This window comes from Thioalkalivibrio denitrificans (assembly GCF_002000365.1).
GTDB lineage: Bacteria > Pseudomonadota > Gammaproteobacteria > Ectothiorhodospirales > Ectothiorhodospiraceae > Thioalkalivibrio_A > Thioalkalivibrio_A denitrificans.
This window is the reverse complement of record NZ_MVBK01000044.1, coordinates 1-56759: the sequence shown is the minus strand read 5'-3', so window position 1 is coordinate 56759 and position 56759 is coordinate 1. Positions and strand designations below refer to the sequence as shown.

Here is a 56759-nt window from a genome sequence, read left to right as displayed (position 1 = left end):
ATCCGGCAGAAGGCGTCGCTCCTGCAACGACTCGATCCGCAGGCGCAGGAGGCACTGTTTTCCGTGACACTACATCACTGGATCCGCGCCCCCCGCTTGTCTCTGGCCTACCAGCGGCTGGCGCTCAAGGAGGCAAGACTCACCGGGCAGCGGGCCTCGGTTCCGCCCGTGCAGGCGTGGTGGCGCCTGCTGCATATCCTGCTTGCCTGGGCGTTTCTGATCGCCCTGCTCACCCATGCGGCGCTGGTGACTTTTCTGCCCGGTTACGTGGCCGGTGACGGCGAGGTCTACTGGTGGCACCTGGGCGGTACGTGATCATGCAACTGGCATTGATGATCGACCTGGAGCGTTGTATCGGCTGCAAGAGTTGCGAGGCGGCCTGCAAGGCCGAGCACGGCCTGGGGCCGGGCGAGAACCGCAACCGGGTCGTGTGGCTGGGTCGCGAGAACGAACCGGGACTGGATTTCCTGACGCTCTCCTGCCAGCACTGTGAGCGCCCTGCCTGCCTGCGCGCCTGCCCGGTCCACCCCAAGGCTATCCGCAAGGATCCGGAGACTGGCGTCGTGACCGTGGACGAATCCCGCTGCACCGGCTGCGGTGAATGCGTGGTGGCCTGCCCCTACGGCGCCATGGGCTACGATCCCGTGGACCATCACGCGGTCAAGTGCGATCTGTGCAGCGAGCGTCGGGCTGAAGGATTGAGACCGGCCTGTGCCACAGTCTGCCCCGCCGAGGCCATCGCGTTCGGAGCCCGCGACGATCTCCTGGAGCGGGCGGCCGGGGAGGGCCGCCGCAGGGTGGATCACGACGCCTTTCTGCTCGGACCCTCCAACATCTTCCTGGAACGGCTGCGGGACCGGCCGAACAGCACGCGGCGGGCCGAACCGCACGCGGAGGCGGACGGTTTCTCCCTTGCGGGCCGGTGCCGCCCCGCCGTGGTGGACGATCCGGCGCGCAGGGCGAAGCTCGAGCCGGGGTCGGTGATCTTCCCGTTTCGCCTGAAGCGGTCCGATCGCCAGCCTGATGCGGTGGTGCCCGGCGGCTGCAACATCTGCTTCAACTGCTGCCCGACGCAGTATCACCTGAAGGATGGCCGCGTTGTGCGCGTGACTGGCAACGAGGCGGATCCGCTGTGGCGGGGCAAGGTCTGCCCCAAGTCGCAGTTTCTGCTTCAGCTCTACAACAGCAAGGATCGGCTGACGCGGCCGCTGAAGCGGATGGGCGCGCGAGGCGAGGGGCGCTTCGAGCCCATCGGTTGGGACCAGGCCCTGGACGAGATCGCCGCCCGGCTGTCTGCCATCCGTGCCGCGCACGGCCCCGAGGCCCTGGGCATCTTTGCCGGCACCCGTACGGGCACGCTCACGCGCAAGGGCTATATCCGGCTGTTCGCGCAGATGTGGGGCACGCCCAACTTTGCCGACACCGAGGCGTTCTGCTCCGAGTCCAAGAACGTGGCCTTCGAGGCCACCGTGGGCATCCCCGGCAGCGGCAACAGCTACACGCCCGGCGATCTGGGCAGCGCGGAACTCTACGTGTACATGGGCGACAACCAGGCGGAATCGCGCCCGGTGCATTTCGGCATGATCAACGACTGGCGGCTCAAAAACGGCGCACGCATGATCGTCGTCGACCCCCGGCTCACGGTGACCGCCAGCAAGGCCGATCTTTGGCTGCCCATTCGCACGGGCACGGACATGGCGCTGGCCCTGGCGCTCGCGTATCACATTCTGGATGCCGACCTGCACGACGGGAGGTTCTGCGACGACTGGGTGCTGGGCTGGCGCGAATGGCGTGATCACATCCTGGCGCGCGGTTACTCGCCCGCCTGGGCCGCACCGATCACGGGCATCGAGGAACAGGCCATCCGGGATCTGGCCGAGGAGATCGCCGCGGCGGACGGCTGCGTGATCTTCGGCGCCCGCGGCCTCAACCAGCACAGCAACGGCACCCAGACCAACCGCACGCTGCTGTTCCTTGCGGCCATCACCGGCAACATGGGGCGCAAGGGGGGCACATACTTCAACTACGGCACGCCGTCCCCGGTCATCGCCAACGCCCCGGAGGCACGCCGGGCTGCCGTGGAAAAGCCCATGGCCGCCACAAACCCGACGGGCTGGCTGGACGCCATGATCAGCGGTGATCCCTATCCCATGCGGGCGCTCATCACCGCGAACAATCCGCTCACGGCCTGGCCGAACCAGGCCGGGGTACGCGAGGCCTTCGAGGCACTGGATCTGCTGGTGCACATCGAGTTGTTCCGGAACGAGACCAGCGCCTACGCAGACTACATCCTGCCCGCGGCCACCGGCGTGGAGAAGGGCGAGATCGGACGGGCCAGCGAGGATCGTCGCGTGATCTGGATCGACAAGGTGGTCGAACCGCCCGGCAAGGCGAAACCGGACGGCTGGATCTGGATCGAACTGGGCAAGCGCTTTGGTTTCGATGATGTGCTGAAGGAGGAACACAAGGACAGCGGCCGCTTCTGGGACGAGATGTGCATCGACCATGTGTGGATGCGCGGCTGCACCCAGGAGCGGTTGCACTCGGTGCCATGGCGCTGGGTACGCACGCCGCTGGTGGACGAGGGTGCACCGGAGATCGAGACGCTGCATCTGGAGGGCACCACGGCAACCGGACACCCGGAGGACCATCGCTTCCCCACACCCAGTGGAAAGCTGGAGTTCTGGACGGAGGCCCTGGACGCCCGGTTCGGGATGCTGGGTCTTTCGGCGTTGCCGGAGTTCTACACCGACGCCGAGCAACTGGTGGATCTGCCGTATGTCAGGCCACGCGGCATAGACGCCTCTCCTGTGCGCAATCCCTTCGCAAAGGGCCACGTCTACACGATGCCCGTGGAGATCGCGCCACCGGATGGCGAAGCGCCGGCCCGGGCACTCGCGGCGCAGGGGTATGACACGGAACTGATTACGGGGCGCCCGCCCGCACCCCACTTCCATTCCTGGACCCATTACGCCTGGCAGGCGCAGGAGATGTGGCCGGACCTTTACGTTCAGATCCATCCCGCCAAGGCGAAGCGACTGGGCATCCGGGATGGACAGGAGGTCACGGTGGAAACGGTCCGGGGCGGAGTACAGGCCAGGGCCTGGATCTATCCCGGCATCCGGGAGGACGCGGTGTTCGTGCCTATCGGCTGGGACGCCAGCCAGCCCTTCCATCCCTGGAAGTCCGTGAATTTCCTGACCGACTCGCGACAGCGGGATCCCGTGTCGGATCATTCCAACCTGAAGACCTATCTCTGCCGGGTGGTGCCGAAGTAGTGTCGTGTCCCGCATGTCTCACGGGCCTACTGCTTCGGCCGCCGATTTTCCGCTGAGGCGGGGCTTCTGGCACACGGCAGGAGCGGCGCCCTCGCCGCGAATGACTGTGCCCGGGTTGTCTCCGCCTTCGGCCCTCCGGGCCACCTGCCGTACAATACCTGCGCCATTGATCGGTGTGCCCCGCACGTGATGTGCATGGGGCCATCAGTCGTGACCTGCATGATCAAAGCATTGACGGAGAAATCATGACCCAGACCATGAGTGATCTCGTACAGACGGCCCGCCAGCGAATCCGGGAGATCGGCGCCGATGACCTTCACGAATCCCTGGAAAGCGGGCAGGACGTAGTGATTGTCGATGTGCGCGAGCCCTACGAGTACGAGAAGGGACACATTCCGGACAGCGTGCTGGTGCCCCGCGGTTTGCTGGAGGCGGCCTCGGATCCCAACACGCCGCACCGCATCGAGGCCCTGTACTCGGCCCGCGAGCGTCTGGTGGTGCTGGTGTGCGGTACCGGCGGACGCTCCGCCATGGCAGCCGACACGCTGCAGCAACTGGGCTTTTCGGACGTACGCAGCCTCGCCGGCGGCATGAAGATGTGGGAAGCCGAGGAATACCCGGTGGCACAGGGTGCGTATGCGGGGTCGCTTCCCTGAATGCAGACAGCAGACAGCAGACAGCAGATAGCAGACAGCTGAAGGCTGAAGGCTGAAGGCTGAAGGCTGAAGAATGAAGGAAGAAGCCGGAGTGTAACCTCTGATCCCCCTCCCCTCATGGGGAGGGCCGGGGAGGGGTGGTTTCCTTCCCCCCTTCCTCCTTCAGTATTTCAGAGGTGCGGACATGAAGTGGTTGCGGGTCGGTTTCAGACTGTTGCTCATCGTGGTCCATATCGTGACCGGTTGCGTGATTGTGCTCGCCGTCGGGCGACAGCGCCGCGACGGTGTGCCCGTCGGGCGGTTTGAGCGCGCGGTGCGGTGGTGGCTTGGTCGCGTGGCGCGCATCGCGGGTGTCCGCGTACACGTGCGCGGTGCGCCGGCCCCCGGTGCCGTGCTGCTGCTGTCCAATCATGTGTCCTGGCTGGATATTCCGGTCCTGGGCGGCATCGCCTCCATGGGTTTCCTCTCCAAGGCGGAAGTACGAGGCTGGCCGGTGGTCGGCTGGTTCGCGACGGCGAGCGGCACCCGCTACATCGAGCGGGGCGCGCACGGCACTACCGAGGTGATTCGGCGCATAGAGCAGGACCTGCGCCTGGGGCGCCGCGTGCATGTGTTCGCCGAGGCCACCACCAGCGACGGCAGCGACGTGCGCCGCTTTCATCCGCGTCTGCTGGCTGCTGCCCAGGAAGTGGGTTGTCCCGTGCAGCCCGTTGCCATCCGCTACCTGCCTACTCCCGATGGACGGCCCAGTCCCGCGCCGTTCATCGACAACGCGGTGCTCTTGCATCATGCCTTGCGTGTGCTGGCCGAACCGCGCCTTGAGGTAGAGGTGACTTTTCTTCCGATCATTGGTGTGGAAGGGCGGGATCGCCGAGGTCTGGCCGACGATGCTCGAGCGGCGGTGCGTGCGGTGGTGGTGGGCGACGAACGATCCGCGGAGCGGGCATGAAACCGGCCGCTTTCAATCACACCGAACCTGAACCGTTTCAGGATCCTCCGCGTCCAGCCGCGCCAGGGTCAACGTCTGACCCCACACGCAGCCGGTATCCAGGGCCAGCACATCATCGCCCTCGTAGAGCCCCAGCGTCGACCAGTGGCCGAACACGATGCGTTGGCCGGCGCTCTTGCGTCCGGGCACCGCGTACCAGGGCATCAGGTGCGGCAGTTGGCCCCCGGGTGCCCCTTTGTACTCCATGTCCACGTGGCCGTCGGCGGTGCAGTAGCGCAGGCGCGTGAAGCAGTTGGTGATGAAGCGCAGGCGCTCCCAGCCTTCCAGGGCCGGCGACCAGAGGTCCGGTTCATCGCCGTACATGCGTTCCAGAAACAGCCGGTGTTCCTCGCCGCGCAGCACGGCCTCCACTTCCGAGGCACAGCCGCGCGCGGTCTCGAGATCCCACTGCGGCGGCAGCCCTGCGTGTACCATGGTCCAGTGCAGTTGCGGATCGTGATGCATCAGGGGCCGGTGACGCAGCCAGTCCATGAGTGCATCGCGGTCCGGTGCGTTCAGGATCGGTTCCACCGTGTCCCGGCGCCGCACCTTGTGCACGCCGTTGTGGATCGCCAGCAGATGCAGGTCATGATTGCCCAGCACCGTGATGGCAACATCCCCGAGATCGCGAACGAAACGCAGTGTCTCCAGTGACTGCAGACCCCGGTTGACCAGGTCTCCGACCAACCACAACCGGTCCGCGGCGGGATCGAAACGCACCCGCTCCATCAACCGCTTGAGCGGATCGAGGCAGCCCTGCAGGTCTCCAACGGCGTAAACAGGCATGAGATTCAAGGATGAAGGATGAAGGATGAAGGATGAAGGATGAACGGCATCAGCAAGTCGTGTCTACCCGCGAGATCCGGCATCGGCATTGAATCATCCTCTTGCCTTCAGCCTTCAGCCTTCAGCCTTCAGCCTTCAGCCTTCAGCCTTCATCCTTCATCCTTGCGCAGCACGATGTGCCTGAACCACCCGCCGGCCAGTGCGGGGCTGTCCTCGATGACGCGCAGGTCGGGGTGCCGGGCGAGCAGGTCCTCGAACACCACGTCCGTGCGTGTGGCCAGGCGGCTGATGAGCGGGTTGATCATGCGCCGCAGGGGTGCGCGTTGCCCGGGACGCAGGAACTTGTCGAGGATGAGCAAGCGGCCTCCCGGGCGCAATACGCGGACGGATTCCGAGAGCGCATGGGGTGGTCGTGGCACCACGGCCAGAATGAGGTGCAGGATGACCGTGTCGAAGCGCCCGTCCTCGTAGGGCAGGTCCATGGCGTCCCCGACCCGCAGTTCGATCTCCATGTCTGCGGCGTCGGCGCGACGGCGGGCCCGTTCGAGCATCGCCGGCGTCAGGTCCAGCCCGTGATAACGCGCACCGCCGGGCAGAAAGGGGATGTCGAGGCCGGAGCCGATCCCGGGAAGCAGGATCGTCTGTCCGCCCACGTCCCCCAGACGCGCAATGCTTCGCCTGCGCGCACCGCGCGTGGCGCGATCCACGAACAGATCGTAGATGGGGGACCAGAGGGTGTAGGTGTGTTTAAGGGACACGACGTGGGAGCGCCAGGTGCGAAGTGCGAAGTGTGAATTGGGAAGTGCGTATTGAAGTGGGAAGTTGGAATTGGGAAGTGCGAATGGAAACCACCCTCACCCCAACCCTCTCCCTGAGGGAGAGGGAGTAACCAAGGGGTCTTCGCTCTTCCTGATTCTCACTTCCCAATTCACACTTCTCACTTCACGTCAGTGGAGAACGCGTGGCATGGACAGCATGAACGGCGGGATCTCCGCGTCGAAGTCCACGCCGTCGTCGCCGCGCATCTGGTAGCTGCCCTGCATGGTGCCCACGGGGGTTTCGATCATGGTGCCGCTGGTGTACTGGAAGCCCTCGCCGGGCTTGAGGTGGGGTTGCTCCCCCACCACGCCCTCGCCGCGCACTTCCTGCACCTTGCCGTTGGAGTCGTTGATGACCCAGTGGCGTGTGAGCAGCTTCGCGGGGACACGGCCTTCGTTCCGGATGGTGACGGTGTATGCGAACACGTATCGCGACTGATCCGGATCGGACTGCTCCGGCACGTAGGCGGTTTCCACGTCTACGCGGATGTCGTGGTCTTCACTGTGGCTGTGTGTGTTGTCGGTCATGTCGGTCGGGGAGGCCTTCCGGGGTGAGGCAACTATCTTGCCGCAACGGGAGGGCGGAGGAAAATGGGCACAGGGAAAATCGAGGTTTAAGATTCAAGATTCAAGATTCAAGATTCAAGGTGCACCTGCCTCTCCGGCTTGTCTCGCGGCGTGGCGCGCGGCGCCCAGCAGGCCGGCGTGGGTGTCGGTGATGACATGCACGGGAAAGCGCCGCATCAACTGTGTCATGGGCGGCTTGTGCATGAAGGCGGTCAGGAAGTCGCCGTTCTGCATCAGCGGCAGGATACGCGGGGCGATGCCGCCCGCCACGTACACGCCCCCGGCGGGCAGTGTGGCCAGCGCCAGGTCGCCGGTCTGGGCGCCATAGATGCGCACGAACAGGGTCAGGGTCTGTCGCGCGAACGGATCCTCGCCATTGAGCGCGAAGCGTGTCAGCGCGGCCGCCGGATCCTCCCGCTGCATGGCCCCGGCCAGGGCCTCGCCCGGCGTCTGTCCCTCGGCCTGCAGGAATGCCGCGATGCGACCGATGCCGCTGCCGCTGAGCAGGTGCTCGCGGGTACAGCGCCCCGTCTCCCCGGCAACGAATTGCCAGAGCCGAGCCTGTTGCGGGTCGCTGGGCGCGAATCCTGCGTGACCGCCTTCGCCCGGCAATACCGCCCCGTCCCTCGGGCAGATCGTGCATACCCCGAAGCCGGTACCCGCGCCCACAAGCAGGACGGGGGCCCCGGAGTCGGGTACTCCCGCCTGAAGCGTCGCCAGCGCGGCGGGTGCCAGGACGGGCAGACTGTGGGCGATCCCCTCGAAATCATTGATCAGCGCGACCGCCGGAATCCCGAGACGGCGGGAAAGCCGTTCCGAGTCCAGCGTCCAGGGCAGGTTGGTAAGCCGTGCGCGCCGTTGCCCATCCGCCAGCTGCTCCACCGGTCCGGCGACAGCCAGGCAGGCGGCGCGCAATTGACCGGCGGCCACTCCGGATTGGTCCAGAAAGGCGCCGGCCATGGTCTCGAAGTCCGGGTAGGTGCCACTGTCGAAGCGCAGCGGTTCACCGAACGAAAACCCCCCGGGCCCATGCGTGGCCAGCATGAACAGCGTCTTCGTTCCACCCACATCAGCGGCCAGCAGGTTCACGGGGTCTCCAGCCGGCGTTCCCGGGCCCTGATCCGGTTGTCGTTACTCATGTGAAGTCCCCCGGTTGGGGTGGGTATGGTCAGTATAACGCCCGAGCCTTTCTCTTGTGATCGGACGACTGCCGCAAAAGCGAACCGCGAAGGTGCGCGAAGGTATGCGCGAAGTACGCGAAGGAACTGCTCTTGATGGAAAAACCTTCGTGTCCTTCGCGCATACCTTCGCGGCCTTCGCGGTTCGCTTTCTCACACGCCGCACCCCGGGACCCACCCGCGTCAGGCGTGTCTCTCAGCGATGAGGTTGGCAAGATCAGCGAACTGCTTCACGCCCAGTGTTTCGGCTCGGGCGCCGGGGTTGATGCCGGCGGCCCGGATCGTGTCTGCGTCGGCCAGGTGGCGCACGGCATTGCGCAGGGTCTTGCGCCGCTGCGTGAAGGCCTGGTTGACCAGGGCGGCGAACAGTGTCTCGTCGCGTGCCGGGTGAGGCGGGGTGTCCAGGGGCACCAGCCGCACGTAGGCGGAATCCACCTTCGGCGGCGGGTTGAAGGCACCGGGGCCGACTCGAAACAGTGCCTCGGTGCGGCAGCGATACTGGACCATCACGCTGAGCCTGCCGTACTCACCGCTGCCCGGAGCGGCGACCAGCCGGTCGACCACCTCCTTCTGCAGCAGGAAATGCATGTCCGCGATCGCGTGACTTGCCTCGAGCAGGTGAAAGATCAGGGGTGTGGAGATGTTGTAGGGCAGGTTGCCCACCACGCGCAGCCGGCCCCGCGGCGGCGCCAGCGCCGCGAAGTCGAAGCGCAGGGCGTCGGCGGAATGAACAATCAGTTCGCCCGCCTCGCGGCAGCGTTCCTGCAGTCGCGGGATGACGTCGCGATCCAGTTCCACCACGTGCAGCCGCCCGACCCGGGCCAGCAGGGGCAGGGTGAGGGCGCCGAGGCCCGGGCCGATCTCCACCAGCGTGTCCTGTGCCCGGGGCGCGATGGCCGACACCATCTTCGCGATGACGGCGGCATCGTGGAGGAAATGCTGCCCGAAGCGCTTGCGGGGCCGGTGTGCGTGCACGCGGACGGCGCTTCTCAGCAGCGATAGACGTCGTAGACCTGGCGTCCGTCCTGTAGCGGGCCGCGGGGCACAATGACGTTGGCGTTCCAGTCGGTGGCCGCAGCGTTGCGCGCGGTGGCTTCAGCCTCCTCGGCAAGTTTCTCCGGCGGGCGGCGCACGACGCCGATGCGCTCGCGGATGGTCACCGTGGTGTGGCCCAGGCGCTCGCAGCCCTGGACATCGGCGCTGGTGGCGACGCGCACCTGCTCGCCCTCCGAGGTGACGGGCACGAACGTGCACGCCCCCAGGGCAAGGCTGCCGGCCAGAATGGCGGTCAGACGCAAAGGCGTGGCTGTCATGTTCTTCTCCTTGGTTGTTGTCGAACAATGGGTGAGTCGAGGTGTCCCGGGGCAGGTGCTCAGTGCTGCGCGGCTGCCAGTGCAACGGCCAGCGCCTCGGCCTGCGCGAGGCTGCCCGCCTCGGCCCGTCCCGTGCCCGCCAGATCCAGGGCCGTACCGTGATCCACCGAGGTCCGGATCAGCGGCAGACCCAGCGTGATGTTGACCGCTCGGCCGAAGCCGGCGTGCTTGAGCACGGGCAGTCCCTGATCATGGTACATGGCCAGCACGGCGTCCGCGTGTTCCAGGTGCCGGGGTGTGAACAGGGTATCGGCGGGCAGCGGGCCTTCAAGGCGAAGTCCCTGTGCACGCAGGCGGTCCAGGGCGGGGGTGATGATCTCGATCTCCTCCCGGCCCAGATGTCCGCCCTCTCCGGCGTGCGGATTCAGACCGCAGACCAGTATCCGGGGCGCCTGAATGCCGAAGCGCCGGCGCAGGTCCGCGTCCAGTATGCGCAGGGTCTGCTCCAGCAGCGGCCCGGTAATGGCGTCGCTCACGGCGCGCAGCGGCAGGTGCGTCGTGGCCAGGGCCACGCGCAGGTCGCCGGCGGCCAGCAGCATGACGGGCAGTTCGGCCCCGGAGCGTGCCGCCAGGAACTCCGTGTGTCCGGTGAACGGTATGCCCGCGTCGTTGATGACCCCCTTGTGCACCGGCCCGGTGACCATGGCCGCGAACCGCCCGTCCAGGCAGCCGTCCACGGCCTGTTCCAGCATGGACAACACGTGCCGCGCATTGGTGGGCTCCAGGTGACCCGCACGCACCGGCGCGCGCAACGGGCAGGGCAGGACCGACAGCACACCCGGCGGATCGGGCAGCGGCGGCAGGCCCGGATCGAATTCCCGGATCGACAGGTCCAGGCCGAGCATCCTCGCCCGCGAGGTCAGCAACTCCGGATCCGAAATCACCACCCGTTGCGCCTCGCCCGCCGTCTGCGCGGCCATGATCACCAGGTCAGGGCCGATACCGGCCGGCTCACCGGGCGTGATGGCGATGCGAAACGTGGCGGTCATGGCATGAAGTTCAGGATTTCAGGATGGGGATCACTGGTCCGGGGTTTTGGTGTTCTTTAGCCACAGAGGTCACAGAGGTCACAGAGAAAGGATCTTTCTCTCGCAAAGAGCGCCAAGCACGCCAAGAAATTCCACAGGGCGGGCTGCGCCCGCCGACATCGATCGGATGACGGTCCGGCGGCGCCCACGGGGCGCCGTGTGAATCGTTCGGTTTTCTTTGCGTCCTTTGCGCTCTTTGCGAGAGAAACTCTTTTTTCTCTGTGACCTCTGTGCCCTCTGTGGCTAATAGACCGGATGACCAACGCCACCAGAGCCCGTGCCTGTTACAGGCCGCTGATCCGGGTCTCCAGGCGCATCTCCACGTAGGACTCGTCGCGCAGGCGGCGCAGCCACAGCTCGGTCTCGTCCTCGCGCTTGCGGTCGCGGATGATCTCGCGCGCCTGGGCACGCATGAGCTGGCGGGAGCTGTCGTACTGGCGTCGGTCCAGGACCTCGACGATGTGCCAGCCGAACTGTGTGCGGAAGGGCTCACTCACCTCCCCGGGAGGCAGCCTGTCCATCACCTCTTCGAAGGCGGGTACCAGGTCGCCGGGGTCAACCCACCCGAGATCGCCGCCACGCATGGCGCTGCCCCGGTCGTCCGAGTGCGCCCGGGCAAGATCCTCGAACTCGTCGCCCATGCGGATGCGCTGGCGCAGCGACTCCAGGCGTTCCCGGGCGCGTTCGTCACTGAGCACCGCCGTGGGCGACACGAGGATGTGCCGTGCATGGGTCTGGGTGATCTGCGCCCGCTCGCCGCCACGGCGGCCCTCGAGCTTGACGATGTGGAAGCCGGACGGCGACCGGATGACCTCGCTCACGTCGCCTTCACGCATGAGCACCACGCTGCGGGCGAACACGGTGGGCACCTGGGCGGCGGATCGCCAGCCCAGGTCGCCGCCTTCCAGCGCCTGCTGGCCCCCGGATTCACTCAGCGCCAGTTCGGAGAAATCCTGACCCTCGGCCAGCGCCTGCTTGCGCACGGCCTCGGCCCGCTCGCGGGCCGCCTGGATCTCGGGGGGTGTGGCGCCCTCGGCCAGCGGAATCAGGATGTGGCTGATGCGGTATTCCACGTCCCGGTCGATGGCGCCGGTCTCACTGGCGATCAGGTCGTCGATCTCCTGCTCGCTGATCTGGATGCGGTTGTCCACCACGCGGCGGCGCAACTGGCTGATGGTCATCTCGTCGCGGATCTGCTCGCGAAAACGCTGGAAGTCGATGCCTTCCCTCACCAGGGCCTCGCGGAACTGGGGCAGGTTCATGCGGTTCTCGCGGGCGATGTTCTCCATCGCCTCGTTGAGCGTGATGTCGTCAATACGGATCCCCATTTCGGATGCACGCTGCAGCTGAAGGCGCTCGATCACCAGCCGTTCCATGACCTGCGGGACCAGTACGTCGTCCGGGGGCGGCTGGTTGCCGCGGGCGCGGATCTGCTGGTGCACCTGGTCCAGCCGGTAATCCAGTTCGCTGCGCATGATCACGTCGTTCTCCACCACGGCGACGATGCGATCGAGCACCATATCGTCGACGGTTTGCGCAGCCCCCACCAGGGGCCACAGGGCAAGCCCCAGGAGCAGGCCGGTGAGGAGCGTACGGAGTTCAGTCATGGCTCTCGAAACCTCGAATGCTTTCGCCCAGCAGATCCCCCAGGTTGGTGCCGAGGCCCGCCAGGCCCTTGAGGATCAGCTGGAAATGGATGGCGTTATTGTACTCGCGATCCTCGCTCGTCGTCAGATATCGGCGCGCCACCACCCGGGCGCGCCAGCAGCAGCTTTCGTACTCCAGCCCCGCCAGGATTTCCACATCCCGGTTGTCACGCAGGCTGTAGTTGTAGCGTCCGACGGCGTCCCAGCGGGTCGACAGGGGCCAGGCGGCGGAGACGTCCACCTGCTCCAGATCCCGGTCCGGACGCAGGGGGTCCTCGCGCAGGCGATAGCCCAGGTTGGCAATGCGACGCCCCGGGCCGCGGTACTGCAATTGGGCCGTGGCCAGTTCCGTTTGTTCCCGGTGGGGGTCCCATTGCACGGCCGTGCTGGTGTACCAGTGGCGCGCCATGCGCAGCGCAGCCTCCGCCACCAGGCTGGAGCTGCCCCGGGTGTCGGGGTCGGCGCCCGGGGCGAGGGTGACCCGGCGGTCGTCGAAATACAGAATCTGCCCGCCGCTGACCCTGAAGCGTTCCTCGCCGCTCTGCATATTGATCACCCGGCTGGTGAGTGCCAGGGTCAGCTGGTTGGCGTCACCGACCCGGTCGGCCCCGGTGAAGCGGGTGTCGCGAAACAGCTGGTCGAAGCTGAAGTCCACGCGGCCGGTATCGAACAGCGGCAGTTCATCCTGGTCCCGGTGCGGCACGTAGAGGTAGTACAGGCGCGGCTCCAGGGTCTGCATGCGTTCGCCCCCCATGGGGCGATCGAAGAACAGCCCGCTGTCCAGACTCACGATGGGCACGGCCCGGTCCGGCGTGGTGTCTTGCCCGGGCTCGGTGTCGGAGAGCTGGTAGCCGGTGTAGCGGTACTTGATCTGCGGTTCCAGAAATCCGTAGGCGCGGCGCATGGGCAGACGCACGGCGGGCATCAGGTCCAGGCGCTGCCCGGTGAGCGTGTCGCTGCGCTCGAAGGCGACCCATTCCGCCCGCAGGTCCGTCTCCAGGCCCCCGGGCATCGTTGTCGGGTCAGTGCGCAACAGCACCTGGGGCAGGCGCTGGTAGGGGCGGGACTCCGAGGGGATGGCGGGATCGACGGTCTGGTAACCCTGCAGCCGGGTCAACAGGCTCCAGTTCTCGCCCCTGTAACGCAGGTCGGCGCGGTTCTCCAGGTGGGTGGTGCTGGACAGGTCCAGCGTTCCGCCCAGGTCCGACAGGTACTCGGCATCGGAGACGGTGTTCACCGAGACGTCCACCGTGGTGCGCTCGAAGGGATTGCCCCTGTGGGTGAATGACAGCGCACCGCGCTCCTCCCCGTAGACCCGGTCGTCCAGGTACTCCAGGTTCACCTGTCCGTGGCTGCGGGGGTTGAGGTAACGGAACTCGCCGCCTGCCAGCAGGCCGCGATCGCCCAGGAACCGCGGCGTGATGGTGGCGTCCCGGTGGGGGGCGATGTTCAAGTAGTAGGGCACAGCCAGGTCGAACCCCGACTCGTCGGAACTGCCGAACTCCGGGTACAGGAAGCCGGACTTGCGCCGGTCGTCGATCGGGAAGGTGATGTAGGGCGTGTAGAACAGGGGCACGCGCTTGAAGCGCAGCGACACGTTGCGGGCGCTGCCCCGGCCGGTCTCCTGGTCCAGGTCCACGCGGCGGGCCCGCAGTATCCAGTCGTCCCTGTCCGGTTCGCAGGTGGTGTAGGTGGCATCGGTGAAGCGCATCTGGCCGGGCCCGAGGCGCAGCACCTCGCTCGCCTCGCCCCGGGCGTGCATGGGGCGGTACCGGTAGACGGCGCTCTCGAAGGCGCCTTCCTGGGATTCCAGGTACAGATGGCCCTGGTGGCTCTCCATGCGCAGCTCGCCGTCGTCCAGAACCACGTTGCCCTCGGCCTCGGCGTAACCGCGCACTTCGTGGAAGCGCAGTTCGTCCGCGAACAGGGATCGGCCGTCCCTGGAGAGCACCGCGTCGCCGCGGAATACGGACATGCCGGCCCTGTCCACCCGGGCCTCGTCCGCGATCAGGTGGATGCTCAGGTCCCCTGCCGGGCTGGCAGGCGTATGGGCGGGGGTCGGGTCCGGCCGGCACAGGGCCCAGGGGTCAGGGTCGGAGGCCGCAGCGGCTCCGGCGAGCGCGGCAAGGGCAAAGCCGGACAATGTGCGTAGTACCGTGCTCAAGCGCCAGATTCCCGAGAATCGTTGCGGCCGCTCCCCGGCGCCATGCCGAGAATGCGTCGATGACCCTGGTCTGCTTCACTGCCGCGCTATCCGGTCCGGGAAAAGCAACGGCCCCGGTGAAGGGGCCGTGCACGGTCCGCGGTGCCGGGCCTTCAGCGCCGGGCCCGTTTCCGGGCAGGTGCGCGTTTCGCGCCTCCGGTCTTCTTCCGGGCCGGGGCCTTCTTGGGCGCCTTCTTCGCGGTCTTCTTCCCTGGGCCTGCCTTCTTCTTTGGCGCGGCCTTCTTCGGTGCGGTCTTCTTCGCCGGTTTCCTCGCTGCACCGGCCTTCTTCTTCGGTGCAGCCTTGCGGGCGGGTTTCTTCTTTGCTGCAGCCTTCTTCCGAGCTGGCGCTTTCCCTGCGCCCTTCTTCTTCGCCGCGGCCTTTTTCTTCGGGCCAGCCTTCTTCGCGGTTTTCCTGACTACCTTCTTCTTCGGGGCGGCTTTCTTCTTCACCGCGGCCTTTTTCTTCGGGGCCGCCTTCTTCGCAGTCTTCTTCACGGCCTCTTTCTTGGCGCCGGCCTTCTTCTTCACCGCGACCTTCTTCTTTGCCGCGGCCTTCTTCTTGGGAGCGGCCTTCTTCGCCGTCTTCTTGGCAGCCTTCTTCCCGGTTGCGGCCTGCTTGCCCGTGGCTGCCGCGGCTTTCTTTGCGTCATCCGCCTTGGCGCTGTCGGCCTTCGCTTCCTTCTCGGCGGCCTTCTTCTTTGCCGCGGCCTTGGCCTTGTGGGCCTCCACGGCCCGTTTTACGGCGCTGGCGCTTCGGCGCCTTGGCGGTGGCGGGGCCGCTGCGGCGCGGGTCTTGGCCCCTTCCAACAGCCGCTCGGCGGATGCCACCACCGAGTCGAAGATCCGCCCGATCTCCCCCTCGCCGTCCACCGTCTGGAGTGCCCCGCGGGACTCATAATAGCCGGCCACGGGCTTGGTCTGGGCCTCGTACACCCGGAGCCGGTTGCTGATGGTCTCCTCGTTGTCGTCGGCACGGTGGTGCAGGTTGCCCCCGCACATGTCGCACACGCCGTCATGGCGGGGCGGCTTGGTGTAACTGTTGAATACGGCCCCGCAGGACTCGCAGGTCAGGCGGCCGCTGAGGCGCTGCATGAGGATGTCGAAATCCACGTCGATGAGCAGTACGCCGTCCAGGGGCCTGCCCATCTCCTCGAGCATGCGGTCCAGGGCTTCGGCCTGGGAGAGGTTGCGGGGAAATCCGTCGAGGATGAAGCCGTTGTCGGCGTCAGGCAGGGACAGGCGTTCGCGGATCATGCCCAGGACGATCTCGTCGGGTACCAGCTGGCCCGAGTCCATGGCGGCCTTGGCCTGCTGACCCAGGGCCGTCCCGGTGGAAACGGCGGCCCGCAGCAGGTCGCCGGTGGATATCTGGGGGATTCGGTAGCGCTCGACCAGCAGTTTGGCCTGCGTCCCCTTGCCGGACCCCGGCGCACCCAGCAGCACGATACGCATGTCTCATATCCCCCGGATTGGTGTCATTGGCCTGAATTCAGACATTTTTTTCATGTGTTTGGGCGAGTCTTATACCTGCTTGCCCATTGCCGCGCAAGGGCGCCGGAAGCGGCTGTGCGCCGTGCGTCAAGCCGCTATAATGCGCCGTGCCGGCCCCGTACGGCAGGTACCGGTGCCTGCCGAACCATGCGCCCCCGGCATCGACACACACCTCTGAACCGGGTGGCTTCCCTGCAAACCGACTTCCCCGGGAAACGACAACCGTATGAACCTGGACAAGATCACGGCAGGCGAGAACCTGCCAGACGACATCAACGTGGTGATCGAAATCCCGTCCCACGACTATCCCGTCAAGTACGAGCTGGACAAGGAGAGCGGCGCCCTGATCGTGGACCGCTTCATGAATACCGCCATGTTCTACCCGTGTAACTACGGGTTCGTGCCCAATACCCTGGCCGAGGACGGGGATCCGGTGGACGTGCTGGTGGTGACCCCCGTGCCGGTGATCGCCGGCTCGGTGATCCGCTGCCGCCCGGTGGGGATGCTCAAGATGACCGACGAGGCCGGTCCGGACGTCAAGGTGCTGGCGGTGCCCGTGGACAAGTTGCACAGCCGCTTCAGCAACGTGCAGTCGCCCTCGGATCTGCCCATGGACATGCTGGCCCAGATCACCCACTTCTTCGAGCAGTACAAGCAGCTCGAGCCCGACAAGTGGGTCAGGGTGGAGGAATGGGCCGGCGCAGACGAGGCCAAGGCCGAACTGGTGGCGGGTGAGAAGCGTTACCAGAAGAGCAAGGTCTGAGACGCCCCGGGGGCCTTGGGCACGGCGCCGTGCGCAAACCCTGACAGCCGGTGCGGCGGCCCGGATGGCCGGTGTGGCCACATTGAAACAGGCGGCGGATCATGATGGGATCGGACCCTTGAGGTGGATCCCCGCCCCCGGCGGCGAGCCCCCACGGGCTTTAACAGGTATGTAGACGTTCATGTCCGTTCGACAGGCGATCAAGAATCACCAGCAGGAGCAACGCCTGTTTTTCGTGCGGGTCATCATCATCCTCGTGATGCTGGTGCTGTTGTTCGGCTTGCTCGTCAGCCGTCTCGTCTACCTGCAGGTCGTCAGTTACTCGCATTTCACCACCCTGTCCCAGAACAACCGCGTGCGCATCGAGGCGGTGCCGCCGCCGCGCGGCCTGATCTACGACCGCAACGGCGTCGTGCTGGCCGAGAACCGGCCTTCTTATCAGCTCGAGGTGACGCTCGAGCAGGTCCCGGACCTGGAGGCGACCCTCGAGGAAGTGTCGGAACTGGTGTCGCTGGAGGAAGCGGACATCGCCCGCTTCCGCCGCGAGCTGCGCCGCAAGCGGCCTTTCCAGGCCGTCCCCCTGAAGCTCAACATCAGCGACGAGGAAGTGGCGCTGTTCGCGGTGAACCGGCACCGGTTTCCCGGCGTGGACATCCAGGCGCGTCTGGCGCGCCACTATCCGCAGGGCGAGTGGTTTGCCCACGTGGTGGGTTACGTGGGGCGCATCGACGAGCGGGAGCTGGCGCGCCTGGACCGGCGCCGATACAGCGGGACCACCCACATCGGCAAGGTGGGCGTGGAACGCTTCTATGAAGATGTGCTGCACGGCCAGGTGGGCCATCAGCAGGTGGAGGTCAATGCCCAGGGTCGCGTGCTGCGCGTCCTGGAGCGCAAGCCGCCCGAGCCGGGACAGGACGTGGTCCTGACCCTGGACGCGGGCCTGCAGACCGCGGCCTGGAATGCGCTTGACGGGCGCAACGGCGCGGTGGTGGTCATGGACCCCAGGAGCGGCGAGGTGCTGGCCCTGGTCAGCAAGCCGGCCTACGATCCGAACCTGTTCGTGCACGGGATTCCGGCAACGGTGTTCAATGCCCTGCGCGAACATCGCCACCAGCCCCTGTTCAACCGGGCGTTGTCCGGGCAGTATCCGCCGGGGTCGACGCTCAAGCCGGTCGTCGGGCTGGCCGGGCTCGAGAACGATGTCACCACCGCTGCCCGGACCATGTACGCCAGGGGCTACTACATGCTGCCCAACGACGACCGGCGTTACCGCGACTGGCGGCGCGAGGGGCACGGCCTGGTGGATCTGGACCGGGCCATCGCCCAGTCCTCAGACGTGTATTTCTATGACCTGGGCTACCGGCTCGGCATCGACCGCATGTCGCCGTTCCTGGGCAAGTTCGGGCTGGGGCAGCGGACGGGCATCGACACCACGGGGGAACGCGCGGGGCTGCTGCCCAGCCGGGAATGGAAGCGGGCCACCCAGAACATGCCCTGGTTCCCGGGCGAGACGCTCATCACCGCCATCGGGCAGGGCTACATGCTGACGACACCCCTGCAGCTGGCATCGGTGGCGAGCACACTCGCGACCCGCGGTCAGCGGGTGCAGCCCCATGTGCTGCGCGGCATCATCGACCGCGACAGCGGTGAACTGCTGCATCGCGAGCCGGCCGAGAATTCCACCGTCGAGTTGCGCAATCCCGCCCACTGGGATCAGGTGGTGCAGCCCATGATCAACAGTGTCCATCGCAGCAACGGCACCGCTTACTGGTCCATCGGCCGGGGCCTGCAGTACACCATGGCGGGCAAGACCGGGACATCCCAGGTGTTCGGTCTCGCTGAAGACGAGGAATACGACGAGGAGACTCTGGAGAAGCACCTGCGTGACCACGCCCTGTTCATCGCCTTCGCGCCGGCCGAGGACCCCAGCATCGCCGTGGCGGTGATCGCCGAGCACGGCGGCAGCGGCGGCCGCGTGGCGGCCCCCATCGCCCGTCAGGTGATGGATTACTTCCTGGTGGAGCGGGAACTCTGATGCGTACGCTGGTGCGGGCCCTGCATCTGGACATGACCCTGCTGGGCGGGTTGCTGATGCTTGCCTCGCTGGGGTTCGTGGCGCTGTACAGCGCCAGTGGCGAGAGCCTGGATACTGTGTATCGGCAGGGCACCCGGCTGGCGCTTGCGCTGCTGGTGCTCTTGTTCATGGCGCAGATCCCGGCCCGCAACCTGCAGCGCTGGAGCCCCTGGCTTTACGCGGCCGGTATCGGCATGCTGGTGCTGGTCATGTTGACGGGCGAGATGGGCAAGGGCGCCCAGCGCTGGCTGGACCTCGGATTCATCCGCTTCCAGCCTTCGGAGATCATGAAGCTGGCGGTGCCCATGATGGTGGCCTGGTATCTCGCCGACCGCACGTTGCCGCCCAGGTTGTTCGAGGTGATCGTGGCCTGCGTGCTGGCCGTGATCCCGGTGCTGCTGATCGCCCGCCAGCCGGATCTCGGCACGGCGCTGCTGGTGGGCAGCGCGGGTCTGCTGGTGATCTTCCTGGCCGGGCTCCGTTGGCGCATCCTCATGGGCCTTGGCGGGCTCGCGCTGGTGGGTGCGCCGATCCTCTGGCACTTCATGCGTGAGTACCAGCGTCAGCGGGTGCTGACGCTGCTCAACCCGGAGAGCGATCCACTGGGGGCCGGTTATCACATCATCCAGTCCAAGATCGCCATCGGCTCCGGCGGACTCTACGGCAAGGGGTGGCTCAACGGCACGCAGTCGCAGCTGGAATTTCTGCCGGAACGTTCCACCGACTTCATCTTCGCCGTCTATGCCGAGGAGTTCGGCCTGCTGGGCGTGCTGCTCATGCTGACGTTGTACCTGGTGGTGATCCTGCGCGGGCTCCACATCGCCGTGAGGGCCCAGGAGGCCTATGACCGGCTGCTGGCGGGGTCCATCGCGCTGACGTTCTTCGTGTACCTGTTCGTCAATACGGGAATGGTCACCGGGCTCTTGCCGGTGGTGGGCGTGCCCCTGCCGCTGGTGAGTTACGGTGGCACGTCCATGGTGACCCTGATGGCGGCATTCGGTATTCTCATGTCAATCAATTCCCATCGGAGGTTGCTGGCCCGATGAGTCCCCACCGCCGCCGCTTCGCGCGGCTTGTGCGAACCCTGTTCGCCTCGCTTGTACTGGCCTGTATCTTCGCGGGCCTCGCCCATGCCCGACCCGCCTTCGTCGCCGGCGACCCGCCCTATCTGGAGCGGGAGTCGGTGCAGCAGTTCATCGACGAGATGGTCTCGGAAGGATTCGAGCGGCGGCAGCTTGAGGCGCTGTTCCGGGAGGTACAGCCCCAGCAGCGGGTGCTGGATCTGATCTCCGCGCCGGCGGAGGCGCGACCCTGGTATCGCTATCACCCCATCTTTCTCACCGATCAGCGCATCGAGGGAGGCGCACGTTTCTGGGCCGAGAACGAGTCGCTGCTTGCGCGCGCAGAAGAGGAGTTCGACGTCGAGGCGTCAATCATCGTCTCCATCATCGGCGTGGAGACCTTCTACGGCCGCAACCAGGGCGGTTTCCGGGTGCTCGATTCACTGGTCACGCTGGGATTCGACTATCCGCCCCGTTCGCGGTTCTTCCGCTCGGAGCTTGCCCACTTCCTGCGTCTGGCGCGCGAGGAGGGCCTGGATCTCCAGGAGACTCGCGGATCCTATGCGGGCGCCATGGGACGGGGCCAGTTCATCTCCTCCAGCTACAGGGAGTATGCGGTGGACTTCAGCGGCGACGGCCGACGTGACCTGATCGGTTCCTGGGCGGATGCCATCGGCAGTGTGGCAAATTACTTCCGTCGCCACGGCTGGAACTACGGTGAACCCGTAGTGGCACGTGCCCGGGCCGAGGGTGACGACTACCGCCAGCTCATGGGCGGCGGCTTCCAGGCCCGACACAGCCTGGAGGATCTGGCGCGTCACGGCGTCACGCCGGTGGATTCCGTGCCGGAGGACGGGCGCTTCTCGCTCATCGAACTCCAGACCGAGGAAGGCCGCGAAGTGTGGCTCGGTTATCCGAATTTCTACGTCATCACCCGCTACAATCGAAGCCCGCTGTATGCGAAGGTCGTGTACCTGCTGGCCGAGGAGATCAGCCGGGCGAAGAGCAACTGAAAAGGAGATGATTCAAGATTCAATATTCAAGATTCAAAGGCCGGAGTCCACGGAAGGGACGTTCCTGAGCCTTGAATCTTGAATCTTGAATCTTGAATTTCGATTAATGAAATCGCGCTTTCATTACCTGATCCTGCTGTTACTCGTGCTGGCGCTCACCGCCTGCGGTACCTCGCGCGGGCCGGGTCCCGCGCCGGACCGCGAGCAGGATGCCGCGCCGCGCAATCCGCCCGATCTCTCCAGCGTGCCCGACGCCGTGCCGCGGGCAGAGCCGCGCAGCCGCTATGGTAACCCGGCGTCCTATGAAGTGTTCGGGCAGACCTACCACGTGATGGACTCCGCCGACGGTTATGTGGAGCGCGGTGTGGCGTCCTGGTACGGCACCAAGTTTCATGGTCGCCGCACCTCGAGCGGAGAGCCCTACGACATGTACGCCATGACGGCTGCGCACACGCGCCTGCCCTTGCCCACCTACGTGCGCGTCACCAACCTGGAGAACCGGCGCTCCGTAGTGGTACGGGTCAATGACCGCGGCCCCTTCGCCCGGAACAGGATCATCGATCTGTCCTACGCGGCAGCCCACCGGCTGGGCATGGTGGAGCAGGGTACCGCGCTTGTGGAGGTGCGCGCGCTCACGCCGGGCGAGCCGGTGCAGCGCGTGGCCGGTGGTGAAGTGCCCACTCAGTTGCCGGTGGGCACCGGCGTGTACGTGCAGGTGGGGGCGTTCGCCAGCAGGACCAATGCCGAGCAGTTGCTGGGCCGCCTCAACGGGCAGGGCCTGAGCGGGGTGGGCATCCACGAGGGGCGCCGTCCCGACGGCACCGTCTATCGAGTGCGCATCGGGCCGCTGGATAACGTCGATCTGGCGGATCGTGCGGTTCAGGACCTGGAGCGCATCGGCCTGTTCGACTACCACATCATCGTTGACTGATCGACCGACGTCCCCGGCGAATGGAACTTCTCCCGTTCCGCCCGGGTCATCCCCGGTATTCCGAAGCCGGCGGCGTTTTCCGGTCCCCTGTTTGTGGTAGTGTGCCCCTGCTTGCCCGGATCGTTACGGGCGAGCTGACAGACCTCCCATTTCAAGTGTATTGACCCGACACCATGATCCATAGATTCCTGCTGACACTTGCCTGTTTGACGCTTCTCGCTCCGGCAGCCCTGGCCAGCCTTCAGGTGCCGCCGCCCTCGGACCTGACCGCGCGCAATTACGTGATCATGGATCACCTGAGCGGCATGGTGCTGGCCGAAAGCGATGCCGACGCCCGCGTGGAGCCGGCCAGCCTGACCAAAATCATGACCGCCTACCTGGTGTTCCAGGAACTGGCGCGCGGCAACATCGACCTGGAAGAGGAGGTGCGCATCAGCGAGCAGGCGTGGCGCACCGGGATGACCGGGGCCTCGCGCATGTACATCGAGGTGAACAACCGCGTGAAGGTGGAGGATCTGTTGCGCGGCATGATCGTGCAGTCCGGCAATGACGCCTGCGTGGCCCTGGCCGAACACGTGGCGGGCACGGAGGGCGCGTTCGTGGACGTGATGAACGCCCAGGCCCGGGCGCTGGGCATGACCAACACCCGGTTCACCAACTCCCACGGTCTGCCGTCGGAAGAGTCCCAGTACACCTCGGCGCGAGATATGGCCAAACTCGCACAGGCACTGATTCGGGATTTTCCGGAATACTACCGGTACTACTCGGAGCGCAGCTTCACGTTCAACGACATCACCCAGTCCAACCGCAACCTGCTGCTCTGGCGTGACAGTCACGTGGACGGCCTCAAGACGGGCTGGACGCGGGCGGCAGGCTACAACCTGGTCTCTTCCCGGGAGCAGGACGGCATGCGCCTGATCGCCGTGGTCATGGGTATCGACGCGCCGAATCACCAGCAGGGCGGCATCCGCCGGGCCAACGAGTCCCAGGCGTTGTACAGCTGGGGTTTCCGGCAGTTCGAGACCCACAAGCTGTATGACGCCGGCGAGGTGATCACCGAGGCCCGCGTCTGGAAGGGCGAGTCGGACCAGGTGCCCCTGGCGCTCGCGGAAGACCTGTACGTCTCCGTACCCAGCGGCCGTTACAACGCCCTGCAGGCCCGCATGGAGCTGGACGCGCGCCTGGAGGCGCCGGTGCGCGAAGGCGAGACTTACGGTGAAGTACAGCTCGTTCTCGACGGCGAGGTGCTGCTCACCCGTCCCCTGGTGGCCATGTCGTCCGTGGAGGAAGGCGGCCTCTTCCGCCGGCTGTGGGATACCGTCCTGATGATGTTCTGATGACCGTCTATCTCAATGGCGAGTATCTTCCGGAATCCGAGGCCCGGGTCTCGGTGCTGGACCGTGGCTTCCTGTTCGGGGACGGTGTCTATGAGGTGGTGCCCGTATACGGGGGGCGATGCCTCCGTCTGGAGGAGCATCTGGACCGCCTGGAACGAAGTCTGGCGGCGGTGCGTATCGAGCCGCCCCTGGACCGCGCAGGCTGGCGGGATATGCTCACCCGGTTGCTGGAACACAATCCCGGCGAGGACCGCTCTGTCTATTTGCAGGTGACCCGCGGCGTTGCGCGCCGCGACCACGCCTTTCCCGCCGACACCAGCCCCACAGTGTTTGCCATGGTGAATGCACTCACCCCACCGGACCCGGCCGTGAGGGAGACGGGTGTGGCCGCGGTCACGATGCCAGACACGCGCTGGAGCCGGTGCGACATCAAGGCCATCACGCTGCTGGCGAATATCCTGGCGCGCCAGCAGGCGGTGGAGGCAGGCGCCACCGAGGCCATTCTCATGCGGGGCGGCCGCGCCACCGAGGGTGCTGCCAGCAACCTGTTCGTGGTGGGCGACGGCGTGATCGTCACACCGCCCAAGGACCAATCGCTGCTGCCGGGCATCACCCGGGACCTGGTGGTGGAGCTGGCCGCTGACCACGGGATTCCGCTGATGGAAGCACCCGTGACCGAGGCCGACCTGCGCGCCGCTGAGGAGATCTGGTTGACCAGTTCCACCAAGGAGATCCTGCCCGTGACGCGGCTCGACGGCGTGCCGGTGGGTGACGGGCGTCCGGGCCCCGTGTGGGCCCGCATGATGAAGCACTATCAGACCTACAAGCAGCAATTGCGGGAAGGCCGGGTGTGAGTGACGAAGGCATCATGCAGTTCCCCTGCCGGTTCCCCTTGAAGGTCATGGGGCCGGCGGTGCCGGAGTTCTCCGAGCGGGTGGCGGAAATCGTCGAGCGTCACGCACCGGGCACCCCCGACGACGCCTACAGCCGGAGGCCCTCCAGCGGCGGGCGCTATCTGGCGATCACCGTGGTGGTGGAGGCGCGCAGCCAGGCACAGCTGGATGCCCTGTATCGGGAGCTGAACGCCTGTGAGCTGGTGACTATGGTGCTTTGAAGAGAGCTTTCAGAGATCAGCATTCAGCAATCAGCACTCAGCACTCAGCAATCAGCAATGAGCGTTCAAGATTTAAGATTTAAGATTCAAGGGGGCACTGGCGGCACCTCGGGCCACGATGCCCGACGTGGCTTCGCACCCCTTTGAATCTTGAATATTGAATCTTGAATCAATCGCCCCTTGTCCAAAATCATCCTCAAGAATCTCGGTCTTGCCGACTACGAGCCGGTGTGGCGCCGCATGCAGGCGTTCACCGACACGCGTGACGAGCACACCGCGGACGAACTCTGGCTGGTGGAGCACCCGCCGGTGTTTACCCTGGGGCTCAACGGCAAACGTGAGCACCTGCTCGATCCGGGTCCGATCCCGGTCCTCCACGTGGATCGCGGCGGCCAGGTGACCTATCACGGCCCGGGACAGGCGGTGCTCTACGTGCTGCTGGATCTGCGCCGTCGTCGCCTGGGCGTGCGTGCCCTGGTGACCCATCTGGAACAGGCGGTCGTGTCGCTGCTGGCGGATCACGGCATACACGGCGAGCCGCGCCCGGACGCGCCGGGCGTGTACGTGGACGGCGCCAAGATCGCGGCGCTTGGACTGCGAGTGCGCCGCGGCGCCAGCTATCACGGCATTGCCTTGAACGTGGATCCGGATCTGTCCGCCTTCGAACGCATCAACCCCTGCGGCTTCGAGGGCCTGGCGGCCACGTCGTTGAAACGCCTCGGAGTGGATATGGATATGGAGACGGCGGGCAGGGCGATCGCTGACAAACTCTTGATGAAGTTGGAAGGGTGAATTTGGAAGTGGGAAGTAAACTTCATTGACTTCGCACCTCCCAATTCACCATTCACACTTCAACGGGGGCGTGAGAAAGGACGCCGATGATTCTGCTCCCTCCGACCTGTAAAGAATTTGGGTGTCCCTGCCTGCCGCACCGCAGGAGCGACGACCGCGCCGCGAACCGTCCCCTGAGTATGGTGCCTCGCCTGACCCTGCAGAGGGCGCAGAACCATAAAGGATGCAATCACTCTCTCTACAGCGCATGACAGTCAGACAGGACATCCCCGGACAAGCCAATGAAGCGCTTCGAGTTGTGCAGGGTGCTCTTGGTCAATCGGTGGTGGCGGCTCACTTGTTCGGTTCCGCCGTCGCAGGGGGGCTGCGAGCCAAGAGCGATATCGATGTCCTGGTGATCGTTGATCGCGACCTGCCGGAGCAGGCACGCAGCAGACTCGTTGAAGATCTCATGCAAGTCTCAGGTCGGGTTGGGAATAATGAGGGAAAACGGCCTCTTGAGCTTACGATCATTCGCCATTCCGACGTCGTCCCCTGGCGTTATCCGCCGAAGAACCAGTTGGTTTATGGGGAGTGGCTCAGAGAGGAGTTTGAAGATGGGCGCATTCCCGGCCCGAGTGCCGACCCCGATCTCGCGATCGTCCTGAAGAAGGTCCGGGATAACAGCATCCCGCTGGTCGGGCCCCCTGCCTCAGTGACACTTGAGTCTGTGCCCATGGCAGATGTCCGAAGGGCGATGCAAGACTCGCTGCCGCGGTTGATTGAGGGAATCCACGGAGATGAGCGTAACGTGCTGCTGACTCTCGCCCGTATGTGGTTAACGGCGGCTGAGGGTGATATCGCAACCAAGGACGTTGCGGCTGAATGGGCGATGACTCGGCTTGACGATGGCGAGGCAGCTCTGCTTGGGCTCGCGATGAAGGGTTACCTTGGACAGTGCGAGGACGACTGGGCAGGGAAAGAGGCGGAGCTTGAGCAACTTGTCGGAACGATGAGGACGGCGATCGAGACATGTCTGGCGGCAAAATAGTGGTGGGGCGTCCTTCAGGTCAGCACCAGTACATGACAGGAATCTAACCAGAAGTTTCAGCCGACAGCTTCGCTGCGGCAGAACTTCCCCTGATGCCTCGGAGGAGGACTGCGCATGAAACCAAGGATCAGTATGATCACCTTGGGCGTCAGAGACCTGGCAGCTTCGGTTCGCTTCTATGAGCAGGGTCTTGGCCTGCCGAGGATGGATTCACCGCCGGAGGTGGCGTTCTTTACGCTCAATGGCAGCTGGCTGGGACTCTATGGCCGCGAGTCATTGGCAGAAGATGCAGGGGTGCCGGCCGACGGCAACGGATTCGCCGGATTCACGATCGCGCATAACGTGGATTCGGAAGCGGCTGTCGACGAACTCCTGGGGCAGGCTGTCTCAGCAGGCGCCAGGCTGGTGAAACCGGCTCAGAAGGTCTTCTGGGGTGGTTACTCCGGGTACTTCGCCGATCCGGACGGTTATCTGTGGGAGGTGGCGCATAACCCCTTCTTTTGGGTCGGTCCGAAAGACGAAAGATGTATAACAAGGCCATTCAACTGACCCTCGCACCGGGCGGTTATTGGCTGTCGTTGGGTTTCATGAAGTCCTGCCAGTGAAGTAAAGAGGCCGAATACTATGCGCGATGACTACGATTTCTCAAAAGCCAAGCGGGCCAAGGACGTCCCGCATCTAGCCAAGCTGCAAGCGGAGGCCAAAGGCAAGAGCCGCATCACGATCATGCTGGACAATGATGTGTTGATGGCATTCCGTGCCAAAGCCGATGCGGAAGGAATCGGCTATCAAACATTGATCAATCGTGCCCTTCGTGAAGCCTTGGGCACCCGGCCAGTTGATGAGGCAACTCTGCGGAAGATCCTCCGTGAAGAACTGGAGGCCCACTAACCCGCATATTTCACCANNGCAAGCGAGACAGGCCCAGAGGCCGCAAGCATCGCGATAGGCCGGCGGCGGAGGTACAAACCGTCACCGCGGCATTTCCGCCAGATACGCCAATTTATGCCACTCATTCAGAAGGTTACACGAAGCCGCCGGCCGCCTTGGTGAAATATGCGGGTTAACCGACTTCACCCCTCAGCAATCACGCCGGCCGCCTGCTGATCCGCATGGTACGAAGACCGCACCATGGGGCCGCTGGCCACCTGGCTGAAGCCCAGGGCGCGGGCCACGTCGGCGAGGCGGTCGAACTCCTCGGGCGTCACGTAGCGCTTCACCGGCAGGTGGTGCAGGGTGGGCTGCAGGTACTGACCCAGGGTCAGCATGTCGCAGCCATGTTCGCGCAGGTCGCGCAGCACGGCCTCCACCTCTTCGATCTCTTCACCCAGTCCCAGCATCAGGCCCGACTTGGTGGGCACATGGGGGTGGCGCTCCTTGAAACGCCGGATCAGGTTCAGGGACCAGTGATAGTCTGAACCGGGGCGGGCCTCGCGGTAGAGGCGGGGCACGGTTTCCAGGTTGTGGTTGAACACATCCGGCGGGGCCTCGTCGAGGATGGCGAGCGCCACGTCCATGCGGCCGCGAAAGTCCGGCACCAGGATCTCGACCCGGATCTCGGGATTGTGAGCGCGCGTGGTGCGGATGCAGGAGACGAAGTGGCCGGCGCCACCGTCACGCAGGTCGTCGCGGTCCACGGAGGTGATCACCACGTAACGCAGGCCCATGTCGCGGATGGTGCGCGCCAGGTTCTCGGGCTCGTTCTGGTCCAGCGGCTCAGGCCGGCCGTGGGCCACGTCGCAAAACGGGCAGCGCCGCGTGCAGATGTCGCCCATGATCATGAACGTGGCGGTCCCGTGGCCGAAACACTCGCCCAGGTTGGGACAGGAGGCCTCCTCGCATACCGTGTGCAGGTTCTGTTCGCGCAGCACGCGCTTGAGCCGCTGCACCTCCGGACTGCCGTGGGTGCGCGCGCGAATCCATGCCGGCTTGCGCAGCGGGCGCTCCGTGGGCGTGATCTTGACCGGGATGCGCGCCACCTTGTCGGCGGCCCTTTGCTTGACGCCCCGTTCGGGCGCCTTGTGAGTTTCAGTCATTTTGTCCTGTCTCGGTCAGCAGTGAGTTGCGCGCCTGCCGGGGTGTCGTTCAGCGGCCCTTGAGGATGTCCATCACCGCCGCGATCTCCGCCTCGGCCTCGTCCACCGGGTCGAGGCGGTCGCCGTCGCAGACCCCGGAGAGGCAGAGTCGTTCGAAGGCGGGCACGCTGTCAAAGTGGGGTCGGTCCGTGCGCCCCTGCTGGGTGTAGGCGTACAGCTGAGCCACCTGCACCACATCGCAGTAATCCGCCTCCGCCCCGCCACGGCGGTGCCAGAGGTCGGATTCCCGCGCCACCTGGATCATGTCCGTGCCGAGCCCCCAGTAACTGATCACCAGTTCCCCGGTGAGTCCATGCAGCCGCTCGACGATGTCCTCAAGTGCCTGTGGCTCAATGTCCGGTTCATGGCGTCCGATGTGCTCCAATATGGGCACCGCGCCCACGTCATGAAGCAGACCCGCCAGCAGGGCGCGGTCCGGGTCGAACCCGCCGCAATGCCTGGCGATCACGAAGCTCAGCGCGGACACGTGGACGCTGTGGTCCCACAGTTCGTGCATCCTGGCGCTGATGCCCGGCGTTTCGCTCCTGAACACGCGTCCCATGGCGATACCCATGACCAGCTGTCGGGTGCTATCCATTCCCAGACGCTGCAGGGCCCCGCGCACATGGCTGACAGGTGCCGAGCCGCCGTACATGGCGCTGTTCGCCGCCTTGATCAGGCTCCCGGTCACCGCCATGTCCATCTGCACCACCCGGGCCAGGGTGGAGAGGTCCATGTCCGGATCCTCGGCGGCCTTGTTGATCTCAAGTGCGACCTCCGGCATGGCCGGCAGTTCCAGCGCATTGCTCAGACAGGCCTGGTAGAGCCCGGCGAAGATCTCGCCCTCGGTGTCCGAGAGGTTCATATCCTCGATTTCAATGCCGGACTGGCTCACGGCATTGCGCAGTGTCTCGTAGAGCTGTCTGTCCACACGCATCAGCCTGGCCGGCGTGAGGATGATCGCGTAATCGCGCGGCCGCGGCTTGAGGAAGATGGGCTGGGCGCCCCGCTCCGAGTCCGGATTGATCACCAGGGGCTTGCCGCTGCTGACCAGATTCACCTTTCCGGACAGCAGGTAGTCGAGCCAGCGATACTCGTTGCGGGCCTCCAGCCGGGTGCCGGGCTCGAGATCCAGCATCGTGGCCTTGCTGGCGAGGCGCTCGCGATCGTCGGCAGTCAGTTCGTTGATGGGGACCAGACGTTCGAGGAGTTCCGGTGTTGCATCAGGCGTTGAGGACATTTCTGATGGCCTCGAGTTCGTCCCGGGCCTCATCCAGGATGGCCAGATTCATGTCCTCGTCCAGCTCGCCGAGATTCAGTTTACGGAAGGCCGGCACCTGGTCGGGTCTCGGCAGTTCCGCCATGCGTGGTGTATGGACGTAGCTGAGCAACTGGCTCACGATCACCAGGTCACAGTAATCGGGCTCGGCTCCCGCGTCGCGCATCCAGTTGTCCGCCTCCTCGACGACGGTGACCAGTTCCGGATCCATGCCCCAGAAGTTCATCACCAGCACGCCCGTCATGGCGTGCAGTTTGCTGATGGTGGATTCCAGCTCTTCGCTGGAAGGGTTCGCTTTCTGCTGCTCCATGTACTTGAGTATGGGAATGACGCCGATGTCGTGCATCAGGCCCACGAGCAGGGCGCGTTCCGGGTCGAACCGGCGGCTCTTGCGGGCCAGCACGTAGGCGATTGCCGACACGTTGACGCTGTGTTCCCAGAGCTGGCGCATGCGCTCGGCCACGACGGGGGAGGTGGCCTTGAAGGTCTGGCGCATGGCGATGTTGGTGGCCAGCATACGGGTGGTTTTCAGGCCCAGCCGCACCACTGCGTCGCGGATGTTGGTGATGGCCTTGGCGCCCCGGTAGAGGGGGCTGTTGGTGGCGTGCAGCAGCGCCCCCGCCACGGCGGCGTCCATCTGGATCACCTTGGTGAGTTCCGCAATGCCGACGTCGGGATCGGCGGACAGGTGCTGGATGCGGATGGCCACCTCGGGCATGGGCGGCAGTTCCAGCTTGCGGGCCATGGTGGCCTCGTAAATCTCCTGAAAGATGCGACCCTCGTCGGCGCTGATCTCCACGTCGTTGATCTCGAACCCGGCGGTGCGCTCGTCGTTGAGCGCATGGGAGAACGCGGTCCTGTCGACGCTCAGCAGGCTGCACTCGGTTTCCGCCACCGCAAACTCGTTGCTGACGCGCTCCGGGAACAGGGGCTCGCTTGCACGGGGTGATTCCGGCGTCAGGCGGATGGCCTCGCCGCCGGAGACCAGGCCCAGGCTGCCTTGCAGCAGGTACAGCAGTTCGCCGCGGCGGTCCGAGCCGTTGATCTTGCGCCCTGGCGGCAGCAATTCCTGTTTTGCATCGGCCAGCAGCCGGCTGCGCCCGGCATCGCTCAGTTCCTTCAGCGGCGTGAATTCGCGGGTCGTCTGGTCAAGCGGTTCGGTCATTCGGGGTTCGACTTCGTCTCGGTCGTTCACGATCAAGGTGGCCGCAATTGTCGCACAGCGCCGCGTCAATCCCAATCGCGGCTTAGCGTGCGCTTGCCAGAGCTTGCGTCAGGTCCTCGAGAATGTCATCGATATGCTCGATGCCGACCGACAGGCGGACCATGTCTTCCGATACGCCGGCCGTGGCCAGTTCCTCGGCAGAGAGTTGTCGGTGGGTGGTAGTGGCCGGGTGGCAGGCCAGTGTCTTGGCATCGCCGATATTGACCAGCCGCGTGGCGAGCTTGAGCGCGTCGATGAAGCGCGCGCCGGCCTCCCGTCCGCCGTCGATGCCGAAGGACAGGATGCTCGCCGGGCGCCCTTGCATGTAGCGCGTGGCGTGCTCATGGTCCGGGTGATCGGGTAGACCGGCGTAGCTGACCCAGCGTACGCCTTTCTGTCCCTTGAGGAATTCCGCCACCTTGAGCGCATTCTCGCAGTGGCGATCCATGCGCACGGCCAGGGTCTCGATGCCCTGGAGGATGAGGAAGCTGTTGAACGGCGACATGGCTGCGCCCATGTTGCGCAGCGGCACCACCCGTGCCCGCCCGATGTACGCCGCGGCGCCAAAGGCCTCCGTGTAAACCACACCGTGATAGGACGGGTCCGGTTGGCACAGGCCGGGGAAGCGCTCCGCATGGTCGGCCCAGGGAAAGTTGCCGGAATCCACGAGCACGCCGCCGATGGTGGTGCCGTGCCCGCCCATGTACTTGGTCAGGGCATGAAGGACGATGTCCGCGCCGTGATCGAAGGGCCGGCACAGGTAGGGGGTGGGCACGGTGTTGTCCACGATCAGGGGCACCCCGTGATCGTGGGCCAGGTCGGCCAGCGCCTGCAGGTCCGCCACGTTGCCGGCGGGATTGCCCACCGACTCGCAGAACACCGCCCGGGTGTTGTCGTCCATGAGGGCCTTCATGGCCTCCAGGTCGCCCGGCGGCGCGAAGCGCACCTCGATGCCGTAGCGGGGGAAGGTGTGGGCGAACAGGTTGTAGGTGCCGCCGTAGAGGGTGCTGGTGGTGACGATGTTATGACCGGCCTGGGCGATGGTCATGATGGAATAGGTCACCGCCGCCATGCCCGATGCCAGCGCCAGCGCCCCCACCCCGCCTTCCAGGGCCGCGACGCGCTGCTCGAGCACGTCGTTGGTGGGGTTCATGATCCGCGTGTAGATGTTCCCCTGGACCTTGAGGTCGAACAGGTCCGCCCCGTGCTGCGTGTCGTCAAACGCGTAGGAAGTGGTCTGGTAAATGGGCACGGCCACGGCCTTGGTGGTGGGATCGGGGCTGTAGCCCGCATGGATGGCCAGGGTTTCGAATTTCATGGGGTCGGACTCCTCAGCTTCACGCCGCTTTGGCGGCACGGGTGGTTATGTGGGGTCCCGGCGAGATATGCGGGCCAGGCACTCCGGATCCGCTGCCCGGACGCTTTCGGGTTCGCGGATGGAGTGTCTTGATGACGCTGTGGTTGCCCGGGATTCAGTCCTGTCCGGCCTGCTGCCACTGCGACGGCGTGAACGGGCGCACCGTCAGGGCATGGATCGCGCCGCTGGCGATCTCGTCGGACACGGTTCCGTAGACCCGCTGCTCAGCCTTCATGCGGGCCTGGATCTTTTCCCGGACATTGTCCGATTCCATGCCCGAGAACTCGTCGCTGATGACCGTGGCCTCGAACTTGCCTTCGCCGCCGCTGACCCGGACCTGTGCTCCGGGCATGCGCTGACTGATGAGATCCTGGACCTGTTCGGGAGTCATGTCTGGGCCTGTTGTCTGTGGGCGTGGGATGGGAGGCATGATACCGACTGGCGTGCCCTGCGTCAGCCGGAGTTGCCCGCCTCCGGCCCGTCTCCGGAAAGATCGTGAAGCGCAGGGGGGAGGCCCAGGTAGGCGCGCAGCACGGGCCATTGGCGCTCCAGGACCTGATCCACGTACGCCGACATGAGGTGTGTGCGGTCGATGCCCTCCACCCAGCCGTAGATGGACTGGCGCAGCTGCGCCGGGGTATTCACGTTCACATGCAGGTCGTGCACCACGCGCCGGTATTCCTCCAGCGTGGGTTGGACACCCAGGGCGTCGAACAGGGTGTTCAGGCCATCCAGCATGGGACGCGCATTCTCGGCCAGGCCCAGCAGCGCGGGTGTGATTGCCTGCTCCGCGCGCTCCCGGTCGCCCAGCCACAGGTTGAAGGACAGCTGGTTGAGGCTGTGGTAGACCGGATCATCGGAGATCAGCGCCACCAGCAGGTTGCGCCGGTGGGCCTTCAGGGCCAGCTCCCCGTAGCGCCAGATGCCGTCGCGGATGAACTCCGCGATCCGGATGTGTGTCTGGAAGCGCGCCTCGTGAAGCTGATCGAGGATCAGGAAGGCGGGTTCGCCCTCGCTGAGGGCGCAGGCCTCGGCCATGACGCGATCCAGGGCATCCGCCGGCGGCTCGCCCGGCGCCTCCTCGGGATCGGTGACGGGCTCGATGCGCACCGGCGGCGGAGGTGGTGGATCCGTGAACTCGTGATACAGCACGTGGGGGTGGCCCAGGGCATGGCCGAGCGCATAGGCGAACGCCGTGCGCCGCCGGCCGGAGTCGCCCTCGATGTTGAGGCACCGCAAGTGCTCGCCCGGCGCGGAGAGCAGGCACTGCACGGCATAGCCGTAATCCTGATCCGAGATGAAGCCGTGCTCCGCAAGCCGTTGTTTCAGTGATGCCATTTGTTGGGACCCGGGTGAACCTGCCATGATTATTGGCAGATGCCCCGGCATCGGCAAGCGGGCCGCCTTCGGCATTCCGACAGGCGGTTTCCGGCGGCGGCGGGGCGTGGCCATTCTATCTCCAGGAGGAGGACCTGCTCATGCACTTCAGACAACTGTTCGAACCGGACTCATCCACGTACACCTACCTCCTTGCCTGCGAGCAGACCGGTGAGTGTGTGCTGGTGGACCCCGTGATCGAGACCGTGGAGCGGGACCTCTCGGTGATCCAGGACATGGGCCTGAAGCTGACCTGCGCGCTGGAGACCCACATCCATGCGGACCACATCACCGGGGCGCTCAAGCTCAAGGCCATGAGCGGCTGTGCCATCGCCGGCCCGGCCATGGACGAGCTGCCCTGCCGCGACATCGGTGTGCGCGAGGGCGAGCCGTTTCGCCTCGGCACCCTCACCCTCAATCCCCTGTTCACGCCCGGTCACACCGATACCCACCATGCCTTCCTGCTGGAGCACGGCGGCCTGAACCTGCTGTTCTCCGGCGATGCGCTGCTCATCGAGGCCTGCGGGCGCACCGACTTCCAGTCCGGGGATGCGCGCACCCTGTACCGCTCCATCCACGAGAAATTCTTCTCGCTGCCCGACGAGACCCTGGTCTACCCCGCGCACGATTACGAGTCCCGCCAGATCACCACCATCGGCCAGGAAAAGATGCGCAACCCGCGCCTGGGTCAGGGCAAGACCCTGGAGGAATTCGTGAAGATCATGGACGAGATGGATCTGCCGTACCCGCGCAAGATCGATTTCGCCGTCCCCGGCAACGAACTGTGCGGGGAGTGCCCGGACAACGTGCCCGACGAGATGCGCAAGCTCTGCGATGTGACAAGACAGGGTTAGGAAGGCGCCAGATACAAGAGGCAAGAGTCAAGAGGCAAGTCAAAGCGGGGAATCTTGTATCTTGCTTCTTGTATCTTGTCTCTGGCCGTTGGTAATGGCCCGCTGGGCCATTACCAACGGGCCTTTCCCCACATCTCAGGATTCGCCCAGAAGCGCGGATTGAGCCAGTCCGGGGTCTTCTTGTAATCCTTCAGGTTGAAACGGAACAGCAGGTGGTCGCCGTCAGGGGTGGGGTGGTGGTGCACGCACTCCAGGCCCAGGGCGACCAGGTCCTGCGGAGCCCAGCCCTCGGGGCTGTCCGGCGGCAGCAGCACGTAGAGTGTCTCGCTGTAGAGATCCCGCATGGAGGCGATCAGGTGCGTGGCGGTATCCCTGGACAGCAGTTGCAGGGCGTCCGGGACCAGCACCAGCTCATGGCGCTTGAGTGCGCTCATGCCGTCGCGTACCGACAGCGTCGGCAGCCGGGTCAGCGGCGTCTCGGGAAGGCGGTCGGCGATCCGGCCGGGCAGGGGGTTGTCGTCCGAACAGACCACCATCACGCTCTCGGGCGAGAGCGTCTCGGCCAGTCGGGTGAGGTCCTCGATGATGCGCGGGTCCATGGGCGCCTTCCCGGTCTGGTCGATGGGCGGAAACGGGGCCGCTATACTGCCCGGGACCCGCGGTCCCGAAATTTGTGACCCGTTGCGGGCCGAGTATAACAGGCGGCGGCACATGCCCCGACGGCACCCGCAGGCGCGGGTCCCCACCCCCGAGCACCGGAGCGACAGGCTCATGCTGACGACCCTGGAGGGCCTGATACTGCCTCCCGCCAGCGGGCTCATCCTGCTGCTGGCGGGCCTGCTCCTGTGGCGACGCCGGATGGGCAGGCTGGTGGCCGGTGCCGGACTGGTGTGGCTTTACGTGGCGGCCATGCCGGTGTTCGCCGGCTGGCTGCTGGTGGGACTGGAGCGCCCTTATGCGATGACGCCGACGGTGCCCTCCGAGGCGCAGGCCATTGTCATCCTCGCCGGGGGGCGGTATCGGCATGCCGAGGAATACGGCGGCGAGTCCGTCAATGCCTTCTCACTGGAGCGCCTGCGCTACGGCGCGCAGCTTCATCGCGACACTGGCCTGCCGCTGCTGGTCTCGGGTGGGCGCGTGCAGGGCGACGAACCGGCCAGCGAGGCGCGACTGATCGCGGACGTGCTGGAGCGGGAGATGGGCGTCAGCGTGCGCTGGCTCGAGGAGGAGAGCCGCAACACCTTTGAGAACGCCCGGTTCAGCGCTCGTATGCTGCGGGACGAGGGCATCGATCATGTGCTCCTGGTTTCCCATGCCCTGCACATGCCGAGAGCCCTCTGGAGCTTCGACCGGACGGGTCTGGAGGCGACCCCCTTCCCGACGCGCAGGATCAGCACCGACGGAGGACCTTACCGCCACCGCGATTTTCTCCCGCACCCCCGCGCCATGTGGCACACCGCATTCGCCATGCACGAGTACCTGGGATTGGCGTGGTACAGGGCGCGATACGGAAGGATGAAGGATGAAGGATGAAGGATGACGTCTAACTGCTGAGTGCTGAGTGCTGAGTGCTGAGTGCTGAGTGCTGAGTGCTGAGTGCTGAAAGCTGAAAGCTGAGTACTGCTTGTCAAGCTCTGCGTGCCGGTCGGAGTGGAGCAATGGCTGTTATTGAGAGCTACTTCCCACCGTTGGGAACTGTCGCGGGCGTTCGTGCTCGACGCACTATACTGAAGTGACACGATCCGAAATGAAGTGCTGCGTCCGACAGTGCGGGATACGGCATTGGCCCGGATGTCTGTACCTTGAGGACCCGCCCCCCGGCAGACCCCATGTGCGCCCCGGTTCCCGGCGCACAATGCCGGATACGCCACGCCGAAGGAGGATGATGCCGTGAGCATGAGAATGGAAGCCAGGAGGCTGGATCAGGCCATACGTCCCGCAGCGGCCGCCGGCCATTTCTATCCCTCCGAGCCCGGGCTGCTGCGCACCATGGTGGATAACCTGCTGAATGGTGCGCGCGCTGCCTCGGTGACAGGAGGGCCGCCGCCCAAGGCCCTCATCGTTCCCCATGCCGGATACATCTACTCCGGCCTCATTGCGGCGAGCGCCTACGTCCGCCTCGAGACGGCGTTCCCGCTGGTGCGCCGGGTGGTGCTGCTGGGCCCGGCTCACCGGGTCGGGTTCTATGGCATCGCCGCGCCCGAGGCCGACTGCTTCGAGACGCCGCTGGGTTATGTGGCCGTGGATGAAGCATCGGTTGAGCAGGCCTGCACCCTGCCGACGGTGTTCCGCTACGAGAATGCCCATGCCCCGGAGCACAGCCTGGAAGTCCAGCTGCCGTTCCTGCAGCGCGTGATCGGGGACGATTTCTCCCTGGTGCCCCTGGTGGTGGGTAGCGCGCAGGCTACGGATGTGGCCCGCGTCCTGTCGTTGCTTTGGGGTGGCCCCGAGACGCTGATCGTTGTCAGCTCGGACCTGAGCCATCACCTGGACTACCACAGTGCCCGTGAGGTGGACGAACGCACCAGTGCCGCCATCGAGTCGTTCAACGAAGAGGCCATCGCACCGGGGCTGGCCTGCGGTCGCCTGCCGATTCAGGGTCTGTTGCAGATCGCGAGGCAGAAGGGCCTTCGCGCCCGGCGGCTGGATCTGCGCTCCTCCGGGGATACCGCCGGGCCGCGGGAGCGGGTGGTGGGTTACGGGGCCTTCGAGTTCAGTTGACGCCGGCCCGGCGCCCGCTGCGAGAACCATTCGATGAACGCGTCGGCCGGCAGCGGTCGGCTGATGTAATACCCCTGGGCCAGGTCGCAACCCCGTTCGCGCAGGAAGGTGGCCTGTTCCCGGGTCTCCACGCCTTCGGCCACCACCTCCATGCGCAGGGTTCTGCTCAGGGCGATGATGGCCTCCGCGATGGCGGCGTCATCGGGATCGTGGCCAATTCCGTCCACGAATTCCCGATCGATCTTGAGCACGTGTACCGGCAGACGCTTGAGATAGGCCAGCGATGAATGGCCGGTGCCGAAATCGTCAATGGAGATGCTTGCGCCGAGTTCGGACAGGCGGTTCAGGGTCGCCACCGTCTGGCCAAGATCCTCGATCAGGGCCCCCTCGGTAATCTCCAGCTGCAACTGCTGCGCCGGGAGGCCACTGTCGGCCAGCGCTCTGGCGATGCGTTGCGGGAGGTCCGGCTGGCGAAACTGACGGGGTGACAGGTTGACGCTCAGATTCAGCGTGGGCAGGTCCCGCTGTGCCCAGCTGTGGATCTCTCGGGCGGCGGTGCGCAGCACCCAATCCCCCAGACCCTCGATCAGCCCCGTGTCCTCGGCCATGGGTATGAATTCCGACGGGGGCACCAGCCCGCGCTCCGGATGCCGCCAGCGCACCAGCGCCTCCACCCCGGTGATGCGCCCGCTGCGCAGGTCCAGTTGCGGCTGGTAATGCAGTTCAAACTGCTCCATCTCCAGGGCTTGGTGCAGGCTGTTCTGCAGCACCAGGCGATCCATGGCGCGTGCGTGCATGTCCGGCGTGTAGAAGCGATAGCCGGCACCGCCTTGCCCCTTGGCCAGGTACATGGCGTTGTCCGCGTAACGCACCAGGTTCTCCGGGTCGTCATCGTCATCGGGGTAGAGGCTGATGCCGATGCTGACGTTGCAGAAGTGTTCGTGGTCGCCGAGGCGGAAGGGGTGGATCATGGCCTGGATGATGCGATCCGCGGTCAGGCTGGCCTGGTCCGCGTGTTCCACGTTCTCCAGGATGACCACGAACTCATCGCCCCCGAAACGTGCCACCGTGTCGCCGTCACGGACACAGCCATGCAGCCGTGCGGCGGTCTGGCGCAGCAGGTCGTCCCCCATCATGTGGCCCAGGCTGTCGTTGACGTTCTTGAACCGGTCCAGGTCCAGGAACAGCAGTGCCACCATGCGCCCGTTGCGGTGGGCGTTGGCCAGGGCGTGCTCCAGCCGGTCCCTGAACAGGGCACGGTTGGGCAGTTCGGTGACGGGATCGAAGTTGGCGATGTGGCGCAGTTTCTCCTCGTAGCTGCGCTGTTCCGTGATGTCCTGGGCCGTGCCCCGCATGAGAACGGGCTGGCCGTCATCGTCATAAACGAGTTCCCCGTCCTCATGCAGGACCCGCTCGCTGCCGTCGGGGCACATGATCCGGTGATCGATCTCGTAGGGGGTGCCTTCGTCGAGACAGCGCGAAATGGCGTACTCCAGGGTCTTGCGGTCGTCCTCGGGGATCATCTTCAGGAACGACTGATAATCAGGCGTCATTTCGTTGGGGCGCAGGCCCAGGATACGGTACACCTCGTCGGACCAGTACAGGCGTCCGGTTTCGATCTCCCATTCCCAGTGCCCGATGCGTGCGATGCGCTGGGCATTGGCAAGGCGCTGTTCGCTGATCCGCAGCGCCGCTTCCACGCGCACGCGCTCGCTGATCTCCCGGCGCAGCTGGCCGATCACGTCGGTGAGATTGCGGGTGCGCTCCTCCACCCGGTGTTCCAGCTGGTCGCGGCTTTCCCGCAGCGCGACCTCGCTCTGCTTGAGTGCCGTGGCGTCCACCAGCACGGCGATACAGTGGCTGATCCCGCCTTCCTGATCACGGATCGGTGTCAGCGTGATGTCGTTCCAGTAGGCCACGCCGTCAGGCCGCGCGCAGTGGAGCGTGGCGCGCTGCGGGTTGCCCTGACGCATGGCCCGGCGCATCAGGTCGCAGGTGCGGGCATCGTCGGTGCCGAAGGGCAGGACGGAGAGCTCCGCCCCCAGCAGATCTTCCCTGGCATGACCGGTGATACCCGCGAATGCCTCGTTCACATAGGTGATCTCTTCCGTATCTCCGGTCAGGCGGGCAATGGCGATGCCATTGTGCGCGCCGTCCATGGCCCGCTGGAACAGGGCCAGGGTCTCCTGGAAACGATGGCGCTCGGTGACGTCGCGCACGATGCCGGCGAACAGGTGCTCGCCGTCAGCCCGGATCTCACTGACCGACAGGTCCAGGGGAAACAGGCTGCCGTCGCTGCGTTGACCGAATACCTGCCGTCCGGTGCCGATGATGCAGGTCCTGCCGGTTTCCAGGTAATGGCGCAGGTAACCATCGTGTTGTTCCCGGTGCGGAGAAGGCATGAGCATGCTGACGTTGGCGCCGAGCAGCTCGTCCCGGCCATAGCCGAAAATGGCCTCTGCTGCCGGGTTGACCTCCCGGATGATCCCCGTGGGCGTGATGAGCACCACGCCGTCCACCATCTCCTCCAGCAGGGCGCGCAGCACATGCTCGCTCAGGGCTGCGTGGCGCGAGATGAAGTCCAGGTTCGTGAAGGGCTTGGTCACGGGCGGCGTGATTCAGACACGTTGTGGGTGACGGGGGCTAATAGTGTGATGGATATCACATTATGAGCCATGGATGGGCCGTGAATAGTGTTCCCTGGTCGGTCTAGTCCTGATTTCTTGATCCCGATCAATAATGCGTGCAACGGGCGCCCATAACCGACTGATTATTATCGGATAGGCTTCCATCAACTTGCCATCCCGTCCGTCTGCGCGCTTGTGCCGTACAGGGGTCTCGTCTACCGTCCCCGAGGTGCGCGCCCATGACTTCTGCCATGCACCGTTCCATCTGCTCTGCTGGCTGCTGATGGCGGCGGTGGTTGCCCCGGCCGGGGCCGTGGATTCGGTGCAACTGGAGATGGGATCCCTTGAAGGGGAGGGATTCCGGATCGAATCCCTGCGCCTTGTCCTCCAACCCGGCGCGGAACGCCATGCCCTGGCGCTTCACGCCGATGCCGTGTACCTGGCGGAGGGCGTCGAACTGCAAGCCGTCCGCGTGGATTGCCCCGCCCTTCGACTGCGCGGCCTGGGCGGCGAATGCCAGGAGGCCCGCATCCGCTTCCGCCATGCCTGGCTGGGCGACCAGACCCTGTCCGGCAGTTTCCGGTATGCCCATCCGGGACGTCTGGACCTCCAGGTGACCGGACTGCAACTGGCCGGCGGCAACGTGCGCGCCCATGTGCGCGTGCAGGGCGAACGATGGGCGGTGGACGCCGGCGGTGAGGCCTTGTCACTTGAAGGGCTTGCCGCCCTGTCCGCCCAGGCGGGGCAGCCCTGGCCGATCCTGGCGCAGGGCCGTTCCAGGCTAGCGCTATCGGCCCGGGGTGCGGGCGCCTTGCCGGACCGGCTGGATCTCACCCTGGATCTGGAGGATGGGGTCTTTGCCAGTGAGGACGGCCTGCGCGCAGGCGAGGGGTTGGCCGGATCCGTATCCGCCGCCTGGGAGCGCGACGGCGGGTCCTATCGCCTGCAACTGACCGCAGACTGGCGTGAAGGCGGCATCTATCTGCACCCGGTGTTCGCGGAGGCGGGCGAATCGCCCGTCGAGCTTTCTCTGGCGGGTCGCATGGAGCCGGCCGCCGCCCGTCTGAGCGTGGATCGCCTTGATCTGCGGCAGGCCGGGGTGATCACCCTTGCGGGCCGCGGCGCCTGGACCCTGGGACAGGGGCTCGCCGGACTGCAAGCGAGCATCGAAGTGGATCGGGTGGACCTGCCGGCGGCTTACGACATGTATGCCCGGCCCTTTCTGCCCGGCACGGCACTGGACGCCCTGGACACCGGGGGCGTGCTGGCCGGTCGTCTCGAAGTGCACAACGGCGAGCCCGCGGAGGTGGTGGTGAACGCGGCCGCCACGTCCCTGGAGGATCGACTGGGCCGTTTCGCGGTGCACGGGCTGGACACGGCGCTGCACTGGCGTGCCGACGGCACCGCTCCCCTCTCGCGGGTGTCCGTGGAGCGTGGGCACGTTTACGGGATTCCCGTGGGCCGGACGCGTTTCCAGCCGGTCATCGGGCGTGACGGCTTTCGCCTGCCGGAGCCCGTGCGTGTGCCCGTCCTGGACGGGGGTCTCGACATTCGCGACCTGCATGTCGAGGGCATCGGCAGCGGCGACGCACGCTGGCAGTTCGACGGCGGACTCACGCCGATCAGCATGGAACGCCTCACCGCCGCCCTCGGCTGGCCGCGGCTGTCGGGTAGCCTCGCCGGCATCATTCCGGACGTGCGCTACGAACAGGGCCTTCTGAGCGTCGGGGGCCGGCTGCTGGTGCGCGCCTTCGACGGGACCGTGACACTGGGGGACGTCCGTCTGCGCGACCCGCTGGGCGTCGCACCGGAGTTCTCCGCGCAGATCCGGATCCGCAACATGGACCTGGAGCAGATCACCCGCACTTTCGACTTCGGCCGCATCACCGGTCGCCTGGAGGGCGACGTGCGCGACCTGGTCCTCGTGCGCTGGTCCCCGGTGCAGTTCGATGCAGTCCTGCGCACGCCCCCCGGCGACACCTCGCCCCGGCGTATCAGCCAGCGCGCCGTGGACAACCTCACGCGGGTGGGCGGCGGTGTCGGCGGGATCTTTTCCGGCGGCTTTCTGCGCTTCTTCGAGGAGTTCAATTATCGGCGGCTGGGCCTGAGCTGCCGCCTGGTGGGCGAGGTCTGTTACATGGACGGCGTGGCCCCGGCCGAGCATGGCTACTACATCGTGCAGGGCTCCGGCCTGCCGCGCATCGACGTCATGGGTTTCACGCGCGAGGTGGCATGGCGGGATCTGGTGGCCCGCCTGGCGACGGTGATGCTGGAGGGTGGCGAGCCTGTGGTGAGGTGATGGGGGGAAGTACGAAGTGGGAATTTGGAAGTGCGAAGTTCTTTATTCCCACTTCCCAATTCCCACTTCCTACTTCATCTCCCCACTTCGTACTTCAAGTCATGCTCTATGCCTGCTCTCCCCGGTGGTGACCCCGCCGGCAATCATGTGGGCCACCCGTAGGGGCTCCGGCAGCAGTCCGTTCGATTGCAGGCGCTCGATCAGGCGTCGGGCGGCGTCGGGGGTGATGCCGCAGCGCTGCACATGAACACCCGCGACGGCCTCCATGGGCCCCGCCGCCTCGATCAGGCGCCACTTGCGCGCCCCGCCCGGGACACGCTCCAGCAACGCCCGCCGGATGGCGGGCAGATCCGGTCTGCGACGCGCCACCACCAGGACAGGCAGCCCGGTGTCACGGTGCAGGGCGTGGATATCCACCACGTTGAACCCGGCGAAGGCGATGCCCTGCAGGAGGATGGCCTGCAGATGTCCCCTGTAGCGCGAGTCAGCAAGGCAGGCGACCAGCCGTGAAGTGGCGTTGACGCCGTCACGCCGGACCTTTGTGGAAAGCACCCCGTCCAGCCGCGTGCCGGAGAAGACGGCACCCACCACCAGCACGTCACCGCGGTGACGCCGGTCGAAAGGGGCGTCGTCGAAACCGACCACGTGGGCGTGCGGCTTGCTCATGGTTCTTGTGCTCCGGTCAGCGGCACAGCGTTGCTTGACTAGCTGTGATCTCTCAATACGTTGTTCATCCGGGGTGAGCTGCTGGCAGGCAGGGCCGGTTGTAGGAGCCCAGCCCTCTGGGCGAACGCAACACTGGCACAACGCCGGTTCGCCCAGAGGGCTGGGCTCCTACAACGAGCATCGCAGGACATGCTTCGCTCCTTCGCGAGAGCCTCATACGCTTCACCTGTGAACAACCTGTTGGGGTAATACAGCTAGACTCCGGGTTATCGGTCATCGCCGGCCTCTGTCGCAGGTCCATGATTCCATGACCCGCCATCAACTCACACCCTTTGCTCCCGGTCAGGCGTTCGCGCCGCTGCAGCGCTTGGGGGAGGGTGACGGCATCCTCTTGCTGACGCAGGATGTGCTCGACCGCGTCGTGAAACCGCCGGCAGGTATTGTGGTGGTCGGGGCCGCACCCTGCTCGCACGCCATGATCCGCCTGCTGGACCTGGGCGTGCCCGTGCTGACGGCGGACCGGATGACTGCCGACGCGCTGCCCCTCGGGCAGCCGGTATGGATGGACGGGGAACGTGGCCTGTTGATCGGGCCCGGCGACACCCAGCCGGTGGCCCCGATGCCGGAGCCGCCCCGGGGCCCGGTCATGACGGCGGACGGCGAGCGTGTCCTTTTGCACTGCACCGTGGCCAGTGCCGCAGGGGCGGCACTGGCCCGTGCCCGGGGGGCGGAGGCCATCGGGCTCGTGCGTACGGAGTACCTGCTGCCCGAGGCCGATGTCCCGCCGCAAAGGCGCGACTACGAAGTCGCCTTTGCGGCGCTCCTTGATGCCGCGCATCCCCTGCCCGTGACCCTGCGTTTTCTGGACGTCGCGGTGGACAAGCGCCCCGGCTGGCTCGGGGCACGGCCGGCGCAGGGCGGACCGTTGGGGATGCAGGGAGCGCGGCTGTTCGGGCACGGGCCTGCGGCAGATGTCTTCCACGCCCAGCTTGGCGCACTGGCCCATCTCGCGGACCGCCATGCCCCCGGACTGCTGCTGCCGTATCTGACGTCTCCCGAGGAGTTCGTTCATTGGCGGGACGAGGTCCGACACGCGTTGCCCCGACCGCTGTCCGTCGGCGCCATGGTGGAGACGCCCGCGCTTGCGATGATGACGGATACGCTGACGGGCCTCGCCGACAGTGTCTCGCTGGGCCTGAACGATCTGATGCAATGCCTGTTCGCCGCAGACCGGGATCAGCCGGAACTGGCCGGCTACCTGGATCCCCATGCGCCCGGACTCTATCGCTTCCTGTCCCGGGTGGCCGAGCTGGCGGAAGGGCAGGTGGGGCGCGTGCAGCTGTGCGGATTGCTGCCCCAGTTGCCCGGCACGTTGCCGGCGCTGCTGGGTCTCGGTTTCCGGGTGTTCTCCGTCAATCCCTATCTGGTGCCGTTCATGGCCCGGCGGGTTTCGCGAATTCGTTTTGCACAGGCCCGTGACGTGGCCCGGCAGGTCTGCGCGGCGCCCGACGCCGCAACGGTGCGCGCATTGCTGGCCGACGCTGCGCCGAGTGAGCCCCTCCCGGCTTGACCGTTCCGCAGGGGCGGACTACCGTCAATCCACAAAGGAAAACTAGCCCACCGAGGATTACGACCATGCCCGCGTCACTCACCGATGCACAGGTCAGGGAACTGGAGGCGATGTTGCGTTCGCGTCTGCAGACACTGACCGACGAGACCCGGCGACTGCTCGTGGAGTACGACGAGGCACGGTACGGTCACCTGGCCGGCGAGGTCCACGATATCGGTGAACAGTCCGTGGCGGATCTGCTGGTGGATCTGGAGCTCGCGGATGTGGATCGTCATATCGAGGAGATCCGCGACATCGAGGCCGCGCTGTTGCGCATCGCAGGGCGGGCCTACGGCATTTGCATCGACTGCGAGGGTCCCGTCGACTACGAGCGCCTGAGCGTCTATCCCACCGCCAAGCGCTGCGTCCGCTGCCAGGAGCGCCACGAAAAATCCCATGCGGGGCCGGGTCGTCCCTCCTTCTGAGATCCCGCAAGAAGCCGAACGGGCGTTCGTTAAGGAGCCGTTCATCCGGGGTATGCGATGTTTGCACAACAGGGCCTGCAAGCCACGTGCAGACCTGGAAGGTGGACGCGAAACCACCGCCCGCCCTGATGCACTATCCGGGTTAGAATCAAGCCATGTCACCCCTTTACAAGGAGTTCTCCATGAATACCCTGCGGGTCACTCTCTGGGCGCTGGCCGTGCTGGCCCTTTCCGCCTGCGTCACGGTGAACATCTATTTCCCGGCGGCCGCTGCAGAGGATGCCGCCCGCACCATCGTGCGGGACGTCCTGGGCGAGGAGGGGCAGCCGCCCGCCCGGCAACCCGGCGATGCCGTACCTGAGCCGGGCAGCCGCTACGACGGTGCTGCGATCCATTGGGTCGGTCGCGTGCTGAACGTCCTGGTGCCCACGGCGCAGGCCCAGCAGCCGGACATCAGCCTTCGATCCGCCGCCATCGACGCCCTGCGCCAGTCCATGCGCGCCCGCTCCCCGGAACTCGCTCCCCATTATCGCAGCGGCGCCATCGGCTTCGCCCGCGACGGCATGGTGGCGGTCCGGGACCTGAACGCCGTGCCCCTGCGTGACCGGGCGGCCGTGCAGCGCTTGGTGGCTGATGAGAACAGGGACCGAGCCGCCCTCTACCGCGAGATCGCCCGGGCCAACGGTCATCCGGAATGGGAGCCCAACATCCGCGACACCTTTGCCCGGGTCTGGGTGGAGGAGGCCCCGTCCGGGTACTGGTACCAGGATGCCGGGGGCAACTGGCAGCAGAAGTAGCCGCTCATGGCCGGGGCAGGCAAAAGCGGCTCGGGAGTGGCCGTGCCGCTGCAGCCGGCGGCCCGGGATGTCTGGGACCGCAAGTACCGGCTGCGTGACGCGCTGGGTCGGGCGCTGGAGGATTCGCCGGAGGAGACACTGGCTCGCGTCGCCGGGGCGCTGGCCGACGTCGAGTCCACGCCGGCCCTGCGCCGGCACTGGCACGAGCGTTTTCTGTGGGCACTGCATCACGGGGCGCTGCCCGCCGGGCGCATCCTGGCCAACGCGGGCGCGCGTGGTCACAAGCGCGGCACCTCCACCATCAACTGCACCGTCTCCGGCACCATCCACGACACCCTGGACGACATCCTGGGCAAGCTGCGCGAGGCCGGACTCACCCTGCAAAGCGGCGCGGGCATCGGCTACGAATTCTCGACACTGAGGCCGAAGGGGGCCTGGGTGGCCGGTGCCGGTGCCCGCAGTTCGGGGCCGCTGTCCTTCATGGACGTATACGACCAGATGTGTCGCACCATCGCCTCGGCCGGAGACCGGCGCGGCGCCCAGATGGCCACCTTTCATATCGGCCACCCGGACGTTGTGGAGTTCATCGAGGCCAAGCGTGAGCCCGGGCGCCTGCGTCAGTTCAATCTCTCCCTGCTGGTACCCGATGCCTTCATGGCGGCGCTGGAGGCGGGCCGGGACTGGCCCCTGGCCTTCCCGCTGACACCCGCCGAGCGGGAGCGCACGGGAACCGATATTCGTGATCCGCAAACCGTGATCTGGCGCGAGTGGCCCATCCGCGAGGGCTACGTCACCGACGAGGCAGGGCGCGTGGCCTGTCGGGTACACGAATGGATCCCGGCGCGCGATCTATGGGACCGGGTCATGCGCGCCACCTACGATCACGCCGAGCCCGGGGTGATCTTCATCGACCGGGTGAATGCGGAGAACAACAACGGTTTCTTCGAGACCATTCGGGCCTCCAACCCCTGCGGGGAGGAGATGCTCCCGCCTTACGGTGCCTGCCTGCTGGGTTCCCTGGACCTGACCCGCTTTGTGCGTGCGCCCTTCACCGATCGTGCCGCCTTCGACTGGGACAGCTACCGGGAGGTGGTGGCGGTGTTCACCCGCATGCTGGACAACGTGGTGGAGATCCACGGTCTGCCCCTTGAGGAACAGGGCAGGGCGCTGGAACGCACCCGACGCCACGGCATGGGGTTCCTGGGGCTGGGCTCAGCGCTGGTACTCATGGGCATTCGCTACGATTCTGACGAGGCGGTGCGGTTCACGGACCGGGCCGCCCGCGAGCTGGCCCTGATCGGTTGGCGCACGGGTCTCGAACTGACCCGGGAGAAGGGCCCGGCGCCGGTCATGAACGAGACTTTCACGGTCACCGACGCCTTGCTCTCCGCCCGGCCGGAGATGGCCGAGGACGGCATCCGTGTGGGCGACCGGCTCCCCGGCCGGGTGCTGCACGCGCGCTACAGTCCCTACATGCGGCGCATCGCCGCCGAGGATCCGGACCTCGTCGAGGCGCTCGCCGGGGAGGGTGCGCGCTTCACCCACCACAGCGCCATTGCGCCCACGGGCACCATCGCGCTGTCCTTCGGCAACAACGTGAGCAACGGCATCGAACCCAGCTTTGCTCACAGTTATTTGCGCAACATTCTGGGCAAGGACGGCGCCACCCGGGACGCCGTGGAAGTCACCGCCTTCGAGGTGCTGGCCTGGGAGACCCGTGCGCCGGGCGAGCCTCTGCCCGACACCTTTGTGACCGCGGGGGATATCGCCCCCCGGGCCCACCTGGCCATCCAGGCCGCTGCCCAGCCCTGGATCGACTCGGCCATCTCCAAGACCATCAACGTGCCCACCGACTGTGCCTTCGACGATTTCCGTGACCTCTACCGCGAGGCCCATGCCCTGGGCCTGAAGGGCTGCACCACCTACCGCCTCAATCCCGCCGCGTTCCAGGGTGTGCTCCTGCGTCCCGAGGACCTGGCCCACAGCCGCTACCGCTTCACCCTGCGCGACGGCCGCTGCCTGAGCCTGGCCGGGGATCGTCCGGTGCGCTACGGAGAGCACCACTACCTGGCCGCCAACCTTTATGGCCAGCTGCGAGAGCGCGGCATCCGTGAGACCACTGGTGACCTGCCCGAACTCTCGCCCGAATGCATTGATCCGCCCGGCGACCCGGTGGAGATCAACGTCCCCGTGGTCGAGGTGGCCTGCGAGACGCCCCATGGGGTGTCGCCGGTCTGTCCTGTATGTGAATGAAGGTGCAGAGGCAAGGGGCAAGGGAAGGCAAAAGAGTCCCGGAGATGGAGCACGGAATGCGGCATCAAATGATGTATAATTTGATGCTTCTTCATTCGCAGGGGCAAATGCGGTGCGCACGACGCTGAGTATTGACGATCAACTGCTGGCGGAGGCTCAGCGCGTCACCGGGATGACCGAAAAGGCCGCCCTGGTGCGCGAGGGTTTGCGTGCGCTGATCGAACGTGAGAGTGCCCGCCGGTTGGCACGTCTCGGTGGGACCGAACCCCAGTTGGAGCCTGTGCCCAGACGGCGAACCACCACCCCATGATCCTGGTGGATACGTCGGTCTGGGTGGATCATCTGCGAGCCGGGGATGCGGACCTGGCGGCACTGCTTGAGGCCGGTCAGGTGCTGGTGCATCCGTTCGTGCTGGGAGAACTGGCCTGCGGCAATCTTCGTCATCGGGAGGAGGTGCTTCGTCTGCTGAAGGACTTGCCGCGAGCAGTGACGGCCACGGACGACGAAGTACTCTTCTTCATCGAACGCAACGCACTGATGGGATGCGGTATCGGGTATGTGGACGCCCACCTGCTTGCGTCTCTCAGGCTGAATGGTTCGTCGCGTATCTGGACCCGCGACAAGCGTCTGCGGTCGGTTGCAGATGCACAGGGAGTTGCCTATGGCAAGCGGTGACAGTAATCCGAAGACGGGTTAACCGTCGACGTTCTCAGTGGCCGCGTGCGTCGCTGTGTCCGGACAGGGCACGGAGGACGCACCCCTATTCATTGGCGCGGCGCATGCGGGCCTCGACGCGGGCGGCGGTCAGGAGGTCGTCGTCCACCACGTCGGGATACACGGCGTAGAAGCGTTCCACGTCGAACACGTGATCGCGGGCGGCCTGCTCCAGGCGATGCCTCACGGGGCGGGGCAGGCCGTGCGTCATCAAAAGCCGCGGCGCGAGCCGTTGGATGTAAAGGTCACACAGCAACTGCTCCTTCTCGGTCGGCCAGTCTTCCCGGATCAGGCATGGCGGAAAGTCGTCAGTGGGCGGGTCCGTGCGCTCGAACCAGGCGGCGCGCGGCTTCGCGCCGGCACGCTCCTCCACTGATTTTTCCAGGCGATAGTTGACGGGCGGTACGTAGACGTCCTGGGTCGGTTCCGGAGCCGGCACGTCCAGTTCCGCCGCGGGCATTGCAAGCCACACCGGATACGGGGACGGCAGGGCCATGGCCTGCGCGTCGACACTGGATTGCAACAGTGCCAGGGGCGTGTCGTCGCTGGCGTCCAGCAGCCAGTACTCGTAGCAGTCCGCTGCCACGAACGGCACACGGGCAGCGCCGAGCGCTTCGAACAGGTGCTGGGCGGCGGCGCGCACCTCATGGGGGTCGAGAAAGGGGTGCACGTCATGTGTCTCCAGCCGGCCTTGCCGGACGGTCGCGACCCGGGAATAGTCCGAACTCGGATCGCCAACGTACCTGCGGCCTCGTCTGCCCGTGTCATCGGGCAGTGCGTACTGAATCGACCAGTTTTCGCCGTCCAGGCTCAGGGCCCGCGCCCTCCCCATCTCCGCCACCTGGATGACGCCGACGAAGGGCGACAGCAATCTTCTGGAGTACATCTTGATCATTCAGGAATTCCTGCCGCTGGCTGCAATAGGACCTCAAACATACCTGTCGCATTGCCCCGCCGTCACCAAGGCCCGATGGTGATTGACGGCCCGGTCAGAGACGTCGGGCGGATAAGGCGCAGCCGCATCCGGCACACCGGGTTGAGGCAGGCTGTTCTGTGCAACCTTTTGTTAAGCTAATCCGATGCCATCGGTGTCCACAGCCCGGTTCAGTCGGCGCGGTGCCAGGGTGCGGCGGTTTGTTGCAACGCTGGTCCTTGCGGCGCTGCTGTGGTGGGTGCTGACCGAAGGGCAGGGGCTTGCATCGCCGTTTTTCTGGCTGGCGGTGCTGGGTGCCGCGGGCGCCACGCTGGTATTGCCCCTGAGCCGACCCTTTGGCCTGCGCCCGACGGCGCTGCCCCGCTTCGCGGGATACTTTCTGCGCGCTTCGGTGATGGGTGGTGTGGACGTGGCACGCCGGGCGCTGTCGCCGGCCATGCCCCTGGAGCCGGGATTCGTGCGCTATACGACGTCGCTGCCCCACGGCGCGGCGCTCACGTTCTTCATGGCGGTGATCAGCCTGCTGCCCGGCACCCTGAGCGTGCGCCTTCAGGGGCGCCTGCTCACCATTCACGTACTGGACACCGGTCTGCCCATTCGCGAATCCCTGGAGGCACTGGAAAGTCACGTCTCGCGGGTGTTCGTCATGGGGCCGCGCCCGGAGGACGACCGGTGACCGCCTTCCTGCTTGCCGCCGCGCTGTTCCTGCTCGCCACCATCGCGGCCGGCATGGTGCGCGTGCTGCGCGGTCCTTCGGCAGGCGATCGCATGCTGGCGGCACAGTTGTTCGGCACCACGGGTGTGGCCATCCTGCTGATCCTGGCTGAGGCGCTCGGGCAATCGGCGCTGGTGGACGTGGCACTGGTGTTCGCGCTGCTTGCCGCCGTGGCCACCGTGGCCTTCGTGCGCAAGCCCGAGGACCCCGGGGAGGACGAGACATGATCCAGGGGATGAGTGTCTTGCTGATCCTCGCCGGTCTCGTGTTCTTCGCCGCGGGCAGCGCGGGCATGCTGCGTTTTCCCGACGTCTACACGCGCCTGCACGCGCTCACCAAGGCGGACAACCTGGGACTCGGTCTCGTGGTGCTGGGGCTTATTCTGCAGGCGGAGACGGCGGCCTTTGTGATCAAGCTGCTGATCATCTGGGCGCTGGTCCTCGTGGCCGGCGCCGCCGCCTGCCATCTGGTGGCGCAGCGTGCATGGAGCCGCTTCGGGGCAAAGGAGGAACGGTGAACGGCTGGCTGCTGGCCTTCGACGTGCTGCTGCTGGTGACGCTGGTCTGGGTGGCGTGGCGGGCCCTGGCCCAGACCGAAACCGGCCTGTTCCGGGCGGTGGTGCTGTTCATCGCCTTCGGCCTGTTGCTGGCACTGGCCTGGGTGCGCCTCAGTGCGCCCGACCTCGCTCTGGCCGAGGCGGCCATCGGTGCCGGCATCACCGGCGCGCTGCTGCTGGTCACCCTCGCCCGACTGGCACGCCCCCGCGAGCGTCCCGACCGGGAGGACGAGCCGTGATGCGCGTGACGCAGGCGGTGTCGGGGGCGCTGGCGGCGATGCTCGCGGCCTTGCTGGCCGTGGTGTTGTGGTCGCTGCCGGAAACACAGGGTCTCCGGGATCCCGTGGCCGCCGCCATGGACCAGGCCGGCGTGGCGCACCCGGTCACGGCGGTACTGCTCAACTTCCGGGCCTACGACACCTTCCTTGAGCTGGGCGTGCTGCTCCTGGCGGTGCTGGGTGCCTGGTCCCTGGGGCGTCATACGCCGCTGCCCGCGCGTCCGGTGCCCGGCCCGGTGATGCCGGGCACCCTGCGCCTGCTGGTTCCGGTGGCCGTGGTCACCGGTGTCTACCTGCTCTGGGCCGGCAGCCATGCGCCGGGCGGTGCCTTCCAGGCCGGCGCCGTGCTGGGCGCGGCCGGCGTGCTCTGGGTGCTGTCCCGTCCCCGGGACCTTCCGGCCCCGCCATCGCCCCTGTTGCGCCTCGGCCTGGTGGCCGGCACTGCGCTGTTCCTCGCCGTGGGCATCGCAGGGCTCGTTGTTGGCCACGGCTTCATGGGCTACCCGCCGCCTTGGGCCGGCGCGCTGATTCTCATCATCGAGACCGCGGCCACGATCTCGATCGCCCTGACGCTGGTGGCGCTGTTTCTGGGTGGGGCACCCGCGGAGCGGGAAGGATGAAGGTTGAAGGATGAAGGATGAATCCAAAGACAGGGGCGTCATCGGCAAGCCGGGACGAAGTGATTTGGCCTTGATTCATCCTTCATCCTTCAACCTTCATCCTTCGCGCCACAGGTGCGCCCCTTGACCTCTCTCTACCTCATCGGCGGCGCCATCCTCTTCGGCCTGGGTGTCCACGCCCTGGTGGCGCGCGCACACCTCGTGCTCAAGGTGCTGGCGGTGAACGTCATGGGGTCCGGCGTGTTCATGGTGCTGCTGGCGGCGGCGGCCGGGGGGGAGGGTGATCCGGATCCGGTACCCCATGCGCTGGTGCTCACCGGGATCGTCGTGGCGGTGAGTGCAACGGCCTTTGCCCTGGCGCTGATCCTGCGGGTCAAGGCGGTCACCGGCCGGGCACACCTGCCGGAAGGTGAAGGGGACGCGGAGTCCGGGGGCTCGTGAACAGTCTCATCGGTGCCGACTGGGCGGCCTGGTCCGTGATCGCGCCCCTGGCGGGCGCGGTGCTGGCGGCGCTGTGGCCGCGCTCGGGGCCGTTGCTGGGGATGGTGGTGTCGGTGTTTGCCGTGCTGGTCTCGGCGGGTGCGGCGCTCGGGGTATGGCACGATGGTCCGGCGCGCGCGGGTCTGGGCGGCTGGGAGGTGCCGCTGGGCATCGCCCTGCACCTGGACGGACTGTCCGCCCTGATGCTGCTCATGACCGCGGTGGTGGGTTTCGCGGTGAGCGTCTACGCCCTGGCGTACATCCGGCCGGGTTCCGGCCGGGACAAGTTCTGGCCGCTCTGGCTCTGGCTCTGGGCCTCCATGAACGGCCTGTATCTGTCCGGCGACGCGTTCAACCTCTACGTCGCTCTTGAACTGCTGGGCCTCGCCGCCGTGGCCATGGTGGCCCTGGCCGGCGGGGCGGCGGCGCTGACCGCGGCCATGCGTTACCTGCTGGTAAGCCTGCTGGGATCGCTGGCGTATCTCATGGGCGTGGCGCTACTGTATGCGAGCCACGGTGTCCTGGACCTGGCGCTCCTGGGGCAGGTCATGGGCGACGAACCCGCCACGCGCCTCGCCGCGGCGCTGATGACCGCCGGCCTGCTCATGAAGACGGCGCTCTTTCCCCTGCACGTGTGGCTCGCCCCGGCACACGGCAGCGCGCCGGCGCCGGTGAGCGCCGTGCTCTCGGCGCTGGTGGTGAAGGCCTCGTTCTATCTCATCCTGCGCCTGTGGCTGGACGTCTTTCCGCAGCCCGAGGGCAGCGCATTCGCTCTGCTCATGGGCGCCCTGGGTGCCGCCGCGCTGTTGTGGGGTTCGCTGCTGGCGTTGCGGGCGCAGCGGCTCAAGCGGGTGGTGGCCTACTCCACGGTGGCGCAGCTGGGTTACCTGCTGCTCGCCTTCCCGCTGATGCTGGCCGTGCCGGCGGCCTGGCACGCGGTGGTGTTCTTCGCCCTGGCCCATGCCTGCGCCAAGGCCGCGGTGTTCATGGCGGCAGGCAGTCTGCAGCGCTCCGCCGGCCATGACCGCCTGGCTGGGCTGGGCGGCGTGATGCGCAGAGAGCCCATGACCCTGTTCGCGCTGGGTATCGCCGGGGCGAGCCTCGTGGGCCTGCCGCTGACCGGCGGATTCATCGCCAAGTGGCTGCTGGTGGAGGCGGCGATCCAGGGACAGGCCTGGGGCTGGGCGCTGTTGGTGCTGGTCGGTGGGCTGCTGTCCGGGGCCTACGTGTTCCGTGTACTGGGGCATGGCTTCATCCGTGATCTCGCGGTGACGCAGCACCACCCGGTGCCCGCACTCATGTCCTGGTCGGTGCTGGCGCTGGCGCTGGTCTCGGTGGCCCTTGGTTTTGCCGGGGCGCCGGCCCTGGAACTCCTGACGCGCCATGGCGGGGAGGGGTCATGAACGCGGACTCGCCCTGGCTCCTGATCTTCATCCTGATGAGCTCCCTGGTGCCGGGGGTGATCATCTTCTTCCTGGGCGAGCGCAGCCGCCGGCTGCGCACGACCCTGAACCTGACCGGTGCCGGATTGAAGCTGGTGCTGGTGGGCGTGCTGCTGGACGGCGTGCGGCGCGGCGAGGTGTATGAGCTGCGTGCGGCGCTGTTGCCGGGCGTGGAGCTGGTGCTGGCGGCGGACGCACTCTCCCTGTTGTTCGCGGCCCTGTCCGCGGTGTTGTGGTTCGTCACCACCATCTATGCCATCGGTTACCTGGAAGGCGCGCCCAATCGCAGCCGCTTCTTCGGCTTCTTCAGTCTGTGCGTCAGTGCCACGGTGGGTATCGCGTTCTCGGGCAATCTCATCACCTTCCTCATCTTCTACGAGATCCTGACCCTGGCCACCTGGCCCCTGGTGGTACACCGGGGTACGGCACAGTCCCTGCGGGCGGGGCGCATCTATCTCACGTACACGCTGGCCGGCGGCGCCCTGCTGCTGGCGGCCATCGTCTGGCTGTCGGTGCTGGCCGGGTCCCGGGAGTTCCTGCCGGGCGGTTACCTGACCGGCCTGGAACACGCGTACGAACCCCAGCTGAAGCTCATCTTCGCCCTGCTGGTGGCGGGTTTCGGGGTCAAGGCCGCGCTGGTGCCGCTGCACAGCTGGCTGCCCCGGGCGATGGTCGCACCGGCGCCGGTGAGCGCACTGTTGCACGCGGTGGCGGTGGTCAAGGCGGGGGCCTTCGGCATCGTGCGGGTGGTCAACGACGTCTACGGCAGTTCCCTGGTGCTGGATCTGGGGCTCGATCTGCCGCTCATGGCGCTGGCCGTGACCACGATCATCTACGGCTCGGTGCGTGCCCTGTTCAGCGACGACATCAAACGGCGGCTGGCCTTTTCCACCGTGAGCCAGGTGTCGTACATCGTGCTGGGCGTGGCGCTGGCCGGACCGCTGGGCGCGGTGGGTGGGCTGGTGCACCTGGTGCACCAGGGACTGATGAAGATCACCCTGTTCTTCTGCGCCGGCAACTTCGCCGAGACCCTGGGTATCCACAAGGTGAAAGGCATGAAAGGCGTGGGACGGCGCATGCCCCTCACCATGGCCTGTTTCACCATCGGCGCGCTGGGCATGATCGGCATGCCGCCCCTGGCGGGTTTCGTGAGCAAGTGGTACCTGGGACTCGGCGCACTGCAGATGGAGCATGTCTGGGTGCTGGGTGCACTGGTGGTCAGCAGTCTGCTCAATGCCCTGTACTTCCTGCCGCCCATGATCAACGGCTGGTTCGGCCGCCGGGAGGAACCCTGGCCGGCCTCGCACCTGGATCACACGCGCTTCGAAACCCACTGGATGCTGCTCGGGCCCACCCTGTTCGCGGCCGCCTGCGCCCTTGGCGCCGGTGTACTGGCAGGGATGGCGCTGAGTCCCCTGGATTGGGTGTCGTTCATCGTCGAGCGTGACTACGCGCCGGAGGCGGGGACATGACGGCAGCCCTGCTCCTGCTGGTACCCATGCTGCCGCTGTTGCTGGCGGTGCTGGTGGTGCTGCCCGGCGCGGAACGGGCGCGATCCCTGGTCCCCTGGGCGGTGCTGCCCGGGTTCCTGGCGGTGGTCTGGCTTCCGGAAGGCGCCCAGGCCGTTTACCCGTGGCTGATGCTCGGGCTGGAGCTGCAATTGGATGCCACCGGCCGGGCATTCCTGTTGCTCACCGCGCTGCTCTGGGGTGGCGCCGGACTGTATGCCCTGGAATACCTGCGCGGCGACGCCCATGCGTCCCGCTTCCACCTGTTCTTCCTGCTGGCCATGAGCGGCAACCTGGGCCTGGTGCTGGCGGCGGACGCCGTGGGCTTCTACGTGTTCTTCGCGCTCATGAGCCTCGCCTCCTACGGGCTGGTGATCCATGCCGGCGGCGCCGAGGTGCGCAGGGCGGGGCGCATCTACCTGATCCTGGCGGTACTCGGTGAGGTCGCGCTGTTCGCGGGTCTCGCCATGCAGGTGGCGGCGGCGGGTGGGCTGCATTTCACGCAACTGGCCGGTGCGCCGCTCTCGCCGCTGTCCGCCGCGTTGCTGGTGATCGGTTTCGGCATCAAGGCCGGGCTCGTGCCCCTGCACGTCTGGCTGCCCCTGGCCCATCCGGCGGCCCCCACGCCGGCCAGCGCCGTGCTCTCCGGAGTCATGATCAAGGCGGGCCTGCTGGGCTGGCTGCGGCTGCTGCAACTGGACGGGCCCGGCTGGCCGGAACTGGGCACCCTGCTGCTGGTGCTGGGCATTGCCGGCGCCCTGCTGGCCGCCGCGGCAGGTGTCCTGCAGCGGCGGCCCAAGACGATTCTGGCCTATTCCAGCATCAGCCAGATGGGCCTGATGGTGTCCGGCGTCGGTCTCGCTCTGTTGCTGCCGGATCACGCCGAGGTCCTGCTGGCCGGCGTGCTGGTGTACGCGCTGCACCACGGACTGGCCAAGGGGGCGCTGTTTCTGGGGGTCGGCGTGGCGGAGCGCGGTCGCCGGCCGTGGGTGATGGCGGTGCTGGCCGTGCCGGCCCTGGCGCTCGCCGGCCTGCCGTGGACCAGCGGAGCGCTGGCGAAGAACGCCCTCAAGGCGCCCCTGTATGAAGCGCCCGCCCCATGGGCGGGGACGGTGGAGACGCTGCTCACGGTGGCCGCCGTGGGCACCACACTGCTGATGGCCCGCTTCCTCTGGCGCATGTGGTTCGTTGCCGACCGTTCAGAGGGTGTGCCCGGCTGGCGGATGGGATTGCCCTGGCTGGCGATGTCGGCGGGTGCCGTGGTGCTGCCCGTGTTCTGGCCCGGGGATACGGGTCCCGGCTGGTCACTGATCTGGCCGCTGGGTCTCGGTGTGATCCTTTCAGTGACGCTGGTGCGCATGCTTCCGTCACGACGGCTGCCGCAGCTTGCCGAGGGCGACCTGGTGGTTCCCGTGGAACGGCTGGTGCTGGTGCTCATCCGGGTGATGTCCCGCAGCGACCTGTTGTGGCGCGGGTACGGGGAGGAACTGACGCGTGCCCGGTTTCGCCTGAACTGGCGGCGGTTGCGCCGGCGCATTGCCGCGCTGGAAGCCGGGCTTTCCCGATGGGAAAGTCTGGGCATCGTGTTCCTGGCCCTGGTGGTGGCGCTCTACGTGAGCCTCCTGCCGTGAGCGGTCTGCGTCAAGGCCCTGTGGCGCGTCCTGCGCACCCGCAATCCCGAATGCATTCCCTGTGGCACACTGTTGTTGGACACGACACAAGCCCGCATATTGCACCAAGGCGGCCGGCGGCTTTGGGTACCCTTCTGAATGCGTGCCATAAATCAGCGCGTCTGGTCGTAAAGCCGTGGTAACAGTTTGTACATCGCCGCCGGCCTATC

The 56759-nt window shown here is 66.3% G+C and carries 52 protein-coding genes and 2 pseudogenes (1 of these 54 running past the window's edge); 34 read left to right on the top strand and 20 right to left on the bottom strand.

Annotated elements, in window-relative coordinates; genetic code table 11:
- The 4 genes from B1C78_RS08040 to B1C78_RS08025 form a co-directional block, all read left to right on the top strand.
- Nucleotides 1-315, top strand: the 3' end of a protein-coding gene (locus B1C78_RS08040; RefSeq protein WP_077278644.1) for a hypothetical protein. The gene continues 516 nt to the left of window position 1, outside the view; 315 of the gene's 831 nt are visible here — the last part of the coding sequence; the start codon falls outside the window, past its left edge; its stop codon occupies nucleotides 313-315.
- A gap of 2 nt (nucleotides 316-317) precedes the next feature.
- Nucleotides 318-3278, top strand: coding sequence for a molybdopterin-dependent oxidoreductase (locus B1C78_RS08035; RefSeq protein ID WP_077278689.1), 2961 nt, complete (start codon nucleotides 318-320; stop codon nucleotides 3276-3278).
- Nucleotides 3279-3520: 242 nt separating this feature from the next.
- A complete protein-coding gene (locus B1C78_RS08030) occupies nucleotides 3521-3934 on the top strand; it encodes a rhodanese-like domain-containing protein (RefSeq protein WP_425443966.1) in 414 nt (137 codons plus the stop codon).
- Nucleotides 3935-4118: 184 nt separating this feature from the next.
- Nucleotides 4119-4883, top strand: coding sequence for a lysophospholipid acyltransferase family protein (locus B1C78_RS08025; RefSeq protein WP_077278642.1), 765 nt, complete (start codon nucleotides 4119-4121; stop codon nucleotides 4881-4883).
- 12 nt (nucleotides 4884-4895) lie between these two features.
- Here B1C78_RS08025 and B1C78_RS08020 read toward each other — a convergent pair whose 3' ends face one another.
- The 10 genes and pseudogenes from B1C78_RS08020 to B1C78_RS17820 form a co-directional block, all read right to left on the bottom strand.
- Complete coding sequence (locus B1C78_RS08020) at nucleotides 4896-5708, bottom strand: symmetrical bis(5'-nucleosyl)-tetraphosphatase (protein WP_077278641.1); 813 nt, start codon at nucleotides 5706-5708, stop codon at nucleotides 4896-4898.
- A 149-nt stretch (nucleotides 5709-5857) separates the two neighbouring features.
- Nucleotides 5858-6466: a class I SAM-dependent methyltransferase gene (locus B1C78_RS08015; RefSeq protein WP_077278640.1), complete on the bottom strand. Its 609-nt coding sequence runs from the start codon at nucleotides 6464-6466 to the stop codon at nucleotides 5858-5860.
- 189 nt (nucleotides 6467-6655) lie between these two features.
- Nucleotides 6656-7054: a Co2+/Mg2+ efflux protein ApaG gene (apaG, locus tag B1C78_RS08010; protein ID WP_077278639.1), complete on the bottom strand. Its 399-nt coding sequence runs from the start codon at nucleotides 7052-7054 to the stop codon at nucleotides 6656-6658.
- A gap of 114 nt (nucleotides 7055-7168) precedes the next feature.
- A complete protein-coding gene (glk, locus tag B1C78_RS08005; protein ID WP_077278638.1) occupies nucleotides 7169-8182 on the bottom strand; it encodes a glucokinase in 1014 nt (337 codons plus the stop codon).
- Nucleotides 8183-8454: 272 nt separating this feature from the next.
- On the bottom strand, nucleotides 8455-9246 hold the full coding sequence (gene rsmA / locus B1C78_RS08000; protein ID WP_077278637.1) for a 16S rRNA (adenine(1518)-N(6)/adenine(1519)-N(6))-dimethyltransferase RsmA: 792 nt from the start codon (nucleotides 9244-9246) through the stop codon (nucleotides 8455-8457).
- 14 nt (nucleotides 9247-9260) lie between these two features.
- Nucleotides 9261-9584: a DUF4156 domain-containing protein gene (locus B1C78_RS07995; protein WP_077278636.1), complete on the bottom strand. Its 324-nt coding sequence runs from the start codon at nucleotides 9582-9584 to the stop codon at nucleotides 9261-9263.
- Nucleotides 9585-9643: 59 nt separating this feature from the next.
- A complete protein-coding gene (gene pdxA, locus B1C78_RS07990; protein WP_077278635.1) occupies nucleotides 9644-10633 on the bottom strand; it encodes a 4-hydroxythreonine-4-phosphate dehydrogenase PdxA in 990 nt (329 codons plus the stop codon).
- 323 nt (nucleotides 10634-10956) lie between these two features.
- Complete coding sequence (locus B1C78_RS07985; protein WP_077278634.1) at nucleotides 10957-12279, bottom strand: peptidylprolyl isomerase; 1323 nt, start codon at nucleotides 12277-12279, stop codon at nucleotides 10957-10959.
- On the bottom strand, nucleotides 12272-14482 hold the full coding sequence (locus B1C78_RS07980) for an LPS-assembly protein LptD (RefSeq protein WP_245795365.1): 2211 nt from the start codon (nucleotides 14480-14482) through the stop codon (nucleotides 12272-12274). The genes B1C78_RS07985 and B1C78_RS07980 overlap by 8 nt, the downstream gene beginning before the upstream one ends.
- 869 nt (nucleotides 14483-15351) lie before the next feature.
- Nucleotides 15352-15975, bottom strand: a pseudogene (locus tag B1C78_RS17820) (adenylate kinase); the annotation flags it as partial.
- A 265-nt stretch (nucleotides 15976-16240) separates the two neighbouring features.
- Here B1C78_RS17820 and ppa point away from each other — a divergent pair.
- The 12 genes from ppa (at nucleotide 16241) to B1C78_RS07915 (ending at nucleotide 27020) form a co-directional block, all read left to right on the top strand.
- Nucleotides 16241-16777, top strand: a complete 537-nt coding sequence (ppa, locus tag B1C78_RS07970; protein ID WP_077278631.1) for an inorganic diphosphatase — start codon at nucleotides 16241-16243, stop codon at nucleotides 16775-16777.
- 181 nt (nucleotides 16778-16958) lie between these two features.
- Nucleotides 16959-18812 carry a penicillin-binding protein 2 gene (gene mrdA, locus B1C78_RS07965; protein WP_077278630.1) on the top strand — a complete coding sequence of 618 codons (1854 nt, stop codon included), beginning with the start codon at nucleotides 16959-16961 and terminating at the stop codon, nucleotides 18810-18812.
- Nucleotides 18812-19897, top strand: coding sequence for a rod shape-determining protein RodA (rodA, locus tag B1C78_RS07960; RefSeq protein ID WP_077278629.1), 1086 nt, complete (start codon nucleotides 18812-18814; stop codon nucleotides 19895-19897). Before mrdA ends, rodA begins: the two co-directional genes overlap by 1 nt.
- Entirely contained in the window at nucleotides 19894-20925 is a 1032-nt protein-coding gene (mltB, locus tag B1C78_RS07955) for a lytic murein transglycosylase B (protein WP_077278628.1), read from the top strand. The genes rodA and mltB overlap by 4 nt, the downstream gene beginning before the upstream one ends.
- 106 nt (nucleotides 20926-21031) lie before the next feature.
- Nucleotides 21032-21856 (top strand): septal ring lytic transglycosylase RlpA family protein, encoded by an 825-nt coding sequence (locus B1C78_RS07950; protein WP_077278627.1) that lies wholly within the window; start codon nucleotides 21032-21034, stop codon nucleotides 21854-21856.
- Between the two features lie 173 nt (nucleotides 21857-22029).
- On the top strand, nucleotides 22030-23193 hold the full coding sequence (locus B1C78_RS07945) for a D-alanyl-D-alanine carboxypeptidase family protein (RefSeq protein WP_077278626.1): 1164 nt from the start codon (nucleotides 22030-22032) through the stop codon (nucleotides 23191-23193).
- A complete protein-coding gene (locus B1C78_RS07940) occupies nucleotides 23193-24047 on the top strand; it encodes a D-amino acid aminotransferase (protein WP_077278625.1) in 855 nt (284 codons plus the stop codon). The genes B1C78_RS07945 and B1C78_RS07940 overlap by 1 nt, the downstream gene beginning before the upstream one ends.
- Nucleotides 24044-24307 carry a YbeD family protein gene (locus tag B1C78_RS07935; RefSeq protein ID WP_077278624.1) on the top strand — a complete coding sequence of 88 codons (264 nt, stop codon included), beginning with the start codon at nucleotides 24044-24046 and terminating at the stop codon, nucleotides 24305-24307. Before B1C78_RS07940 ends, B1C78_RS07935 begins: the two co-directional genes overlap by 4 nt.
- Before the next feature lie 240 nt (nucleotides 24308-24547).
- The gene (gene lipB / locus B1C78_RS07930) at nucleotides 24548-25099 is read left to right on the top strand and encodes a lipoyl(octanoyl) transferase LipB (RefSeq protein ID WP_425443965.1); all 552 of its coding nucleotides are present in this window, start codon (nucleotides 24548-24550) and stop codon (nucleotides 25097-25099) included.
- Between the two features lie 247 nt (nucleotides 25100-25346).
- Nucleotides 25347-26129, top strand: a complete 783-nt coding sequence (locus tag B1C78_RS07925) for an aminoglycoside adenylyltransferase family protein (RefSeq protein ID WP_139349847.1) — start codon at nucleotides 25347-25349, stop codon at nucleotides 26127-26129.
- Between the two features lie 114 nt (nucleotides 26130-26243).
- Nucleotides 26244-26678, top strand: coding sequence for a VOC family protein (locus B1C78_RS07920; protein WP_077278621.1), 435 nt, complete (start codon nucleotides 26244-26246; stop codon nucleotides 26676-26678).
- Between the two features lie 75 nt (nucleotides 26679-26753).
- A complete protein-coding gene (locus B1C78_RS07915; protein WP_077278620.1) occupies nucleotides 26754-27020 on the top strand; it encodes a BrnA antitoxin family protein in 267 nt (88 codons plus the stop codon).
- Between the two features lie 182 nt (nucleotides 27021-27202).
- On the opposite strand, the gene lipA is transcribed toward B1C78_RS07915, so the two are convergent.
- The 6 genes from lipA to B1C78_RS07885 form a co-directional block, all read right to left on the bottom strand.
- Complete coding sequence (gene lipA / locus B1C78_RS07910) at nucleotides 27203-28165, bottom strand: lipoyl synthase (protein ID WP_077278619.1); 963 nt, start codon at nucleotides 28163-28165, stop codon at nucleotides 27203-27205.
- A 49-nt stretch (nucleotides 28166-28214) separates the two neighbouring features.
- Nucleotides 28215-29444, bottom strand: coding sequence for an HDOD domain-containing protein (locus B1C78_RS07905; RefSeq protein ID WP_077278618.1), 1230 nt, complete (start codon nucleotides 29442-29444; stop codon nucleotides 28215-28217).
- Nucleotides 29428-30648, bottom strand: a complete 1221-nt coding sequence (locus B1C78_RS07900; RefSeq protein ID WP_077278617.1) for an HDOD domain-containing protein — start codon at nucleotides 30646-30648, stop codon at nucleotides 29428-29430. Before B1C78_RS07900 ends, B1C78_RS07905 begins: the two co-directional genes overlap by 17 nt.
- 82 nt (nucleotides 30649-30730) lie before the next feature.
- Nucleotides 30731-32005 carry a bifunctional O-acetylhomoserine aminocarboxypropyltransferase/cysteine synthase gene (locus B1C78_RS07895; RefSeq protein WP_077278616.1) on the bottom strand — a complete coding sequence of 425 codons (1275 nt, stop codon included), beginning with the start codon at nucleotides 32003-32005 and terminating at the stop codon, nucleotides 30731-30733.
- Between the two features lie 154 nt (nucleotides 32006-32159).
- A complete protein-coding gene (locus B1C78_RS07890; protein WP_077278615.1) occupies nucleotides 32160-32435 on the bottom strand; it encodes a BolA family protein in 276 nt (91 codons plus the stop codon).
- Nucleotides 32436-32497: 62 nt separating this feature from the next.
- Nucleotides 32498-33382 (bottom strand): hypothetical protein, encoded by an 885-nt coding sequence (locus tag B1C78_RS07885; protein ID WP_077278614.1) that lies wholly within the window; start codon nucleotides 33380-33382, stop codon nucleotides 32498-32500.
- Nucleotides 33383-33522: 140 nt separating this feature from the next.
- Between B1C78_RS07885 and B1C78_RS07880 the strand changes: the two genes are divergently transcribed.
- Nucleotides 33523-34275 (top strand): MBL fold metallo-hydrolase, encoded by a 753-nt coding sequence (locus B1C78_RS07880; protein ID WP_077278613.1) that lies wholly within the window; start codon nucleotides 33523-33525, stop codon nucleotides 34273-34275.
- A 110-nt stretch (nucleotides 34276-34385) separates the two neighbouring features.
- On the opposite strand, the gene B1C78_RS07875 is transcribed toward B1C78_RS07880, so the two are convergent.
- Nucleotides 34386-34874, bottom strand: coding sequence for a DUF6231 family protein (locus B1C78_RS07875; protein WP_077278612.1), 489 nt, complete (start codon nucleotides 34872-34874; stop codon nucleotides 34386-34388).
- A gap of 112 nt (nucleotides 34875-34986) precedes the next feature.
- On the opposite strand from B1C78_RS07875, the gene B1C78_RS07870 reads away from it, so the two are divergent.
- The gene (locus B1C78_RS07870; RefSeq protein ID WP_245795364.1) at nucleotides 34987-35808 is read left to right on the top strand and encodes a YdcF family protein; all 822 of its coding nucleotides are present in this window, start codon (nucleotides 34987-34989) and stop codon (nucleotides 35806-35808) included.
- A gap of 363 nt (nucleotides 35809-36171) precedes the next feature.
- Nucleotides 36172-36996 carry an AmmeMemoRadiSam system protein B gene (gene amrB / locus B1C78_RS07865; RefSeq protein WP_077278610.1) on the top strand — a complete coding sequence of 275 codons (825 nt, stop codon included), beginning with the start codon at nucleotides 36172-36174 and terminating at the stop codon, nucleotides 36994-36996.
- On the opposite strand, the gene B1C78_RS07860 is transcribed toward amrB, so the two are convergent.
- The gene (locus B1C78_RS07860) at nucleotides 36972-39602 is read right to left on the bottom strand and encodes a sensor domain-containing protein (protein ID WP_245795363.1); all 2631 of its coding nucleotides are present in this window, start codon (nucleotides 39600-39602) and stop codon (nucleotides 36972-36974) included. The two genes, amrB and B1C78_RS07860, sit on opposite strands and share 25 nt — an antisense overlap.
- Before the next feature lie 250 nt (nucleotides 39603-39852).
- Between B1C78_RS07860 and B1C78_RS07855 the strand changes: the two genes are divergently transcribed.
- On the top strand, nucleotides 39853-41922 hold the full coding sequence (locus tag B1C78_RS07855) for a translocation/assembly module TamB domain-containing protein (protein WP_245795362.1): 2070 nt from the start codon (nucleotides 39853-39855) through the stop codon (nucleotides 41920-41922).
- 99 nt (nucleotides 41923-42021) lie between these two features.
- Here B1C78_RS07855 and B1C78_RS07850 read toward each other — a convergent pair whose 3' ends face one another.
- Nucleotides 42022-42588, bottom strand: a complete 567-nt coding sequence (locus tag B1C78_RS07850) for an endonuclease dU (RefSeq protein WP_077278609.1) — start codon at nucleotides 42586-42588, stop codon at nucleotides 42022-42024.
- Nucleotides 42589-42895: 307 nt separating this feature from the next.
- Here B1C78_RS07850 and B1C78_RS07845 point away from each other — a divergent pair, with 307 nt between their 5' ends.
- From B1C78_RS07845 to B1C78_RS07820, 6 genes are all read left to right on the top strand, one after another.
- Entirely contained in the window at nucleotides 42896-44158 is a 1263-nt protein-coding gene (locus B1C78_RS07845; protein WP_077278608.1) for a putative PEP-binding protein, read from the top strand.
- Between the two features lie 65 nt (nucleotides 44159-44223).
- The gene (locus tag B1C78_RS07840) at nucleotides 44224-44622 is read left to right on the top strand and encodes a TraR/DksA family transcriptional regulator (RefSeq protein WP_077278607.1); all 399 of its coding nucleotides are present in this window, start codon (nucleotides 44224-44226) and stop codon (nucleotides 44620-44622) included.
- A gap of 182 nt (nucleotides 44623-44804) precedes the next feature.
- Complete coding sequence (locus B1C78_RS07835; RefSeq protein ID WP_077278686.1) at nucleotides 44805-45419, top strand: YdbL family probable chaperone protein; 615 nt, start codon at nucleotides 44805-44807, stop codon at nucleotides 45417-45419.
- 6 nt (nucleotides 45420-45425) lie between these two features.
- Complete coding sequence (locus B1C78_RS07830) at nucleotides 45426-47672, top strand: adenosylcobalamin-dependent ribonucleoside-diphosphate reductase (protein WP_077278606.1); 2247 nt, start codon at nucleotides 45426-45428, stop codon at nucleotides 47670-47672.
- A 112-nt stretch (nucleotides 47673-47784) separates the two neighbouring features.
- Nucleotides 47785-47982 (top strand): type II toxin-antitoxin system VapB family antitoxin, encoded by a 198-nt coding sequence (locus B1C78_RS07825; protein WP_077278605.1) that lies wholly within the window; start codon nucleotides 47785-47787, stop codon nucleotides 47980-47982.
- Nucleotides 47979-48347 carry a type II toxin-antitoxin system VapC family toxin gene (locus B1C78_RS07820; RefSeq protein WP_077278604.1) on the top strand — a complete coding sequence of 123 codons (369 nt, stop codon included), beginning with the start codon at nucleotides 47979-47981 and terminating at the stop codon, nucleotides 48345-48347. The genes B1C78_RS07825 and B1C78_RS07820 overlap by 4 nt, the downstream gene beginning before the upstream one ends.
- A gap of 85 nt (nucleotides 48348-48432) precedes the next feature.
- Here the strand turns inward: B1C78_RS07820 and B1C78_RS07815 are convergent, their stop codons facing one another.
- Nucleotides 48433-49281 (bottom strand): hypothetical protein, encoded by an 849-nt coding sequence (locus B1C78_RS07815; RefSeq protein WP_077278603.1) that lies wholly within the window; start codon nucleotides 49279-49281, stop codon nucleotides 48433-48435.
- 184 nt (nucleotides 49282-49465) lie between these two features.
- Here B1C78_RS07815 and B1C78_RS07810 point away from each other — a divergent pair, with 184 nt between their 5' ends.
- The 8 genes and pseudogenes from B1C78_RS07810 to B1C78_RS07770 all read left to right on the top strand — a co-directional run bounded on the left by B1C78_RS07810 (nucleotide 49466) and on the right by B1C78_RS07770 (nucleotide 56550).
- Complete coding sequence (locus B1C78_RS07810; protein WP_077278602.1) at nucleotides 49466-49996, top strand: Na+/H+ antiporter subunit E; 531 nt, start codon at nucleotides 49466-49468, stop codon at nucleotides 49994-49996.
- On the top strand, nucleotides 49993-50262 hold the full coding sequence (locus B1C78_RS07805; RefSeq protein ID WP_077278601.1) for an MrpF/PhaF family protein: 270 nt from the start codon (nucleotides 49993-49995) through the stop codon (nucleotides 50260-50262). The genes B1C78_RS07810 and B1C78_RS07805 overlap by 4 nt, the downstream gene beginning before the upstream one ends.
- Entirely contained in the window at nucleotides 50259-50552 is a 294-nt protein-coding gene (mnhG, locus tag B1C78_RS07800) for a monovalent cation/H(+) antiporter subunit G (RefSeq protein ID WP_077278600.1), read from the top strand. Before B1C78_RS07805 ends, mnhG begins: the two co-directional genes overlap by 4 nt.
- A pseudogene (locus B1C78_RS07790) lies at nucleotides 50549-51489 on the top strand (hydrogenase subunit MbhD domain-containing protein). The gene mnhG and the pseudogene B1C78_RS07790 overlap by 4 nt, the downstream one beginning before the upstream one ends.
- A gap of 123 nt (nucleotides 51490-51612) precedes the next feature.
- A complete protein-coding gene (locus tag B1C78_RS07785; RefSeq protein ID WP_077278597.1) occupies nucleotides 51613-51930 on the top strand; it encodes a sodium:proton antiporter in 318 nt (105 codons plus the stop codon).
- On the top strand, nucleotides 51927-53372 hold the full coding sequence (locus B1C78_RS07780; protein WP_245795360.1) for a complex I subunit 5 family protein: 1446 nt from the start codon (nucleotides 51927-51929) through the stop codon (nucleotides 53370-53372). Before B1C78_RS07785 ends, B1C78_RS07780 begins: the two co-directional genes overlap by 4 nt.
- Nucleotides 53369-54883: a complex I subunit 5 family protein gene (locus B1C78_RS07775; RefSeq protein ID WP_077278596.1), complete on the top strand. Its 1515-nt coding sequence runs from the start codon at nucleotides 53369-53371 to the stop codon at nucleotides 54881-54883. Before B1C78_RS07780 ends, B1C78_RS07775 begins: the two co-directional genes overlap by 4 nt.
- Complete coding sequence (locus tag B1C78_RS07770) at nucleotides 54880-56550, top strand: complex I subunit 5 family protein (protein ID WP_077278595.1); 1671 nt, start codon at nucleotides 54880-54882, stop codon at nucleotides 56548-56550. Before B1C78_RS07775 ends, B1C78_RS07770 begins: the two co-directional genes overlap by 4 nt.
- The last annotated feature ends 209 nt before the right edge of the window (nucleotides 56551-56759 follow it).

Excerpts from the sequence above, each read along its gene's own strand:
- B1C78_RS08020 (WP_077278641.1), bottom strand. The coding sequence starts at position 5,708 with ATGCCTGTTTACGCCGTTGGAGACCTGCAGGGCTGCCTCGATCCGCTC.
- B1C78_RS07945 (WP_077278626.1), top strand. The coding sequence starts at position 22,030 with ATGATCCATAGATTCCTGCTGACACTTGCCTGTTTGACGCTTCTCGCT.
- B1C78_RS07920 (WP_077278621.1), top strand. The coding sequence starts at position 26,244 with ATGAAACCAAGGATCAGTATGATCACCTTGGGCGTCAGAGACCTGGCA.
- B1C78_RS07985 (WP_077278634.1), bottom strand. The coding sequence starts at position 12,279 with ATGACTGAACTCCGTACGCTCCTCACCGGCCTGCTCCTGGGGCTTGCC.
- B1C78_RS08025 (WP_077278642.1), top strand. The coding sequence starts at position 4,119 with ATGAAGTGGTTGCGGGTCGGTTTCAGACTGTTGCTCATCGTGGTCCAT.
- B1C78_RS07840 (WP_077278607.1), top strand. The coding sequence starts at position 44,224 with ATGCCCGCGTCACTCACCGATGCACAGGTCAGGGAACTGGAGGCGATG.
- B1C78_RS07775 (WP_077278596.1), top strand. The coding sequence starts at position 53,369 with ATGAACGCGGACTCGCCCTGGCTCCTGATCTTCATCCTGATGAGCTCC.
- rodA (WP_077278629.1), top strand. The coding sequence starts at position 18,812 with ATGCGTACGCTGGTGCGGGCCCTGCATCTGGACATGACCCTGCTGGGC.
- B1C78_RS07815 (WP_077278603.1), bottom strand. The coding sequence starts at position 49,281 with ATGATCAAGATGTACTCCAGAAGATTGCTGTCGCCCTTCGTCGGCGTC.
- lipA (WP_077278619.1), bottom strand. The coding sequence starts at position 28,165 with ATGACTGAAACTCACAAGGCGCCCGAACGGGGCGTCAAGCAAAGGGCC.
- mltB (WP_077278628.1), top strand. The coding sequence starts at position 19,894 with ATGAGTCCCCACCGCCGCCGCTTCGCGCGGCTTGTGCGAACCCTGTTC.
- B1C78_RS07890 (WP_077278615.1), bottom strand. The coding sequence starts at position 32,435 with ATGACTCCCGAACAGGTCCAGGATCTCATCAGTCAGCGCATGCCCGGA.
- B1C78_RS07895 (WP_077278616.1), bottom strand. The coding sequence starts at position 32,005 with ATGAAATTCGAAACCCTGGCCATCCATGCGGGCTACAGCCCCGATCCC.
- B1C78_RS07875 (WP_077278612.1), bottom strand. The coding sequence starts at position 34,874 with ATGGACCCGCGCATCATCGAGGACCTCACCCGACTGGCCGAGACGCTC.
- B1C78_RS07950 (WP_077278627.1), top strand. The coding sequence starts at position 21,032 with ATGAAATCGCGCTTTCATTACCTGATCCTGCTGTTACTCGTGCTGGCG.
- B1C78_RS07905 (WP_077278618.1), bottom strand. The coding sequence starts at position 29,444 with ATGTCCTCAACGCCTGATGCAACACCGGAACTCCTCGAACGTCTGGTC.
- B1C78_RS07915 (WP_077278620.1), top strand. The coding sequence starts at position 26,754 with ATGCGCGATGACTACGATTTCTCAAAAGCCAAGCGGGCCAAGGACGTC.
- B1C78_RS07850 (WP_077278609.1), bottom strand. The coding sequence starts at position 42,588 with ATGAGCAAGCCGCACGCCCACGTGGTCGGTTTCGACGACGCCCCTTTC.
- apaG (WP_077278639.1), bottom strand. The coding sequence starts at position 7,054 with ATGACCGACAACACACACAGCCACAGTGAAGACCACGACATCCGCGTA.
- B1C78_RS07880 (WP_077278613.1), top strand. The coding sequence starts at position 33,523 with ATGCACTTCAGACAACTGTTCGAACCGGACTCATCCACGTACACCTAC.
- amrB (WP_077278610.1), top strand. The coding sequence starts at position 36,172 with ATGAGAATGGAAGCCAGGAGGCTGGATCAGGCCATACGTCCCGCAGCG.
- B1C78_RS07845 (WP_077278608.1), top strand. The coding sequence starts at position 42,896 with ATGACCCGCCATCAACTCACACCCTTTGCTCCCGGTCAGGCGTTCGCG.
- B1C78_RS07820 (WP_077278604.1), top strand. The coding sequence starts at position 47,979 with ATGATCCTGGTGGATACGTCGGTCTGGGTGGATCATCTGCGAGCCGGG.
- B1C78_RS07885 (WP_077278614.1), bottom strand. The coding sequence starts at position 33,382 with ATGGCATCACTGAAACAACGGCTTGCGGAGCACGGCTTCATCTCGGAT.
- pdxA (WP_077278635.1), bottom strand. The coding sequence starts at position 10,633 with ATGACCGCCACGTTTCGCATCGCCATCACGCCCGGTGAGCCGGCCGGT.
- mnhG (WP_077278600.1), top strand. The coding sequence starts at position 50,259 with ATGATCCAGGGGATGAGTGTCTTGCTGATCCTCGCCGGTCTCGTGTTC.
- B1C78_RS07925 (WP_139349847.1), top strand. The coding sequence starts at position 25,347 with ATGACAGTCAGACAGGACATCCCCGGACAAGCCAATGAAGCGCTTCGA.
- mrdA (WP_077278630.1), top strand. The coding sequence starts at position 16,959 with ATGTCCGTTCGACAGGCGATCAAGAATCACCAGCAGGAGCAACGCCTG.
- B1C78_RS07810 (WP_077278602.1), top strand. The coding sequence starts at position 49,466 with ATGCCATCGGTGTCCACAGCCCGGTTCAGTCGGCGCGGTGCCAGGGTG.
- lipB (WP_425443965.1), top strand. The coding sequence starts at position 24,548 with ATGCAGGCGTTCACCGACACGCGTGACGAGCACACCGCGGACGAACTC.
- B1C78_RS07900 (WP_077278617.1), bottom strand. The coding sequence starts at position 30,648 with ATGACCGAACCGCTTGACCAGACGACCCGCGAATTCACGCCGCTGAAG.
- B1C78_RS07830 (WP_077278606.1), top strand. The coding sequence starts at position 45,426 with ATGGCCGGGGCAGGCAAAAGCGGCTCGGGAGTGGCCGTGCCGCTGCAG.
- B1C78_RS08035 (WP_077278689.1), top strand. The coding sequence starts at position 318 with ATGCAACTGGCATTGATGATCGACCTGGAGCGTTGTATCGGCTGCAAG.
- B1C78_RS07940 (WP_077278625.1), top strand. The coding sequence starts at position 23,193 with ATGACCGTCTATCTCAATGGCGAGTATCTTCCGGAATCCGAGGCCCGG.
- B1C78_RS07835 (WP_077278686.1), top strand. The coding sequence starts at position 44,805 with ATGAATACCCTGCGGGTCACTCTCTGGGCGCTGGCCGTGCTGGCCCTT.
- B1C78_RS07770 (WP_077278595.1), top strand. The coding sequence starts at position 54,880 with ATGACGGCAGCCCTGCTCCTGCTGGTACCCATGCTGCCGCTGTTGCTG.
- B1C78_RS07995 (WP_077278636.1), bottom strand. The coding sequence starts at position 9,584 with ATGACAGCCACGCCTTTGCGTCTGACCGCCATTCTGGCCGGCAGCCTT.
- ppa (WP_077278631.1), top strand. The coding sequence starts at position 16,241 with ATGAACCTGGACAAGATCACGGCAGGCGAGAACCTGCCAGACGACATC.
- B1C78_RS07870 (WP_245795364.1), top strand. The coding sequence starts at position 34,987 with ATGCCCCGACGGCACCCGCAGGCGCGGGTCCCCACCCCCGAGCACCGG.